General features: G+C 73.7%; 46 protein-coding genes. 18 read left to right on the forward strand and 28 right to left on the reverse strand.

Annotated features, from left to right (window positions below):
• The 6 genes from A6V29_RS00135 to A6V29_RS00160 all read right to left on the reverse strand — a co-directional run.
• On the reverse strand, positions 1 to 984 hold a 984-nt coding region (locus A6V29_RS00135), incomplete at its 3' end, for an AAA family ATPase (RefSeq protein WP_137158391.1).
• Positions 981 to 2,141 carry an exonuclease SbcCD subunit D gene (locus A6V29_RS00140; protein WP_137158392.1) on the reverse strand — a complete coding sequence of 387 codons (1,161 nt, stop codon included), beginning with the start codon at positions 2,139 to 2,141 and terminating at the stop codon, positions 981 to 983. The genes A6V29_RS00140 and A6V29_RS00135, both read right to left, overlap by 4 nt.
• A gap of 105 nt (positions 2,142 to 2,246) precedes the next feature.
• Positions 2,247 to 4,340, reverse strand: a complete 2,094-nt coding sequence (locus A6V29_RS00145) for a LasA N-terminal domain-containing protein (RefSeq protein WP_137158393.1) — start codon at positions 4,338 to 4,340, stop codon at positions 2,247 to 2,249.
• Positions 4,337 to 4,837: a hypothetical protein gene (locus A6V29_RS00150; protein ID WP_137158394.1), complete on the reverse strand. Its 501-nt coding sequence runs from the start codon at positions 4,835 to 4,837 to the stop codon at positions 4,337 to 4,339. The genes A6V29_RS00145 and A6V29_RS00150 overlap by 4 nt, the downstream gene beginning before the upstream one ends.
• Positions 4,838 to 5,127: 290 nt before the next feature.
• Positions 5,128 to 5,715 (reverse strand): PH domain-containing protein, encoded by a 588-nt coding sequence (locus tag A6V29_RS00155; protein ID WP_137158395.1) that lies wholly within the window; start codon positions 5,713 to 5,715, stop codon positions 5,128 to 5,130.
• Positions 5,716 to 5,851: 136 nt separating this feature from the next.
• Positions 5,852 to 6,679 (reverse strand): biotin--[acetyl-CoA-carboxylase] ligase, encoded by an 828-nt coding sequence (locus tag A6V29_RS00160; protein WP_137158396.1) that lies wholly within the window; start codon positions 6,677 to 6,679, stop codon positions 5,852 to 5,854.
• A gap of 98 nt (positions 6,680 to 6,777) precedes the next feature.
• Here A6V29_RS00160 and A6V29_RS00165 point away from each other — a divergent pair, with 98 nt between their 5' ends.
• The 4 genes from A6V29_RS00165 to A6V29_RS00180 are packed head-to-tail and all read left to right on the forward strand — an operon-like array spanning position 6,778 to position 11,042.
• Positions 6,778 to 8,406 (forward strand): acyl-CoA carboxylase subunit beta, encoded by a 1,629-nt coding sequence (locus tag A6V29_RS00165; RefSeq protein WP_137158397.1) that lies wholly within the window; start codon positions 6,778 to 6,780, stop codon positions 8,404 to 8,406.
• A complete protein-coding gene (locus A6V29_RS00170; RefSeq protein WP_137158398.1) occupies positions 8,403 to 8,615 on the forward strand; it encodes an acyl-CoA carboxylase subunit epsilon in 213 nt (70 codons plus the stop codon). Before A6V29_RS00165 ends, A6V29_RS00170 begins: the two co-directional genes overlap by 4 nt.
• The gene (locus A6V29_RS00175) at positions 8,612 to 9,217 is read left to right on the forward strand and encodes a Maf family protein (RefSeq protein ID WP_137158399.1); all 606 of its coding nucleotides are present in this window, start codon (positions 8,612 to 8,614) and stop codon (positions 9,215 to 9,217) included. The genes A6V29_RS00170 and A6V29_RS00175 overlap by 4 nt, the downstream gene beginning before the upstream one ends.
• Before the next feature lie 55 nt (positions 9,218 to 9,272).
• On the forward strand, positions 9,273 to 11,042 hold the full coding sequence (locus A6V29_RS00180) for an acetyl/propionyl/methylcrotonyl-CoA carboxylase subunit alpha (protein ID WP_212718875.1): 1,770 nt from the start codon (positions 9,273 to 9,275) through the stop codon (positions 11,040 to 11,042).
• Between the two features lie 69 nt (positions 11,043 to 11,111).
• Here the strand turns inward: A6V29_RS00180 and A6V29_RS00185 are convergent, their stop codons facing one another.
• Together A6V29_RS00185 and A6V29_RS00190 are read right to left on the reverse strand one after the other, a co-directional pair.
• Positions 11,112 to 12,845, reverse strand: a complete 1,734-nt coding sequence (locus A6V29_RS00185) for a reprolysin-like metallopeptidase (protein ID WP_137158401.1) — start codon at positions 12,843 to 12,845, stop codon at positions 11,112 to 11,114.
• Between the two features lie 153 nt (positions 12,846 to 12,998).
• The gene (locus A6V29_RS00190) at positions 12,999 to 13,628 is read right to left on the reverse strand and encodes a sugar 3,4-ketoisomerase (RefSeq protein WP_137158402.1); all 630 of its coding nucleotides are present in this window, start codon (positions 13,626 to 13,628) and stop codon (positions 12,999 to 13,001) included.
• A 497-nt stretch (positions 13,629 to 14,125) separates the two neighbouring features.
• On the opposite strand from A6V29_RS00190, the gene A6V29_RS00195 reads away from it, so the two are divergent.
• The 3 genes from A6V29_RS00195 to A6V29_RS00205 are packed head-to-tail and all read left to right on the forward strand — an operon-like array spanning position 14,126 to position 16,642.
• On the forward strand, positions 14,126 to 15,229 hold the full coding sequence (locus tag A6V29_RS00195; RefSeq protein ID WP_137158403.1) for a DegT/DnrJ/EryC1/StrS family aminotransferase: 1,104 nt from the start codon (positions 14,126 to 14,128) through the stop codon (positions 15,227 to 15,229).
• Positions 15,210 to 16,262 carry a glycosyltransferase family 2 protein gene (locus A6V29_RS00200; protein WP_137158404.1) on the forward strand — a complete coding sequence of 351 codons (1,053 nt, stop codon included), beginning with the start codon at positions 15,210 to 15,212 and terminating at the stop codon, positions 16,260 to 16,262. Before A6V29_RS00195 ends, A6V29_RS00200 begins: the two co-directional genes overlap by 20 nt.
• Complete coding sequence (locus A6V29_RS00205; RefSeq protein WP_170977623.1) at positions 16,259 to 16,642, forward strand: GtrA family protein; 384 nt, start codon at positions 16,259 to 16,261, stop codon at positions 16,640 to 16,642. Before A6V29_RS00200 ends, A6V29_RS00205 begins: the two co-directional genes overlap by 4 nt.
• A gap of 43 nt (positions 16,643 to 16,685) precedes the next feature.
• Here the strand turns inward: A6V29_RS00205 and A6V29_RS00210 are convergent, their stop codons facing one another.
• The 9 genes from A6V29_RS00210 to A6V29_RS00250 form a co-directional block, all read right to left on the reverse strand.
• Positions 16,686 to 18,089 carry an NAD(P)H-quinone dehydrogenase gene (locus A6V29_RS00210; RefSeq protein WP_137158406.1) on the reverse strand — a complete coding sequence of 468 codons (1,404 nt, stop codon included), beginning with the start codon at positions 18,087 to 18,089 and terminating at the stop codon, positions 16,686 to 16,688.
• A 64-nt stretch (positions 18,090 to 18,153) separates the two neighbouring features.
• Complete coding sequence (locus A6V29_RS00215; protein ID WP_137158407.1) at positions 18,154 to 18,924, reverse strand: polyprenol monophosphomannose synthase; 771 nt, start codon at positions 18,922 to 18,924, stop codon at positions 18,154 to 18,156.
• A 25-nt stretch (positions 18,925 to 18,949) separates the two neighbouring features.
• Complete coding sequence (gene mptB, locus A6V29_RS00220) at positions 18,950 to 20,500, reverse strand: polyprenol phosphomannose-dependent alpha 1,6 mannosyltransferase MptB (protein WP_137158408.1); 1,551 nt, start codon at positions 20,498 to 20,500, stop codon at positions 18,950 to 18,952.
• Positions 20,501 to 20,574: 74 nt separating this feature from the next.
• The gene (locus A6V29_RS00225; RefSeq protein WP_137158409.1) at positions 20,575 to 22,917 is read right to left on the reverse strand and encodes a hypothetical protein; all 2,343 of its coding nucleotides are present in this window, start codon (positions 22,915 to 22,917) and stop codon (positions 20,575 to 20,577) included.
• 218 nt (positions 22,918 to 23,135) lie between these two features.
• A complete protein-coding gene (gene meaB / locus A6V29_RS00230; protein ID WP_137158410.1) occupies positions 23,136 to 24,140 on the reverse strand; it encodes a methylmalonyl Co-A mutase-associated GTPase MeaB in 1,005 nt (334 codons plus the stop codon).
• 40 nt (positions 24,141 to 24,180) lie between these two features.
• On the reverse strand, positions 24,181 to 26,409 hold the full coding sequence (scpA, locus tag A6V29_RS00235; RefSeq protein WP_137158411.1) for a methylmalonyl-CoA mutase: 2,229 nt from the start codon (positions 26,407 to 26,409) through the stop codon (positions 24,181 to 24,183).
• A complete protein-coding gene (locus tag A6V29_RS00240) occupies positions 26,406 to 28,382 on the reverse strand; it encodes a methylmalonyl-CoA mutase family protein (RefSeq protein WP_137158412.1) in 1,977 nt (658 codons plus the stop codon). Before A6V29_RS00240 ends, scpA begins: the two co-directional genes overlap by 4 nt.
• Positions 28,383 to 28,399: 17 nt before the next feature.
• Positions 28,400 to 29,668, reverse strand: a complete 1,269-nt coding sequence (locus A6V29_RS00245; RefSeq protein WP_137158413.1) for an amidohydrolase — start codon at positions 29,666 to 29,668, stop codon at positions 28,400 to 28,402.
• Entirely contained in the window at positions 29,665 to 30,870 is a 1,206-nt protein-coding gene (locus tag A6V29_RS00250) for a glutamate--cysteine ligase (RefSeq protein WP_137158414.1), read from the reverse strand. The genes A6V29_RS00245 and A6V29_RS00250 overlap by 4 nt, the downstream gene beginning before the upstream one ends.
• A 93-nt stretch (positions 30,871 to 30,963) precedes the next feature.
• Between A6V29_RS00250 and A6V29_RS00255 the strand changes: the two genes are divergently transcribed.
• The 7 genes from A6V29_RS00255 (at position 30,964) to A6V29_RS00285 (ending at position 38,742) form a co-directional block, all read left to right on the forward strand.
• Positions 30,964 to 31,776: a purine-nucleoside phosphorylase gene (locus A6V29_RS00255; protein WP_137158415.1), complete on the forward strand. Its 813-nt coding sequence runs from the start codon at positions 30,964 to 30,966 to the stop codon at positions 31,774 to 31,776.
• Positions 31,773 to 32,612 (forward strand): NAD-dependent epimerase/dehydratase family protein, encoded by an 840-nt coding sequence (locus A6V29_RS00260; protein ID WP_137158416.1) that lies wholly within the window; start codon positions 31,773 to 31,775, stop codon positions 32,610 to 32,612. Before A6V29_RS00255 ends, A6V29_RS00260 begins: the two co-directional genes overlap by 4 nt.
• The gene (locus A6V29_RS00265; protein WP_137158417.1) at positions 32,609 to 34,228 is read left to right on the forward strand and encodes a phospho-sugar mutase; all 1,620 of its coding nucleotides are present in this window, start codon (positions 32,609 to 32,611) and stop codon (positions 34,226 to 34,228) included. The genes A6V29_RS00260 and A6V29_RS00265 overlap by 4 nt, the downstream gene beginning before the upstream one ends.
• A gap of 101 nt (positions 34,229 to 34,329) precedes the next feature.
• Positions 34,330 to 34,908 carry a DUF6318 family protein gene (locus tag A6V29_RS00270; protein WP_137158418.1) on the forward strand — a complete coding sequence of 193 codons (579 nt, stop codon included), beginning with the start codon at positions 34,330 to 34,332 and terminating at the stop codon, positions 34,906 to 34,908.
• 7 nt (positions 34,909 to 34,915) lie between these two features.
• A complete protein-coding gene (locus tag A6V29_RS00275; protein ID WP_137158419.1) occupies positions 34,916 to 35,812 on the forward strand; it encodes a hypothetical protein in 897 nt (298 codons plus the stop codon).
• 202 nt (positions 35,813 to 36,014) lie between these two features.
• Positions 36,015 to 38,093 (forward strand): acyltransferase family protein, encoded by a 2,079-nt coding sequence (locus A6V29_RS00280; protein ID WP_137158420.1) that lies wholly within the window; start codon positions 36,015 to 36,017, stop codon positions 38,091 to 38,093.
• Positions 38,094 to 38,178: 85 nt separating this feature from the next.
• Positions 38,179 to 38,742 (forward strand): dihydrofolate reductase family protein, encoded by a 564-nt coding sequence (locus tag A6V29_RS00285; RefSeq protein WP_137158421.1) that lies wholly within the window; start codon positions 38,179 to 38,181, stop codon positions 38,740 to 38,742.
• A 10-nt stretch (positions 38,743 to 38,752) separates the two neighbouring features.
• Here A6V29_RS00285 and A6V29_RS00290 read toward each other — a convergent pair whose 3' ends face one another.
• Together A6V29_RS00290 and upp are read right to left on the reverse strand one after the other, a co-directional pair.
• Entirely contained in the window at positions 38,753 to 39,643 is an 891-nt protein-coding gene (locus A6V29_RS00290; protein ID WP_137158422.1) for a Gfo/Idh/MocA family protein, read from the reverse strand.
• Between the two features lie 3 nt (positions 39,644 to 39,646).
• Positions 39,647 to 40,270 (reverse strand): uracil phosphoribosyltransferase, encoded by a 624-nt coding sequence (gene upp / locus A6V29_RS00295; RefSeq protein WP_137158423.1) that lies wholly within the window; start codon positions 40,268 to 40,270, stop codon positions 39,647 to 39,649.
• Positions 40,271 to 40,371: 101 nt separating this feature from the next.
• Here upp and A6V29_RS00300 point away from each other — a divergent pair, with 101 nt between their 5' ends.
• Positions 40,372 to 41,766, forward strand: coding sequence for a SatS C-terminal domain-containing protein (locus tag A6V29_RS00300; RefSeq protein ID WP_137158424.1), 1,395 nt, complete (start codon positions 40,372 to 40,374; stop codon positions 41,764 to 41,766).
• A 111-nt stretch (positions 41,767 to 41,877) separates the two neighbouring features.
• On the opposite strand, the gene A6V29_RS00305 is transcribed toward A6V29_RS00300, so the two are convergent.
• The 4 genes from A6V29_RS00305 to A6V29_RS00320 form a co-directional block, all read right to left on the reverse strand.
• Entirely contained in the window at positions 41,878 to 43,341 is a 1,464-nt protein-coding gene (locus A6V29_RS00305; protein ID WP_137158425.1) for a DEAD/DEAH box helicase, read from the reverse strand.
• Positions 43,342 to 43,600: 259 nt separating this feature from the next.
• Positions 43,601 to 44,413 (reverse strand): ABC transporter permease, encoded by an 813-nt coding sequence (locus tag A6V29_RS00310; RefSeq protein ID WP_137158426.1) that lies wholly within the window; start codon positions 44,411 to 44,413, stop codon positions 43,601 to 43,603.
• A complete protein-coding gene (locus tag A6V29_RS00315; protein WP_137158427.1) occupies positions 44,410 to 45,249 on the reverse strand; it encodes an ABC transporter ATP-binding protein in 840 nt (279 codons plus the stop codon). Before A6V29_RS00315 ends, A6V29_RS00310 begins: the two co-directional genes overlap by 4 nt.
• A 78-nt stretch (positions 45,250 to 45,327) precedes the next feature.
• Positions 45,328 to 45,792, reverse strand: a complete 465-nt coding sequence (locus A6V29_RS00320; RefSeq protein WP_283956329.1) for a cytidine deaminase — start codon at positions 45,790 to 45,792, stop codon at positions 45,328 to 45,330.
• Positions 45,793 to 45,890: 98 nt separating this feature from the next.
• Between A6V29_RS00320 and A6V29_RS00325 the strand changes: the two genes are divergently transcribed.
• Positions 45,891 to 47,126, forward strand: a complete 1,236-nt coding sequence (locus A6V29_RS00325; protein WP_137158428.1) for a D-alanyl-D-alanine carboxypeptidase family protein — start codon at positions 45,891 to 45,893, stop codon at positions 47,124 to 47,126.
• Here the strand turns inward: A6V29_RS00325 and A6V29_RS00330 are convergent.
• Genes A6V29_RS00330 through hisC form a run of 3 tightly spaced genes read right to left on the reverse strand, consistent with a single transcriptional unit; the run spans position 47,086 to position 49,821 of the window.
• Positions 47,086 to 47,655, reverse strand: coding sequence for a 2'-5' RNA ligase family protein (locus tag A6V29_RS00330; RefSeq protein ID WP_137158429.1), 570 nt, complete (start codon positions 47,653 to 47,655; stop codon positions 47,086 to 47,088). The genes A6V29_RS00325 and A6V29_RS00330 overlap by 41 nt on opposite strands.
• Complete coding sequence (gene trpS, locus A6V29_RS00335; RefSeq protein WP_137158430.1) at positions 47,652 to 48,671, reverse strand: tryptophan--tRNA ligase; 1,020 nt, start codon at positions 48,669 to 48,671, stop codon at positions 47,652 to 47,654. Before trpS ends, A6V29_RS00330 begins: the two co-directional genes overlap by 4 nt.
• A 46-nt stretch (positions 48,672 to 48,717) precedes the next feature.
• Positions 48,718 to 49,821 carry a histidinol-phosphate transaminase gene (gene hisC / locus A6V29_RS00340; RefSeq protein WP_249932890.1) on the reverse strand — a complete coding sequence of 368 codons (1,104 nt, stop codon included), beginning with the start codon at positions 49,819 to 49,821 and terminating at the stop codon, positions 48,718 to 48,720.
• A 39-nt stretch (positions 49,822 to 49,860) separates the two neighbouring features.
• Here hisC and galE point away from each other — a divergent pair, with 39 nt between their 5' ends.
• A complete protein-coding gene (gene galE, locus A6V29_RS00345; RefSeq protein ID WP_137158432.1) occupies positions 49,861 to 50,814 on the forward strand; it encodes a UDP-glucose 4-epimerase GalE in 954 nt (317 codons plus the stop codon).
• Here galE and A6V29_RS00350 read toward each other — a convergent pair.
• Positions 50,811 to 52,136 carry a hemolysin family protein gene (locus tag A6V29_RS00350; RefSeq protein ID WP_137158433.1) on the reverse strand — a complete coding sequence of 442 codons (1,326 nt, stop codon included), beginning with the start codon at positions 52,134 to 52,136 and terminating at the stop codon, positions 50,811 to 50,813. The two genes, galE and A6V29_RS00350, sit on opposite strands and share 4 nt — an antisense overlap.
• A gap of 190 nt (positions 52,137 to 52,326) precedes the next feature.
• Here A6V29_RS00350 and A6V29_RS21390 point away from each other — a divergent pair, with 190 nt between their 5' ends.
• Entirely contained in the window at positions 52,327 to 53,229 is a 903-nt protein-coding gene (locus A6V29_RS21390; protein ID WP_249932891.1) for a CAP domain-containing protein, read from the forward strand.
• 70 nt (positions 53,230 to 53,299) lie between these two features.
• Here the strand turns inward: A6V29_RS21390 and A6V29_RS00360 are convergent, their stop codons facing one another.
• Complete coding sequence (locus tag A6V29_RS00360) at positions 53,300 to 54,205, reverse strand: endonuclease domain-containing protein (RefSeq protein WP_137158434.1); 906 nt, start codon at positions 54,203 to 54,205, stop codon at positions 53,300 to 53,302.
• Positions 54,206 to 54,305 lie beyond the last annotated feature (100 nt).

Here is a 54,305-nt window from a genome sequence, read left to right on the forward strand (position 1 = left end):
GAGGACGTCGCGCACCGGCTCGGCCCGGCGAGCCGCGTCGAGCGCCGCCCGTGCCGGCTCCAGCTCCGGCGCGGCCGCCTCGAGACGGCCCAGCTCGGCGCGTGCCCGCTCCAGGCGGACGTGGCACTCCTCCTCCGCGCGACCTGCGGCGAGCGCCGCCTCGGCGGCACGGGCGCGCTCCCCGGCTGCCTCCGCCGCCTCCGTGGCGCGGGCCGCGACCTCCTCGGCCTCGGCACGGACGCGGCGCACCCACGCGCTGACCGGCGACCCCGGTGCGGCGCCCACCAGCTCCAGCGCGAACTCCTCGGGCACCGTCACGTCGGCGACCTGGGCGACCAGCGACACCAGCGTCCCGGCACGCGCACGGACCCGCTCCAGACGGTCCCGCGCCGCGGCGCGCTCGCCCGCCAGCCAGTCCTCCACGCGGGCGAAGCGACCGACGTCGAACAGGGTGCGCAGCAGGCGGGCACGGTCCTCCGGCTCGGCGCGCAGGAACCGCGCGAAGTCGCCCTGCGGGAGCAGGACCACCTGGCAGAACTGCTCGGCGGAGAGCCCCAAGCGGGTGCGCAGGTACTCCGACCCCTCGTCGATGCGGGTGCTGACCGGCTCCCAGGCATCCCCGGCCCACCGCTGGAGGACGAGCCGGGCCTGCTCGGTCGTCCATCCCTCCCCGCGGCGCTTCGGGCGCTGCTGCTCCGGCCGGCGGGTCACCCTCAGCCGCTCGTCGCCCAGGGTCAGCTCGAGCTCGACCTCCGTGCGGACGTCGTCGGCGGCGTGGTCGCTGCGCAGGCGCTTCTCCTCGCCCCGTGCGCCCGGGACGGTGCCGAAGAGGGCGAAGACCACCGCGTCGAGCAGCGTCGTCTTGCCCGCCCCGGTCGGCCCCCACAGCAGGAACAACCCGTCGCGACCGACGTCGTCGAGGTCCACCTCGACGCGGGTGGCGAACGGACCGAACGCCGTCAGCCCCAGCTGGTGGACCCTCACGCGGCGTCCTCGCGCGCCGCCGCGGCCAGCGCACGGGCGAGCAGCTCCCGCTCGGCCTCGCTCGGCGCCGCGCCGCGGACGTGGTCGACGAACTCCTCGGCCACCTGCAGATCGCTGCGCCCGCGCAGCCGGTCCTGGTAGCTGCGGCCGTCGGCCGCGGCGCCGGCGCCCGTCCACTCCAGGTGGACGCAGTGCGGGAAGCGCTCGCGCAACCGGCGCATCGGATCGGCGGGGCGGACGGTGTCGGTGAGCCGGGCGGACACGAAGTGCTCCTCGACGGCCGCGTGCTCGGGAGCGGCGAGCAGCTCGGCCAGCTCGCCGGTGAGCACCGAGAGCCGGCGGGGTGCGGGCAGCGGCACGGCACGGACCTCGCCGAGCCCGTCGGCGCCGAGCTCGACCAGCCACGCCTGCTTCTGCTGCCCGGCCTCGCCGAAGGAGTAGGCCAGCGGCGAGCCGCTGTAGCGCAGCCGGGGGCTGAGCGTCTGGGGTCGGTGCAGGTGCCCGAGCGCCACGTAGTCGACGCCGTCGAACACTCCGGCCGGCACGAGGTCGACGCCGCCCACGCAGATGTCGCGCTCGCTCTCGGTCGGCACGCCCCCGCCCACGAACGCGTGGGCGAGCACCACGGACCGGACGCCGGGCCGCAGGAAGAGGTCGGCACGGATCCGCTCCATCGCGGCGGTGAGCACGCCCTCGTGCCCGCGCACCGCCGCCTCGCCCCGTCCGGCGAGGCCCAGTTCGTGGCGGGCCACCTCCGGCTCGAGGTACGGGATGCCGTAGACGGCGACCTCGCCGTGCTCGTCGGCCAGCAGCACCGGCTCGTCGAGCGCCGGGGTCACGGCGCGGACGTGCAGCCCGGCGGCGGCGAGCAGCCCGGAGAAGGTGCCCAGCCGGCGGGCGGAGTCGTGGTTGCCCGGTGTCAGCACCACCTGTGCGCCGGCAGCGAGCAGCCGTCCGATGACGCGGTCGAGCACCGCCGTCGCATCGGCCGAGGGGACCGCGCGGTCGTAGATGTCGCCGGCGACGACCACCAGGTCCACCGACTCGGCGGTGACCACGGAGGCCAGCTCGCCGAGCACGGCCTCCTGCTCGGCGAGCAGATCGGTGCCGTGCAGCGTCCGGCCGATGTGCCAATCGGAGGTGTGCAGCAGCCGCATGGGCCGGAACCTAAGCGGGGGGTACGACAGAACCCCCCAGGCGCGCCGTGACGGAACCGTCACAGCGCGCCAGGGGGACGTCGACGCCCGGCCCGGACCTGACGGTCAGGACGCGGTGACGGTGTTCGTGGCGCTGTCCCACGTCAGCGTGCCGTGCTGGAACCGCTGGCTGATCCCGCCGGCGACCCAGCGACCGTCCTCCGCCGGGTAGCCGAGGGCGCTGCTCTCCGCACCCGCGGCGGCCCAGGCATCCCGGATGGCCCCGCTGACCGGCTGCGCGCCCGTGGTCGGCGACCAGTAGATGGCCCCGCCCTGGAACAGCTGGTAGGTGCCACCGCCGGCCAGCCCACCGGTCTCGTCGCTGACCGGGTAGCCCAGCGGCCCGTTCTCCAGCCCCAGGGCGTCCCACTTCTCGCTGATGCCACCGAACACCCGGTGCACCGGGGTGCTGGCACTGCTGTACATCCGCGCGCCCTGGAAGACCTGGTAGCAACCGCTGTCGCGCAGCCCGCACACGGTGTCGCTGACCGGGTAGCCGAGGCCGCCGCCGATGCCGCCCCGGGCGTCGAACCCGGCCGTCATCGCGGCCGACATCACCCGCGCCCCGGTCCGGGGACTCCAGTAGATCGAGCCGTTCTGGAAGGTCTGCATGCGACCACCGCCGAGGGCATCCTGCTCGTCACTGGTCGGGTAGCCCAGCGGACCGTTCTCCAGCCCCAGGCTGTCCCACTTCTCGCGAATCCCGCCGAAGACCCACTGCGGCGAGGTGGAGTTGCTGCTGTAGATCGTCCCGCCCTCGAACCACTGGAAGCAGCCGCCGTCGCGCAGCCCGCAGGCGGTGTCCATCAGCGGGTAGCCCAGACCACCGTTCTCCGATCCGCGCGCGTCGTAGCCGGTGCGGATCACCCCCGAGACGACACGGGAACCGGCCACGGGGCTCCAGTAGATCTTGCCGCCCTGGAAGACCTGGTACGAGCCGCCGCGGGTCAGCCCGCCGATCTCGTCGGTGGCCGGGTAGCCCAGCGGCCCGTTCTCGAGGGCGTGGGTGTGCCAGAGCTCGAGGTTCCCACCGCGCACCATCCACGTGCCGGTGCTCGCGTTGCTGTAGAGCCGGCCGTTCTGGAAGAGCTGGTAGCAGCCGTCATCCTTCAGCCCGCAGCTCGGATCGCTGATCGGGTAGCCGAGGCCACCGTTCTCGTTGCCCCGCGCCTCGTAGGAGGCGCGCAACGCCCCGGTGACCGGATGGGCCCCGGTCAGCGGCGTCCAGAGCATCTTCCCCTTCTCGAAGAGCTGGTAGCAGCCCCCTTGGGACAGGCCGCAGAGGAAGGAGGTCGCCGGAGCGCCCACCATGGCCTTGATCGCCGGCTCCTGGGCCTTCGCGTAGAGCGCGGCGCCGCCGAGCGAGTGGGTCGAGCCGAACCAGTCGGTGAAGTAGTTCCAGAAGTTCCGGTTGCCGTAGGAGGAGCACGAGTCCCCGAGCCCGTAGCCGGCGTTGAGCGCCGCCTGGTTGGGCCGGTAGGGCGTGTAGTTGTACAGCCCGGCGGTGGCCTGGTTGGCGATGTAGACGGTCGAAGAGCCGCAGGCGGCGTTGGGGTGCCAGCCGATGGTGTTGTTCCGGCCGGCCACGTAGCCGTACCGGGTGGGGTTCACCTGGTAGCGGCGGTACTGGGCCGCGGCGCTGTAGACCTGGTTGGCGAACCCGTAGTACTGGGTGTCGCAGGCGGCGGTGTCCGGGCAGCCCATGCCCATGGCGATCTGGTACTGCCGGGTGGTCGGCCGGGTCGCCGTGACCAGGCCCTGCTCCTTCTGCAGGATCACCAGCAGGACGCGCGGGCTGATCCCGCAGGCGACGGAGACCTTCGCGATGATCGTCGCGGCGCTCTCCCACCCGGCGCCATGGTAGGTGTCGCAGAGGTTGGTCGCGGCGCGGGTCGACGTCGCCTGCGCGTAGCGCTTGAGGCACGGCATCGCGCCGTCGACGCAGCTGGCCCCGCGGTAGTCGAGGAAGTGCTGGATGGCGCCCGCGTCCATCGCCAGCGCGTCGTAGAAGACGGCGTCGGAGACGATGTGGCCGGGGTCGAAGAAGCGCAGGTCGGCAGCGTCCGCGGAGTTCGTCGGCGCGGACCCCGCGGCGGGGGCGACCAGGACCGCGGCGACGAGCCCTACGAGCGTGAGCAGACGCACGAGCGCTCGGCTCACGGGATCTGCACCTCGACCGGCTCGGAGGACGCCGACGTGCGGGCCGACTCGTAGTCGATGACGGCGGTCCAGGTGCCCGGGGAGAGGCCCTCGCCCGGTACGACGAGCCCGCCGCAGTTGGTGGAGCGGGCATCGGGCAGGCCCTCGATGGTCGCGGTCGCCGACGCCCCGCCCATCGACAGCGTGAGGGTGCAGACGCCGCCGGCCTCCACGATGTCGGGCACGATCCCGCCCGCCTCGACCGCCCGCGCCTGCGGGTTCCAGTCGGCGTAGGTGATCCGGACCGACCCCTCGCCGACCGCCGGCGACGTCGGAGCCGGGTCGGTGGCGACGTCGGTCGGGTCGGCGGCCTCCGGAGCTGCCGGCGACCCGTAGGTCCCCGGCGCGCTCTGGGCCGCGGTGTCGGCCTCGGTCGCGTCGTCCCCGCTGGAGCAGCCGGCCAAGACCGCCGTCGCCAGCGCGACGGTCAGCGCGGCGCTCCTGCTCGTGTTGCGCACGTCGTGTCCCTCTGTCGGTCGTCGGGCCGCTGACAGCGGCCCGTCCTGCTCACACCTGCACCCGGGGCGTGCTCACGCTCCAGATACGGCCGAGCACGGAATGTACCGACGCGGAACGGCAAGTGAGTGCATTCCGAGCCTTAGCGGATCCGCGTGTCCGTGCCGGCGCTCCGGGTCCGCGGCGCGCGAACCGTGACCCGGGCGTGACCGCACCCGTCACATCCGCCTCGCCCGGCTCGCATCGCCGACGACGTGCGAGGTCAGCGGCCCATCGGCCGGACGGGAGTCGCTCAGAACACCCGCGTCCCGGTGTTCGGGTACGGGTCACCCGGCCCCTCCTCCGCGGGCCACGAGCCGCGGAGGTGAGCGGCGTTCTCCTGCGCTCGCCGGTCGGCGTCCTCCTCGACCATCACGTTGATCAGCCGCTGGACGGACTCGCTGTCGGGGATGCGCCGCAGGACCGTCGCGCCGCCGTCCCCGGCCGTCTCGATCGTCAGCGTTCCCGACCTGACGAGCCGCTCCCACAAGCTCTGCGCGTACGAGACGTCGGTGATCCTGGCCAGGCCGAGGTCGCGGCCGCGGCGGGCCAGGATCCCCTCGCGGAAGAGCAGCCGGTGGGTGGTGATCACGTAGTGCGTGCTGCGCCAGCGCAGCAGCGGCACGACGACGGTCACCAGCAGCAGGACGAGGGCCACGCCCACCAGCGCCATGCGGTAGACACCCTGCTGCCGGCCGTCCGGGATCAGCGCGGCCGCGAAGGACGTGCCGCCGACGATCAGCAGGAACCGCACCACCGGCCAGAAGACGGTCAGCCAGTGAGGGTGCAGGTGCCGGACGACCTCTTCGTCCTCGGCGAGCAGCTTGTCCGGGTAGGCCACCCCGCCAGGATGACGGAGGGAGCAGGACGGGCGGCGGACCCGCGCCGCCCTGTCGCGCCGAGTGGGCCCGGACGCGACTGTGCGCTGGCGCACCTCACCCCAGGGGAATGGCGTTCACCAGCGCACGATTGCCAGGTCATCCAGGCCTGACGTGGCGGACGTCCCCGCTGGCCAGATCGACCGTGCCCGCCTCGGTCCGCACGACCAGCCGGCCGTCCCAGTCGACCGCCTCGGCCACGCCGTGCAGCAGCGACCCGTCGGGGAGGTGCACCTCCACCGTCGACCCGACCGTCGAGGACCAGCGCAGGTAGTCGGCCGCCAGGCCGGAGCCGATCGGGTCGCCGAGGTGCTCGACCCAGCGCAGGTACCGGCGCTCGAGCGCGCGCAGGAAGGCCAGCAGCACGGGAGCCCGGTCGACGGTCCCGCCGGTGACCTCGGCGAGCGACGTCCCGGTCTCGGGCAGCTCGGCCGCCGTGGTGGAGACGTTCAGCCCGGTGCCGACGACGACGGCCGCGCCGGAGCTCTCGGCGAGGATGCCGGCCAGCTTGCGGCCGTCGCGGGCCAGCAGGTCGTTGGGCCACTTCACCGAGGCGAGGACGCCGGTGGACTCCCCCACGGCCTCGGCCAGCGCGACCCCGGTGAGCAGCGGCAGCCAGCCCTTGCGCGCGGCCGGGACGTCGGGGCGCAGCAGCACCGAGACCGTCAGGCCCGCACGTGGCGGTGAGGTCCAGACCCGGTCCAGCCGCCCGCGGCCCGCCACCTGGTGCTCGGCCACGAGCACCGTGCCCTCCGGCGCGTCCTGCCCGGCCGCGGCGATCAGATCGGCGTTCGTCGACCCCGCCTCGGGCACCACGTCGACGGTCCGCCAGAGGCTGCTGTCGCGGGTGAGTGCGGCGGCCAGGGCGGCTGCGTCGAGCGGCGGCCGCTGCAGATCCGACCATCGAGGTGAGGACGCGTCGGGCACTCCCCTACGCTACGTAACCCGTGGCCGGGCGTGCTCGGTCGGGCACGACCACAGCGGCGCCGCATCCACCGCGGCCCACGTGCGTCAGAGGAGGAAACGTGAGCGCGGCCGATCTCGAGAGCGCCGGGGAACAGGTTCCCGCGGACATCGACATCCACACGACGGCGGGGAAGCTGGCAGACTTCGAGCGACGCGTGGAGGAGGCCCAGCACGCGGGCTCCGAGCGCGCCGTCGAGAAGCAGCACGCGGCGGGCAAGATGACCGCCCGCGAGCGGATCGAGGCGCTGCTGGACCCCGGCTCGTTCACCGAGTTCGACGAGTTCGCCCGCCACCGGTCCACGAACTTCGGCATGGACGCCAAGCGTCCCTTCGGCGACGGCGTCGTCACCGGCTACGGCACCGTCGACGGCCGCCCGGTGGCGATCTTCTCCCAGGACGTGACCGTCTTCGGCGGCGCGCTCGGCGAGGTCTACGGCGAGAAGATCGTCAAGGTGCAGGACTTCGCGATCAAGAACGGCTGCCCGGTCATCGGCATCAACGAGGGCGGCGGCGCGCGGATCCAGGAGGGCGTGGTCTCCCTCGGCCTCTACGGCGAGATCTTCCAGCGCAACGTGCACGCCTCGGGTGTCATCCCGCAGATCTCGCTGATCATGGGCCCGGCCGCGGGCGGTCACGTCTACTCCCCCGCGCTCACCGACTTCATCGTGATGGTCGACAAGACCAGCCAGATGTTCATCACCGGCCCCGACGTCGTGAAGACCGTGACCGGCGAGGACGTCACGCTCGAGGAGCTCGGCGGCGCCCGGACGCACAACACCAAGTCCGGCGTCGCCCACTACCTGGCCGAGGACGAGGCCGACGCGCTCGACTACGTCAAGGCGCTGCTGTCCTACCTCCCGAGCAACAACCTCGACCCGCTGCCCACGGTGGAGGTCGGACAGGTCGAGACCGTGCTGCCCGACGCCCTCACCGACTCCGACCTCGAACTCGACACGTTCATCCCCGACTCGGCGAACACCCCGTACGACATGCACACGGTCATCGAGCACGTGCTCGACGACGGCGAGTTCCTCGAGGTGCAGCCGCTGTTCGCGCCGAACCTGCTCATCGGCTTCGGCCGGGTCGAGGGCCGGCCGGTCGGCGTCGTCGCCAACCAGCCGACGCAGTTCGCCGGCACGCTGGACATCGACGCCAGCGAGAAGGCGGCCCGCTTCGTGCGCACCTGCGACGCCTTCAACATCCCGGTGCTCACCTTCGTCGACGTCCCCGGGTTCCTGCCGGGCACCTCGCAGGAGTGGGAGGGGATCATCCGCCGCGGCGCGAAGCTGATCTACGCCTACGCCGAGGCCACGGTCCCCAAGGTCACCGTCATCACCCGCAAGGCCTACGGCGGCGCGTACGACGTCATGGGGTCCAAGCACCTCGGCGCCGACGTCAACCTGGCCTGGCCGACGGCGCAGATCGCGGTCGTCGGCGCGCAGGGCGCGGTCGGCATCCTCTACCGCAAGGAGCTCGCCGCGGCCGAGGACCCCGACACCCGCCGTGCCGAGCTGATCGCGGAGTACGAGGACACCCTCGCGAACCCGTACATCGCCGCCGACCGCGGGTACGTGGACGCCGTGATCCCGCCCTCGCACACCCGCGTCCAGGTGACCAAGGCGCTGCGCGTGCTGGCCAACAAGCGCCAGACCCTCCCGCCGAAGAAGCACGGGAACATCCCGCTGTGAAGGAGGAAGCGCCGCTGCTCCGTGTGGTCAAGGGTGAGCCGACCGCGGAGGAGCTCGCCGCGCTGACCGTCGTCGTCGCGGTGCTGTCGCAGCGCCGCGAGCGGCGCCGGCCGACCCCGATCGGCGGCTGGGCGGCCTACGGGCGCGCGCACCGCCGTCCGGCGCAGGTGGGTCCCGGCGGCTGGCGGGCGGCGGGCAGCCCGGCATGAGCGACCGCAAGCTGGTCCTCGCGTCGGCCTCCCCCGCTCGGCTCTCCCTCCTCCGGCAGGCCGGCCTCGCCCCCGAGGTCGTGGTCAGCGACGTCGACGAGTCGGCGTTCCCCGCACCGAGAGTGGCCGAGCAGGTCGCGCTGCTGGCGGCGGCGAAGGCCGCCGCCGTCGCCAAGCGGGAGGACGACGCGCTGGTGATCGGCGCGGACTCGCTGCTGGAGTTCGCCGGCAAGCCGCTGGGCAAGCCGGTGGACGCCGCCGACGCCCGTGACCGCTGGCGGCGGATGTCCGGGCGCTCGGGCGTCCTGCACACGGGGCAGGCGCTGTTCGACGTCCGCGGCGGGGCCGTGGTCAGCCGCGACATCTCCGTCGCCTCCACCGTCGTCTACTTCGCCGAGCCCACGCAGCCGGAGATCGAGGCCTACCTGGCCACCGGTGAGCCGCTGGCCGTCGCCGGCGCGTTCACCCTCGACGGCCTCGGCGCGCCGTTCGTCCGCCGCGTCGAGGGCGACCCCGCCGCCGTCGTCGGGCTCTCGCTCACGTTGCTGCGCACCCAGCTGGCCAAGCGCGGCCTGGCCATCACCGACCTGTGGCGGCGCTGAACCCCGTCCCACCCCTCACTACAGTTCGACCGGTCCACGGATGAAGGAGAGCCCGGTGCAGAAGGTCCTGATCGCCAACCGCGGTGAGATCGCGGTGCGCGTGGCTCGTGCATGCAAGGACGCCGGGCTGACCAGCGTGGCCGTCTACGCCGAGCCCGACCGCGACGCGTTGCACGTCCGCGTCGCCGACGAGGCGTTCGCGCTGGGCGGCACGACCCCCGGCGACTCCTACCTGGTCATCGAGAAGATCCTCGACGCCGCCAAGCAGTCCGGCGCCGACGCGATCCATCCCGGCTACGGCTTCCTCTCGGAGAACGCCGACTTCGCCCAGGCGGTCATCGACGCCGGCCTGACCTGGATCGGCCCCTCCCCCGAGGCGATCGTCGCGCTGGGCGACAAGGTGCAGGCCCGGCACATCGCCACCAAGGCCGGCGCCCCGCTGGTCCCCGGCACCAAGGACCCGGTGAAGGACGCCGACGAGGTCGTCGCCTTCGCCGAGGAGCACGGCCTGCCGGTCGCCATCAAGGCCGCGTTCGGCGGCGGTGGCCGCGGGCTGAAGGTGGTCCGCGAGAAGGGCGAGATCCGCGAGCTGTTCGACTCCGCGGTGCGCGAGGCGGTCTCCGCCTTCGGCCGCGGCGAGTGCTTCGTGGAGAAGTTCCTCGACAAGCCCCGGCACGTCGAGGCACAGGTGCTCGCCGACCAGCACGGCAACGTCGTCGTCGTCGGCACCCGCGACTGCTCGCTGCAGCGGCGCAACCAGAAGCTGGTCGAGGAGGCGCCGGCGCCGTTCCTCACCGACGAGCAGCGCGCCCGGATCCACGAGTCCGCCAAGGCCATCTGCGCCGAGGCCGGCTACTACGGCGCGGGCACGGTCGAGTACCTCGTCGGCGCCGACGGCTCCATCTCGTTCCTCGAGGTGAACACCCGCCTCCAGGTGGAGCACCCGGTCTCCGAGGAGACCAGCGGCATCGACCTGGTCCGCCAGCAGTTCCGCATCGCCGAGGGCCTGCCGCTGGAGATCACCGAGGACCCCGAGCCGCGCGGCCACAGCATCGAGTTCCGGATCAACGCCGAGGACGCCGGCCGCAACTTCATGCCCGCGCCCGGCCCGGTGGAGCGGCTGGAGATCCCGCAGGGCCCCGGCGTGCGCTGGGACTCCGGCGTGGAGACCGGCGGCGAGGTCGCCGGGGCCTTCGACTCCATGCTGGCCAAGCTGATCGTCACCGGCGCCACCCGCGAGGAGGCCCTGCAGCGGGCCCGCCGCGCGCTGGACGAGCTCGTGGTCGAGGGCATGCCCACGGTCATCCCGTTCCACCGCGCCGTCGTCCGCGACGAGGCGTTCACCACCGAGCCGTTCACCGTGCACACGCGGTGGATCGAGACCGAGTGGGACAACCAGGTGCCGCCGTACGACGCCGCCCCGGCCGACGCCGAGGAGGCCGCGCCGCGGCAGACCGTCGTCGTCGAGGTCGGCGGCCGCCGGCTCGAGGTGTCCCTGCCCGCGGGCCTCGCCGCCGGTGGCGGCGGGGCCGCCCCCGGCGCCGCTGCCAAGCCGCGCAAGCGCGGTGGTGGCGGCGGCGGATCGGGCGCCTCCGGCGACTCCCTCACCTCGCCGATGCAGGGCACCATCGTGAAGGTCGCCGTCGAGGACGGCGCGACCGTCGAGGCCGGCGACCTGGTCGTCGTCCTCGAGGCGATGAAGATGGAGCAGCCGATCACCGCGCACAAGAGCGGGACGATCTCCGGCCTGTCCGCCGAGGTCGGCGCCGCCGTCACCAGCGGGGCGGTCATCTGCACGATCGCCGACGCCGACGCCGCCGAGTAGCTCGAGCACCACGCAGGAGGCCGGATCCGCTCGTCGGGTCCGGCCTCCTGGCGTCCGGGGCGCGCCCCGTCAGCGGACGCGGAGCCTCGCCCGGCGGACGAGGAGCAGCGTCGTCCCGGCCAGCGCGGCACCGGCCACGGCCACCGTCATCGCGGTGACCAGGCCGCCGGACGACGTCGACCTACCCAGCGGCTCCAGCATCGGGCTGTCGACGACGGCCGCCTCGGAGGTCGTGAACCACGGCACCGTCCGGGGGTCCACAGCGGCGGGTGCGGTCGCCGCGCCGTCGGCCGGCGACACCGGCCCCGGACCGGGGCGGCCGGTCGATGCCTGGAGGCGACCGGCGCCGTTGTCGCGTGGCGCGGCAGACCCGGCCGCAGCGGGCGCGCCCTCCGCCGTCGTCGATGTCCGGGGCACCACCTCGAGCACGGCGCCGTCGGCCTGCGCGCTCACCGTCACCGTGAAGTCCCCGCCAGCGAGCGGGATCGGCACGCCGACGGGGAGCGCGGCCTGGAAGTCGGTCTCCCAACCGGCCGCGGCTCCCGGCGTGCCGTCGAGCAGCACGGAGGAGTCCGGGAAGGACGCCGAGCGCCGCAGCAGGACGCCGCTGTCGAGCCGGTAGCGGTTGGCCGCGCCTCCGAGCCAGGCGTCCTGCCCGGTGGCCGTCCGGTACTCCAGCCAGTAGTCGGTGCCGTCCGCAGCGGTGAGCCGGGCCGCGCGCACGCCCGTGGGGGCCGACACCGACGCCAGGGCGACGCTCGTGGCCGCCCCGCCCACACCGAGGTGCACGGTGCGGTCCGCCGGCAGCACGCCGAGCCGGGCCGCCTGCGGCGCGTTCAGCGACCCCAGCTCCCGCCAGGAGGCGCCCATGACGTCGTAGAGGTCCCGGTAGGCGGCGGTGCGGCACGAGCCCGTCTCGACGGCGCCGTCGCACTGCACGGCGGAGGAGTGGTTCAGCCCGAAGTTGTGGCCCAGCTCGTGCGCGATCACCGAGGCCAGCTGCTCGCGGACGTAGAGCCGCCCGCCCGATCCGGGACCCGTGCCGACCTCGGCGAGGGCGTAGGAGCAGCCGGCCTGCGCGGCGGTCTGGCTGCTGAGCCGCAGCAGGAGGTGCTTGCCGGGGCCGGGCCGGAACCCGACGGCCGCCGCGGCCTCGTCCCACAGTCCCCGCGGGTCGGCGCAGCCCGCGGCGGTGGCGATCCAGTCGTGCGCGGAGCCGACCCCCACCCGGACGGCGCCGTCGGTCTGGGTCGACCAGAACTCCGCCACGGGGACGCGCACGAGCTCGGCGATCTGGTCGGGGGTGACGCCTGCATCGGGGGCGGTGCCGGCCGGTGCGACCAGGACCACCGTCACCTCGTTGGTGACCGGGCCCGGCAGGACGGCGGCCGGCGTCGGCGGGACGACCTCCTCGGTGTCCAGCACGGGCAGGGGTTCCCCGCCGTCGGTGCCGGTCGCGTCCCCGTCGGCCCCGTCCCCGTCGGCCCCATCCACGTCGCCGTCGACGTTCAGCGTGACCGTGGAGCCGGACGGCACGCCCGCCACGTCGTCACTGGCCACCGGTACCGCGCCGGCGGCGGTCTCCACCCAGGTGAGCGACTCGGTGTGCGCGGTGTGCGCGTCGTCGTGGTGCTCGGACTCGGCGACCGCCTGCACGAGGCGGCCGACGACGGTCGTGCCGGCCGGCTCCTCGGCGGAGGCGACGGCCATGGCCGGCCCCACCGCGACCGCCGCGACGGTGCCGCTGACGACGAGGCCCTGCAGCAGTCGGGCGGGGAGACGGGCACCGCGGAGAGGAGACATCCCCTCCTGAATCGGCGGGCTCCGCGCGCGTCGGCACCGGATCGGCGGAATCCAGTCGAAACCGTCGGCACTCGAGTCCCAGCGTGCTCACCGACAGCGAGGGGCACGGCAGGAACACCAACCCCTCGCGCCCGCGAGCGTGCGGGCGCCGAGTCAGCCGCCGAGGGTCTCCCGCTGCGCGACCTCGACCAGGAAGGTGTCGTAGTCGCGGATGTAGTCATCGGCGTCGTACGGGTCCGACGCCAGCACCATCAGCACGGCGTCGGGCGAGTAGCGGTACTGGGTGCCCCACACCATCGGCTGCATGTGCAGGCCGACGTCGGACCTGTCGAGCACGAACTCCTGGCGCTCGCGGCCGTCGTCCACCACGGCGGTGAGGCTGCCCTGCACGCAGACCAGCAGCTGGTGGCAGCGACGGTGCGCGTGGATCCCGCGGACGTCGTCGGAGGGCACGCCGAAGACGGTGAAGAAGCGCCGCGGAACGAACGGCAGGTCGGTCTCGAAGTTCGCCGCCACCAGGCTGCCGCGGGGGTCGTCCACCCGGGTCATGCGGACGATCTCCGCACCGACCACCCGGCTCTCCGGCAGCGCGCCGGGGCGCGCCTCGGCCGACCGCGGGACGGGCGGGCGGGCGTCGTCGAGGCCCACGACGTGGACGGGCGCGACCTCGGCGACCGGCGCGCCGAGTCGGCTGCCGGACCGCGCGCCGGCCAGGGGGCGGATGTCGGCGGCCTCCCGCATCGGGTCGGTCTCCAGGCTCCTCGCGTGGACGGCGGCGCTCATGGTCGTTCCTCCTGGTCCTCGTCGGGGTGGCCGTGCAGTCGGTTCGATGTCCGTGCTCCTGTCCCGGGGGCGCGCCTGACGGCCGGCGGGGCCGGCGCGACGGGCGAGCGGACCGGACAGTTCCACCTCGCGGCCGACCCTAAGGCGCACCGGACGCCCAGCCGGGGCGAAACGAGGGAGGCGCGCACCCTCGCCCCCGTGGGTCACATCCGCACCAGCAGTTCGGCCGGGGACCCCGGTCCGCGGACCACGTCTCGACCGGCGCTCGACCCGGCACTCGACCGGCACTCGACCGGCTCCGTGGGGAGCCGCGGGAGGAGTGGGACGGGTGGGACGACGCGCCCGTCCGTCATGGCACAGTGACCAGCAGCGACCACCGATCGCTCCGTATCGTCACTGCGACGGATCGGTTCGTCCCTCCCGGGATGCGCGCCGACGACCCAGCGGGGCCGCCACCGGCGGGCGCTCCGTGAGCACCGAGAGGTTCCCCCAGCTCCATGGCAGACGTCCCGCTCAACGACCTGAGCCGCCAGTCCCAGTCGCTCGAGGGCGAGCTCCGCGCCGCCCTCGGCAGCGTGTTGACGAGCGGCTGGTACGTCCTCGGCCCCCAGCACGACGCCTTCGAGCAGGAGTTCGCCGCGGCCACGGGCGCCGCCCACTGCATCGGGGTCGGGAACGGCACCGACGCGCTCGAGCTCGCCCTGCTCAGCGTCGGCTGCCGACCCGGCGACGAGGTCGTCACCGCCGCCAACGCGAGCATGTACACCGCGACGGCCGCCCTCAAGGCCGGGCTCACCCCGCGGTTCGCGGACGTCGACCCCGCCACCCTGCTGCTGACCGCGGCCACGGTGGAGCCGGTGCTCACCCCGCGCACCCGCGCCGTGGTGGTCACCCACCTCTACGGCCGGCTCGCCGACGTGGGCCCGCTGCGGGACCTCTGCCGGGCCGCTGGGGTGGCCCTCGTCGAGGACTGCGCCCAGGCCGCGGGGGCCAGGGACGGCGACCGGCCGGCCGGATCGCTCGCCGACGTGGCCGCCTTCAGCTTCTTCCCGACCAAGAACCTCGGCGCCCTGGGCGACGGTGGCGCCGTCGTCACCGACGACCCCGATCGCGCGCAGCTGGTGCGCAGCCTCCGCCAGTACGGCTGGTCGTCGAAGTACACGGTGTCGCTGCCGAACGGCCGCAACAGCCGGCTCGACGAGATCCAGGCGGCCGCCCTGCGGATCAAGCTGCCCCACCTCGACGCCTGGAACGCCCGGCGGCGCGAGATCGTGGGCAGGTATGCCGAGGCGCTCGGCGACGGCGTCCGGCGCATGGTGCACGGCGCCGACGTCGACTCGACCGCCTACGTCGGCCACCTGGCCGTGATGGTCACGGAGACGCGGGAGGCCGACCGCGCCGCGCTCACCGAGGCGGGGATCCGCACCGATGTGCACTACCCGGTGCCCGACCACCGCCAGCCGGTGCTCGCCGCAGCCAACGCGGCGGTCAGCCTCCCCGTCACCGAGCGCGCGGCCGAGCAGGTGCTGACGCTCCCGTGCTTCGCCGAGATGACCGACGACGAGATCGGGCGGGTGTGCGATGTCCTCCGCAAGCTCTGAGCCCACCGACGCGCTGCCCGCGCCCGGAACCGAGTCCGTCCGCTACAGCGTCGTCGTGCCGGTGTACGGCAACGAGGCCACCATCCCGATGCTGCTCGACCGGCTCGTCACCCTCGCCGGCGACCTCGACGGCCCGATGGAGGCCGTCCTGGTCGTGGACGGCTCCCCCGACGGCTCCCTGGCGCTGCTCCGCCAACTCCTGCCGACCTCCGGGCTGCGGGCGCAGCTGCTCTCCCTGTCGCGGAACTACGGCGCACTCTCCGCCACCCAGGCGGGACTGCGGGCAGCCAGAGGCGAGTACATCGCCACGATGGCGGCCGACCTGCAGGAGCCGGTCTCGCTGGTCGAGGAGCTCTTCGCCCGGCTGACCACCGGGGACCACGACGTGGCGGTGGGGGTGCGCAGCGGCCGGAAGGACCCGGCCATGTCCTCGCTGCTGGCCAAGACCTACTGGGCGTTCTACGGCCGCTTCGTCCAGAAGGAGCTGCCGCCCGGCGGGGTGGACATGTTCGGCTGCACCCGTCAGGTGGTCACCGAGCTCGTCCGGCTCGACGAGTCGCACACCAGCCTGGTCGGCCTGCTGTACTGGCTGGGCTTCCGGCGCGTCGAGGTGCCGTACGTCCGCAACGAGCGCGAGCACGGCAAGAGCGGCTGGTCCTTCCGGCGCAAGCTCCGCTACATGAGCGACAGCGTCTTCTCGTTCACCGATCTGCCGATCACCCTGCTGATCACCGGCGGTGTCCTGGGCGTCCTGGGCTCCTCGATCGCCGGCGTCGCGGTGTTCACCGCCTGGGCCATGGGCGACGTCCAGGTGGAGGGCTACACCCCGCTCATGCTCATGCTGCTGCTGGTCTGCTCGGCGATCCTGCTGGCCCTGGGCATCGTCGGCTCCTACGTCTGGCGCACGTACGAGAACAGCAAGCACCGCCCCGGAGCCGTCACGCTGCACCACGAGCACTTCCACGGTGGCGGGTCCACCACCTCCGAGCCGCGGCACGACGCGGTGCACGAGCCGGTGCAGGCGGGCAGGTGAAGCAGTTGTGGCGCTTCCTCCTGGTCGGGGGGAGCAACACGGCGGTCACCCTGCTGCTGTTCATCGTCCTGCAGCAGTGGTTGCCCGCCACGCTGGCCTACACGGTGGTCTTCGCGGCCGGGCTGGTCTACACCACGGTCCTCACGTCCACGGTGGTGTTCGGCGCCCGGCTGCAGTGGCGGACCGGCGCGCTCTACGTCGGCTGGTACCTGCTGGTGTACCTGGTCGGGCTGTCGGTGATCCAGGTGCTGCAGGCGGTCACCGACCCGTCCGCCGTCCTGACGTCGTTCGTCGTCCTCGCGGTCACCGCGCCGCTGAACTTCCTCGGTGGCCGGGTGGTCTTCAGGCCCGCCCCGTCCTCGGTCCCCGCGTCCTCCTGAGCGGCGCTCCGACGCTGCGCCGTTCAGGCCGGCTCAGGCCGGTTCAGGCCAGGTGGTCGGCGCCCATGAGCCGGCGTCCGGCCTCGGTGATCGACCCCGACAGCGACGGGTAGATCGCGAAGGTCTGGGTCAGGTCGGCGACGGTCAGCCCCTTCGTCACCGCCAGCGCGATCGGCAGGATCAGCTCCGAGGCGCCCGGCGCCACCACGACGCCCCCGGTGATGACGCCGGTCGAGCGGCGGGCGAACAGCTTGACGAAGCCGTCCCGCAGGTCGCTCATCTTGGCGCGGGCGTTGGTCGCCAGCGGCAGCCGCACCACCTCGATGTCGTCCCCGGCGGCGACCTGCGCCTCCTGGACGCCCACGGTCGCGATCTCCGGGTGGGTGAAGACGTTGGCGGCCACCGTCTTGAGCTTGATCGGCGCGACCGCCTCGCCGAGCGCGTGCCACATCGCGATCCGGCCCTGCATCGCCGCGACCGAGGCGAGCTGGAAGACGCCGGTGACGTCGCCGGCGGCGTAGATGCCGGGCACGGAGGTGCGCGAGACCCGGTCGACGACGACGTGCCCGCTCTCGGTCAGCTGGACGCCGGCCTGCTCGAGGTTGAGCCCCCCGGTGTTCGGCACGGTGCCCACGGTCATCAGCGCGTGGGACCCCTCGACGGTCTGCCCGTCGGTGAGCTCGACCACCACGCCCTTCTCGCTGCGCCGGACGCCCGCCGCCCGGCCGCGCTGCAGCCGCCCGCCGCGGGACTGGAAGACCTCCTCCAGCACCTCGGCGGCGTCGGAGTCCTCGCCCGGCAGCACGCGGTCGCGGGAGGAGACCAGCGTCACCGGCACGCCGGCCTCGAGGTAGCCGGAGGCGAACTCGGCGCCGGTCACGCCCGAGCCGACGACGACGAGGTGCTCGGGGAGCTCCGCCAGGTCGTACACGTCGCGCCAGTCGAGGATCCGCTCGTGATCCGGCTCGGCGCCGGGCAGCACCCGGGGGTCGGCGCCCGTGGCGATGAGGACGACGTCGCACTCCAGCTCCTCGGCGACCTCGCCGGAGCGGTCGACCACCTGGACGCGGTGCGCGGCCAGGCCCCGCATCTCGTCGGAGAGCCGGCCCTGGCCGGCGACGATGCGCACGCCCTCGGCGGCCAGCCGGGAGTGGATGTCGGCGGACTGGGCGACAGCCAGGCCCTTGACCCGCTGGTTGACGGCGGGCAGGTCCAGGCCGACGGACGCGAGCTCCGCGCCCTGCACCCCGAGGACGGCCGAGTCGCGGACCGAGGTCATCGCTCCGGCCGAAGCGATCAGCGCCTTGGACGGCACGCAGTCGGTCAGGACGCTGGCGCCGCCGATCCCGTCGCGCTCGATGACGGTGACCTGCGCACCGAGCTGGGCGGCCACCAGGGCGGCCTCGTAGCCGGCCGGGCCGCCGCCGATGATCACGATGCGGGTCATGGGTCTTCTCCGATGCAGTGCGGGGGTTGCCGGCCCATCATCCCGCGTCGGTGCGGCGACGGCCTCAGGGCCGGGGCTGCGTGGCGTCGTCGGGCCCCGACCGGGCCCGCCCGCGCGGGACCGCGGACGCGGCGGGCCGGAGCCGGATCCGCCAGACGGCGGAGACCGCCTCCAGGGCGATGCCGGTGCTCATCTTCGACTCCCCCACCTCGCGGTCGCGGAAGACGATCGGCACCTCGACCACCCGCGCACCGGCCTGGAGCGCGCGGTAGGTGGTCTCGATCTGGTAGCCGTAGCCGTTCGCGCCGAAGGAGTCGACGTCCAGCCGGGTCAGCAGGTCGGTCCGCCACGCCTTGAACCCGCCGGTGAGGTCACGGATCCGGTTCCGCAGCACCGTCCGGGCGTAGAGGTTGCCCACCCACGACACGGTGCGCCGGCTCCAGGGCCAGTCCGCCACCTGCCCCCCGGGGACGTAGCGGGAGCCGATCACCAGGTCGGCGTCGTCGATGCGGGCCAGCAGGTCGTCGATGGCCTCGGGGTCGTGCGAGCCGTCGACGTCCATCTGCACGACGACGTCCCACCGCTGCTCGGCCAGCGCCCACCGGAAGCCGGCGACGTACGCGGTGCCCAGACCGAGCTTCCCCGACCGCTCGAGCAGCTCGACGCGCCCCGGGTGCTCGGCCGCGAGCGCCCTGACCTCGGCAGCGGTGCCGTCCGGGGACCCGTCGTCGACGATGAGGACGTCGGGCCGCGACGGGCGGGCGAGGACCGCCTCGACGTGCCGGCGCACGTTCTCCACCTCGTTGTAGGTCGGCGTGACGACGAGGACGCGCACGGTGCCTCTTCTCGGGTCGGGCAGGTCAGGACACGTCGGCAGGTGCGGGTTCCGCCTCCTGCCGGCGCCACGGTCGGTTCCTCATCGCCCAGGCGAGGCCGCCGATGACGAGGACGACGTAGGTCCACAGCATGACGTGGTCCACCTCGGGGCGGGACAGCAGGCCGAGGACGGACTGGCCGCCCGGTTGCGTGGCGAACAGCAGGAGCACCGACCACACCGCGACCATCACCCGTTCCGACCGGGTGCCGGCGGCCGCGAAGATCATCGTGGGCACCAGCAGGTACCAGGGCCAGACGACCGAGCCGGTCGCGATCACGACGACGAACACCCACCCGGTCGAGCGGAGCAGTCCCCACCGCTTCGCGAGCCCGCTGTAGACCAGGACGAGGACGACGCCGGCGATCAGGAAGCCCTGCCGGACACCGTCGATCGGTGGGTCGCGCCAGTCGAGCGCCATGGCCAGGGCCGTCGCCGGCGCCAGCGGCTCGGACGCCTTTCCCGGGGTGTCGAGGTTGTCCAGCCAGCCCCAGCCGAAGCCCGACAACTGCACCGTGAGCGCGAACGCACCCGCGCCGAGGCCGCCCGTGACGGCGAGCGCGCGCAGCCGGCCCGGCCAGGTGGTCTGCTTCAGGGCGTGGTCGACACCGATCACGAAGACGGCCACCAGGGCGATCACCTTGATCCCCGCCGCGGCCACGCAGAACAGCACACCCAGCAGCGGGCGTCCGCGCAGCGCCAGCAGCAGCCCGGGCAGGAGCAGCGCCACCATCAGCGCGTCGTTGTGCGCCGCCGAGACGACGTGCAGCAGCACGAGGGGGTTCAGGACGCCCAGCCACACCGCGCGGTTCGCCGCGAACCCGAGGTCGCGGGCGATCTGGACCAGGACGTAGGCGGAGACCAGCAGGGCGAGGACGGACAGGACGCGCAGGGTCACGAACGAGGAGATGAGATCCGCGTGGAAGACGCGGGCCAGCCCTCTGAGCAGGAAGACGAACGGGGGGCTGTACGGGGTCGGCTCGTCCCGCCAGAACTCCTCCGCGCCGCGCACCGCCCACTCGTCGCCCAGGACTCCGGGCCCGTTCTCGTACGGGTCGACGCCGAGGTGCACCGCCGCACCGATGGCGGTGTAGAAGTACGCGTCCCCGCTGAACAGCGGCGGACCGACCGCGAGCGGCACGGACCAGGCGCCGCCGACGAGCAGCAGCCAGCCCGCCGCCACCCCGCGGCGCACCGCGACGAGCAGGAGCAGCCAGGCCACGGCCCAGACCCCCAGCGCGACGGCGTTCCACGTACTGGCGGCCGTCTCGCCGATCGTCCGGGGGGCGAGCGCCTCGCTGTTCTCGAAGAACCACAGCTCGGGCACGAACAGGTGCGAACCGAGCGTGGTACCGGCGATGACCAGGTAGGTGGCCGCCGTGACCCCGAGCAGGCCGGCGAGGACGAGGACGGCGACCGTGCCGCCGGTCGTGCCTCGGGCGCGCTGGTCCGCCGAAGGATCCGCGAGCCGGTCCGCGCTCCCGGCGACTCGTGCGCTGACGGTCCTCTCCTGACCTCTGCCGGTGGTCTCGTGCACGTCCTGGGCCGGCCTGCCCTCGGCGGGCCGCAGGTCCAGCGAGGACCGGGAAAACCCTAGCAACGCCGGCCCGCTCAGCCCTGCGCGCGCAGGTCGATCACGGCGACGGACTCCGGGTCCTGGTCCGGCGTCCCCTCGCACACGGGGCCGGACGTGCGCACGACCAGCCGAGCGGCACGGGTCGGGTCGTCCAGGGCGAGGTCGAAGGCCTTCACCTCACCGGCGTCGAGCTCGACGGTCGTCGACACCTCCGCGCCGTCCGCGACCAGCGCGAGCTCGACGCGGTGGTCGCCGCACTCGCCGCTGCGCAGCTCACCGGTGAGCGACCTGAACTCCGCTCCGCCGTCCAGCGACTCGACCAGGAACTCGGCCCGCTGCTCGGTGAGCGAGTAGGTGCTGTGGAAGACGTCGACCTTGGGCCACGTCGGTGCGCCCTCGCCGGCGGTGATGGTCGGCGGGGAGTAGAACGTGCCGATCGAACCGGGTGCGTCGACGAGCTCCTCGGCGTCGAGCACGCCCTCGCCGTGCCCGGGCAGCTCGTAGGCGAGCCACTGACCGTCGGCGCCGGTGGCCACCGGCGCGCCGAGCAGGCGGTCCAGCTCGTAGGTCAGCGCCTCGCCGTCGTCGCCGGTGTAGCCCGCCAGGTCGACGTGGACCGCGCAGAACCCACCCGCCACGAGGGGTCCGACGTCGGCGGCGTCGATGTCGTCGCCCACGGCCGCCGTCCAGGCGCTCGCCGCGGTGTTCTTCATCGCGCCGAAGGACCAGGACTTGTCCGGGTTGGTGATGGCCGGCCAGAGCAGGTCGTAGTTCCCGAGCCCCTGCTTCGGGGGCACCTCGGGGAACTCGACGTAGGGCAGTTGCAGGACGCCGCACTCCCCGGGCACCGCCTCGTTCAGGGCGGCGGCGTAGGTGTACCCGGTGCCGCTCAGTGGCGCGCCCGCGGCTGCCGCCTCGCCGAAGAAGCTGCGCGCGGGCAGCACCGAGTCGAAGACGACCACGACCATCGCCAGCGCGAGCAGCCCCGCGGCCAGGCGCGGCCGGAGGGTCGGCGCGAGCCGCCGGAGGACCAGTCCGGCCGCCACGAGCAGCAGCACGAAGAGCACCGGGATCAGCCGGTTCCAGGCCCGGACGTCCGGGGAGACGGCGTAGGCGAAGAGGAAGTTCGGCCCCCACGGGACGAAGAACAGCACGGCGACGGCGAGCAGGAACAGGACCAGACCGAGCTCGCCCCGTCCGCTCGGCGCGGTGCGTCGTCCCTCCGCGCCGGCACGGGCGGCGCGCCGGGCGAGCACGAGCCCCCCGATGGCGCAGACGAGCAACGCGACCACGGTGGCCAGGGACCCGAAGTTGGAGGCGCCGTGCATCTCGTTGAACTCGAACCCGTCGGCGCCGAGGGACTCGTGGGTGCCGTTGACCCAGTCGTTCACGACACCCATGCCCGGCAGCCGGGAGAAGGGGGCGGGGAGCATGGCGAAGACCAGGGCACCCGAGTAGACGGTGGTGTCGATCAGGCTGCGCTCCGCCACCGGCTGCAGCGGCGGCTGGCCGGCGCTGTACAGCACCGAGGGCAGCAGCACGACGGCCAGGACCACGGTGACGAGCACGGGGGGAACCGCGGCCACCAGGAGGTCCCGCCAGCCGACGCCGCGCGTCAGCCGCCAGACGCCGGCCGCCGCGCACAGCAGGACGGTGAACGCCGCGTAGTAGACGCCGCTGCCCCCGATCACCACGGCCAGCGCGACGAGGAGCAGCACGAACCGCCACCGGCCGGGCGACCGGAGCCGGCGCTCGACGGTCCCGTTGCCGACGAGCAGCGCGAGTCCCACGCCGAGGACGGCGGAGTACATCGTGGCCAGGAAGAGGTGCTCGAGGCGGTACCAGTGGTAGGGCAGGAAGGTGAGCGCCAGCGAGCCGACGACAGTCCACGGGCCGCGCAGCCCGGCGACCCGGAACACCCAGAGCGCCGCCAGGGCGGTGGCCGGGAACGACAGGGCGTAGACCGTGTGGATCCCGAAGAACGGGTTGCCCGTCACCCACGTGACCAGGCCGGCGACCAGGTTCGGCAGCACGTCGGCGGTCGGGTAGTAGCGCAGTTCCAAGCCGAACGGCCAGCCGAGCGCCGTGCTGCCGAAGGGCCGACCCTCGGCCCACATCTGCGCGGTGGCGTACGCGGGCAGGAGGTCCCCTCCGCCGAGCGGCACCTTCATCCGCTGGGGACCACCACCGAAGCCCAGGACGAACAGCACGGAGGCGAGCCCGGCGACGCCGGCGGGCACGACCCACGGGCGGCGGAGAGCGCCGGCCCATCGCCCGGAGCGGTCGCCTGTCGATGTCTCCCGGCGAGAGGCGGCGGCACCGTGCGGCGCGTTCCCCGCCTCCGTCTCGACCGTGGCCGACGCCAGGGCCTTCGTCATGCTGTCTCCCGTGTTCGCGCCACCGAGGCAGGCATTACGTCGCGTAACGCTGCGAGCACCTCCGGTGGCAGCAGGTCACGCTACCGGCGACTCCAGCCGAACCGGCGGATCGAATCCGAACAGGAACGGTGGTGGCTCGCCGGCCCCTGCAGTCACAGTTGGCAAGGTTTCCGCCTTGTCCCGCCCGCCCCTCGGCACAGCAGGGGCGGACCGGTTCGTCACTGTTCGGTGTTGACGGCCGCCGAGAGGAAGGCGTCGAGGAGCTGCCGGGCGGCCAGGGCCGGGGTGAGCTCGCCGGCGAGCACCGCCTTCTCCAGGTCGGGCGCCAGCGCCCGGACGCCGGGGTGGGTGCGCAGGGCGTGCTCCAGCCCGTCGCGGACCAGCTGCCAGGTCCAGCGCACCTGCTGGCCGCGCCGTCGCTCGTCGAGCTCGCCGGAGGCGCGCATCCGGTCCTGGTGCTCGACGAGCTTGGCCCAGACCTGGTCCAGCCCCTCACCGGTGAGCCCGGCGCAGGTGAGGACCGGCACCTCCCAGCTCTCCCCGTGACCGCGGAGCATCCGGATGGCCTGGGAGAGCTCGCGGGCCGCCGTACGCGCGCCGGGCGCGCCGTCGCCGTCGGCCTTGTTGACGGCGATGACGTCGGCGATCTCCAGGATCCCGCGCTTGATCCCCTGCAGCTGGTCGCCGGTGCGGGCGAGGGTCAGGAACAGGAACGAGTCGACCATCTCCGCGACGGTGATCTCCGACTGCCCGACGCCCACCGTCTCGACGAGGACGACGTCGTAGCCGGCGGCCTCGACGACGACCATCGACTCCCGGGTCGCCTGGGCGACGCCGCCGAGGGTGCCCGACGTCGGCGACGGTCGGATGAAGGCGTTCGAGTCGACGGCGAGCCGGGACATCCGGGTCTTGTCGCCCAGGATCGACCCGCCCGACCGCGCCGACGAGGGGTCGACGGCGAGGACGGCGACCTTGGCCCCCTCGGCCGTGAGCATGACGCCGAGCTGGTCGATGAACGTCGACTTGCCCACGCCGGGCACGCCGCTGATGCCGACCCGGCGCGCTCCCCCGGCATGCGGCAGCAGCTCGACCAGCAGTTCCTGGGCCCGCTCGCGGTGGTCGGCCCGCCGCGACTCGACCAGCGTGATCGCGCGCGCGACCGCACGCCGGTCACCGGCGAGCACCCCCTCGACCAGCGCCGGGACGTCGTCCGGGCGGCTCACGCCGCCACCTTCAGGGCCAAAAGCACGCTTTTGGCCCTTCTCACGAGTGGCCGAGGCGCTGCGACAGGGTCCGGAGCAGCTCCTGGGCGGCCTCGGCGATGACGGTCCCCGGCGGGAACACCGCGGCGGCGCCCATCTCGCGGAGCGTCGGGACGTCGTCCGGCGGGATGACGCCGCCGACGACGATCAGCACGTCGTCGGCACCGAGGTCGGCCAGCGCCTGCTTCAGCGCCGGCACGAGCGTGAGGTGGCCGGCGGCGAGCGAGGAGACGCCGACGACGTGCACGTCGGCCTCGACCGCCTGCCGGGCGACCTCGTCCGGCGTCTGGAACAGCGGGCCGACGTCGACGTCGAAGCCGAGGTCGGCGAAGGCCGTCGCGATCACCTTCTGGCCGCGGTCGTGGCCGTCCTGGCCCATCTTGGCGACCAGGATGCGGGGCCGCCGGCCCTCGGCCTCCTCGAACTCCTCCGCCAGGCGGCGGGTCTGCTCCATGGGGCTGTCCTCTCCCGACGTGCGCCCGGCCATCGCCTCGTCCCGGTACACCCCCGAGATGGTGCGGACCTGACCGGCGTGCCGTCCGTAGACCTCCTCGAGCGCGTCGGAGATCTCACCGACGGTCGCCTTGGCGCGGGCCGCGTCGACGGCCAGCTTGAGCAGGTTCGAGTCCAGTCCGCCGTCGCGGCGGCCTTCGGCGGCGGCGCGGGCGGCGTCGGTGAGCCGGCGCAGCGTCTCGGTCACCGCCCCGCCGTCGCGCTCGGCGCGCAGCTGGTCGAGCTTGGTCTTCTGCTGGGCCAGCACGTCGGCGTTGTCGACCTTGAGCACCTCGATCGCCTCGTCGGCGTCGACGCGGTACTTGTTCACGCCGATGACCGGCTGCCGGCCGGAGTCGATGCGGGCCTGGGTGCGGGCAGCGGCCTCCTCGATGCGCAGCTTCGGGATGCCGTCGTCGATGGCCTGCGCCATGCCGCCGGCCTCGGTGACCTCCTGGATGTGCGCCCACGCCCGGCGGGCCAGGTCGTAGGTGAGCTTCTCGACGTACGCCGACCCGCCCCACGGGTCGATGACCCGGGTCGTGCCCGACTCCTGCTGCAGCAGCAGCTGGGTGTTGCGGGCGATGCGAGCGGAGAAGTCGGTGGGCAGGGCCAGCGCCTCGTCCAGCGCGTTGGTGTGCAGGGACTGGGTGTGCCCCTGGGTGGCGGCCATCGCCTCGAGGCACGTGCGGACGACGTTGTTGTAGACGTCCTGCGCAGTCAGCGACCAGCCCGACGTCTGCGAGTGGGTGCGCAGCGACAGCGACTTGGGGTTGGTCGCCCCGGCCTCGCGGACGAGCTTCGCCCACAGCAGCCGCCCGGCGCGCAGCTTCGCGACCTCCATGAAGAAGTTCATGCCGATGGCCCAGAAGAAACTCAGCCGCGGGGCGAACGCGTCGACGTCCATCCCGGCGTCCTTGCCGGCCTTCAGGTACTCGACGCCGTCGGCCAGCGTGTAGGCCAGCTCCAGGTCGGCCGTCGCTCCGGCCTCCTGGATGTGGTAGCCGGAGATCGAGATCGAGTTGAAGCGCGGCATCTGCTGCGAGGTGTACGCGAAGATGTCGCTGATCAGCTGCATCGAGGGCTTGGGCGGATAGATGTAGGTGTTCCGCACCATGAACTCTTTGAGGATGTCGTTCTGGATCGTGCCGGTGAGCTGCTCGGGCGCGACGCCCTGCTCCTCGGCCGCGACGATGTAGAGCGCGAGCACCGGGAGCACCGCGCCGTTCATCGTCATCGAGACGCTCATCTTGTCCAGCGGGATCCCGTCGAATAGCTGCCGCATGTCCAGGATCGAGTCGATCGCCACGCCGGCCATGCCGACGTCGCCGACCACCCGCGGGTGGTCCGAGTCGTACCCGCGGTGGGTGGGCAGGTCGAACGCGACCGACAGGCCCTTCTGACCCGCGGCCAGGTTGCGGCGGTAGAAGGCGTTGGACTCCGCGGCGGTGGAGAAGCCGGCGTACTGCCGGACGGTCCACGGCTGGGTCGTGTACATCGTCGGGTAGGGCCCGCGCAGGAACGGCGGGAGCCCGGGCAGGGTCTCGAGGAAGTCCAGCCCCTCGAGGTGGTCGGGGGTGAACAGCGGCGGGACGGCGATGCCTTCGGGGGTCTCCCAGGCCGCCTCCTCGACGCCGCGGCCAGTCGTCTCCTCGAACGCCTTGGCCCAGTCGTCCGCCGATGCGGTGGCGGCCGGGCGGCCCAGCTCGACGTCGCCGAAGTCGGGGATGGCGGTCATGCCTGCACTCCTTCCGCGGAAGGGGCAGAAATGGCCATTTCTGCCCCTAGGCCCAGCTGCGCGTGGACGGTGCGGAGCACGTCCAGGGCGTCGCATCCGGCGTACACGTAGCCGTCGACCCCGTCGACGGCGAGGTCGGGCTTGCCGGCCAGCCACACCTGCGTGGCACCGGCTGCCCGCAGCTCCGCGGCCAGGCCGGCCGCGTTCTCCGCGTAGTCCTTGTCCGTGCCGCAGATGCAGGCCACCGTCGTCCCGGACTCCGACAGACCCGAGGCGCCGTCGCCCGAGGGCGTGGCGACGCCGCCCGCCTGGAACAGGTTGCCCGCGAAGCTCGCGCGGGCCGTGTGCCGCGCGATCGGGCCGATCGTGGCGAGGTAGACCTGCGGCCGCTCGGCCGCGGCGTCCGCGGCGTCCCGCAGCGCCTCGTACTCCTGGGCGGCGCGGACGCGGGGCAGTCCGCCGCCGCGGTGCAGCTCCGCCGCCGGCTGCCGCTCCGGCAGCAACTCATGCAGGTTGGGGAACTCGCTGACCCCGGTGATCGCGTCGGCGCGGGTGGCCAGCCGCTTCGCGCGGGCGTCCCAGGCGGCGGCGATCCGGTCGCGGACCAGGCCGGAGTCCAGGGCGGCGGCCAGGCCGCCGGCCCGCTCGATCTCGGTGAACCAGTCCCACGCGGCGCGGGCCAGCTCGTCGGTGAGCGACTCGACGTACCAGGAGCCACCGGCCGGGTCGAGGACGCGACCGAGGTGTCCCTCCTCCACCAGCAGGCTCTGCGTGTTGCGGGCGATGCGGCGGGAGAACGAGTCGGGCAGGCCGAGCGCGGCGTCGAACGGCTGCACCGTGACGACGTCGGCCCCGCCGACGCCGGCGGCGAAGCAGGCGACGGTCGTGCGCAGCATGTTCACCCACGGGTCGCGCTTCGTCGTCATCACCGACGACGTGACCGCGTGCTGGCGCTGCGCGCGCGCCTCGGCCGAGGCACCGCTGACCTCGCCGACCCGGTCCCAGAGCCGCCGGGCGGCGCGCAGCGCGGCGATGGTCGTGAACTGGTCGGCGCTCGCCGCGTAGCGGAACTCCAGCTGGCCGAACGCCTCGTCCACGCCCAGCCCGGCCTCGGTGAGGGCGCGCAGGTAGGCGACCCCGGCAGCCAGCGAGCAGCCGAGCTCCTCGACGGCCGACGCGCCGGCGTCGTGGAAGACGGTGCCGTCGACGACGACGGCGCGCAGCCCGGCATGCGTGGCCGCACGACGGGCGAGGCCGGCGAGCCCGCCCAGGTCCTGGGGCTGCCCGGTGGCGGCGTGCTCGCCCAGCGGGTCCAGGCCGAGCGAGCCGCCGGGAGCCAGGTCGTCGCGGCCCTCGACGAGGGCGAGGAACGCCTCGGCCGCCGCGACTCCCCCGCCCGCCCCGACACCGGTGAGGCTGACGGGCGCGAGGTCGAGGTAGACGTCGAAGAGCACGTCGCCGAGCCGGTCGGCCGGGATCGCCTCCTCGCCGACGACCAGCCACAGCGAGGTGACGCCGTTCTCCAGGTCGGCGGCGATCGCCTCCTTGGTGACGGCGACGTCGGGATGGGCGTGCCGCTGCCGGACGTCCCAGCCACCGGGCGCCCCACCCTCGGCACCTCCGGAGGCGGACACCTCGGCCGAGCCGGCCGGACCGCCACCGGCGCGCGCGCCCCGGACGAACGGCGGCAGCCCGGGCACGCCGACGGCGCGCGGCAGGTCGCCGACGTCGGCGGCGGTGTAGAGCGGCGCCACGGTGACGCCCGGGGCGACCGGGCGGCGGAGCGCGTCCTCGACGTGCTCGGGCAGGTCCTCGCGGCCGGCCTTCCGCAGCACACCGGCGACCAGGTCGCGCCACTGGTCGAGCGTGACCGCGTCGAACTCGGCGGCCAGGGCGAGGTCGTCGGGGACCTCGTGCTCGCTGGGCACCTCGGCGTCGGCCGGCGCGGTGCTCTGCTGGTCGGTGGAACTCATCCTCGGGGGGCTCCTCGTCAGCTCGTCTGCCTGAAGTGTCTCCCGGAGGCCGCCTGGCCAGCACGGCCGGGTGGCACGGGGCCGGCAGTGGGCGGCTCGGCGTCGGCCTCGAGCGCGTGCAGCGCGGTGCGTGCCAGCAGGCGGACGCCGACGGCGATGGCCCGCTCGTCGACGTCGAAGGTGCCGCGGTGCAGGTCCAGCGGCTCACCTCCACCGTGGGTGCCCAGCCGGGCCAGGGCGATGGGCAGGACGTCGGCGAACCAGCCGAAGTCCTCCCCGCCCATGCTCTGCGGGGACTGCACGACCGCATCGCTGCCGACGGTCTCCAGGGCGGCCGCGCGGAGCAGCGCGACCGACCGCGGCTCGTTCACCACGGGCGGTACGCCGCGGACGTAGTCGACCTCCACGTCCGCACCGGTGGCGGCGACGACCCGGGTGACCAGCGAGCGCAGCAGCGCCTCGGCCCCCTGCCACGCGTCGCGGTCCAGCACCCGGACCGTCCCGCGCAGCGTGCCACGCTGCGGGATGGCGTTGGCCGCCGCACCGGCGTCCACGGAGCCCCAGACCAGCGACATGCCCGAGCGCGGGTCCACCTGCCGGGACAGCAGCCCGGGCAGGTCGGTGATGAGCCGGCCGAGGGCGTCGACGAGGTCGACGGTGAGGTGCGGCCGGGCGGTATGCCCGCCCGGTCCGGTGAGCGTGACGTCGATGCGGTCGCAGGCGGCGGTGATGGCGCCCGTGCGCAGGCCGATCCGGCCCACCGGCACCGAGGGGTCGCAGTGCAGGGCGAACGCTCGGGAGGCACCGTCCAGCACGCCGGCAGCGACCACCTCGACCGCGCCGCCGGGCACCGTCTCCTCCGCCGGCTGGAAGACGCAGCGCACCCGGCCGGAGAGTCCGTCGAGCTCCGCCAGTGCCAGGGCCGCGCCCAGGACCACCGTGGTGTGCACGTCGTGGCCGCAGGCGTGGCACATCCCCTCGCGGGTGGAGGCGTAGGGCACGTCCTTGAGGTCGACCAGCGGAAGGGCGTCGATGTCGCCGCGCAGCACGACAGTCGGGCCGGGGCCGTCCCCCACGTCGACGACCAGCCCGGTGCCGATGGGCAGGCGACGCGGCGCGAGCCCCGCCTCGCGCAGCCGCTGCTCGAGGAAGGACGTCGTCTCCACCTCGGCGTAGGCCACCTCGGGATGGGCGTGCAGGTGCCGCCGCACCGCGATCAGCCGCGGGGTGTGCTCCTGGACCCAGTCGTCGACAGCGGTGCTGAGCTTCTCGACCACCGGTGTCACGCCGCGTGCCCCCCGGCGCACTCCCCCGGTCCGGGCGTCGGCTGGGGAGGCCGCCCGGCGGGTCCGGTGGCGGGCAGGCCGTCCCGGAGCTCGGCCAGCAGGCTGTCCACGACCGGCCGCAGGTCGCCGTCGTGCTCGGCGGCGACCGCTCGCTGCCGCTGGTAGGAGGCGCCGACGGCCAGCACCCGGAGCACGTCCTCGAGCTCGGCCTCGCAGCCCAGCCGTTTCGCCGTCGGCCGCAGCTCCTCGACCAGCTCGACGATCGCCTGCCGCACCGGCTGCACGGTGCCCTTCTCGTCGACGACGATGTCGGCGTCCAGGCCGTAGCGGGCCGCCCGCCACTTGTTCTCGCGCAGCACCCAGGAGGCCGGGGTGGGCAGCGTGTAGCCGCGGTCGAGCTGGTGGTCGAACTGCTCGACCAGGCACTGCGCCAGCGCGGCCACCGCGCCGATCTCGTCGAGAGTGGGCAGGCCGTCGCAGATGCGCAGCTCGACGGTGCCGAAGTCGGGGTGCGGCCGCACGTCCCACCACACCTCGCGGACGCTCTCGATCGCCTTGGTCGAGATCAGCGTCTCCATGTACTCCTCGAACTCGTCCCACCCCGCCAGCTGGTAGGGCAGCCCGGCCGTCGGCATGCCCTCGAAGATCTTGGTACGGGAGGACGCGAGGCCGGTGTCGCAGCCGACCCAGTACGGGGAGGACGCCGACAGCGCGAGGAAGTGCGGGATGTACTGGCACAGCGCGTTCACGATGGGGATCGCCTTCTCCGGCGCGCGGATGCCCACGTGCACGTGCACGCCGAAGATCTGCATGCGGCGGGCCATCCACTGCATCCGCTCGACGAGCTCGAGGTATCGCTCCTTCGGCGAGATCGCCTGGGTCTGCCAGTCGCTGAACGGATGGGTGCCCGCGCACAGCAGCCCCAGCCCGCGCTGCTCGGCCGCCGCGGCCACCTCGGCGAGCGTGCCGGCGAGGTCGTCCTTGGCCTCGGCCACGGTGGTGCAGATGCCGGTGATGATCTCGACCGTCGACTGCAGCAGCTCGTGCTTGGCCTTCGGGTGCTCGTCGGCGCCGTCCGGCCGCAGCTCCTCGAGGATCTCGATGGCGCCCGCGGAGAGCTCGCCCGTGGTCAGGTCGACGAGCTGCAGCTCCCACTCCACGCCCAGACTGGCGCGCTCGGACGACCGGAAGGGGATCTCCACCTACGGAAGTCTAGGGAGGTGGGCGCCCGGCCACGCGGCGGACGGCGACGATCACCCGAGCGGTGGATCGGGCCCCCGCGTTAGCGTCCTGCCGTGGAACAGCAGCCGGCCGGCGATCCCCGGTCCCTCGCCGCGCTCGCGGCCGACGACCTCACCACCGCGCTCGGCGGACCGCACGACGTCGCCGTCGTCATGGGGTCGGGCTGGGCGCCCGCGGCCGACGCGTTCGGCCCGGCCGACTACGCCGTCGCCATCGGCGAGCTGCCCGGGTTCGAGGCGCCGACGGCGGTGGGTCAGGGCGGCGAGGTGCGCTCGGTGCGGGTCGGCGAGCGCCGCGTGCTGCTCTTCCTGGGACGGACCCATCTCTACGAGGGCCGCGGCGTGGAGCCGGTGGTGCACGGGGTGCGGACCGCGGCGGCGGCCGGCGTGCGCACCGTCGTGCTCACCAACGCCGCCGGGGGGCTGTCCCCGGAGCACCGGGTGGGCCGGCCCGTCGTCATCTCCGACCACCTCAACCTGACCGCGCGGTCTCCGCTGGTCGGGGCGGAGTTCGTCGACCTCACCGACCTCTACTCCTCGCGCCTGCGCGCGCTCGCGCGCGAGATCGACCCGACGCTGACCGAGGGCGTCTACGCCGCGCTCCCCGGTCCGCACTACGAGACGCCGGCGGAGATCCGGATGCTGCGGACGATGGGCGCCGACCTCGTGGGGATGTCGACGGCGCTGGAGGCGATCGCCGCCCGGGCGGCCGGACTGGAGGTGTTCGGGATGTCACTGGTCAGCAATGCGGCCGCCGGCGTCACCGGAGAGGCGCTCGACGCGGACGAGGTCGTGGCGGCCGGTGCGGCCGCCGCCGGTCCGCTGGGGCGGTTCCTGGTCGAGTTCGTCGGTCGGCTGCCCCGGTGACCGCGGACGCGCCCAAGGGCCTCGTCCTCGTGACCGGCGCCGCGGGGCTGCTCGGGACCGTGCTCCGGCACGGGCTCCCGCAGCGCGACTGGGCGGTGCGCAACCTCGACGTCGTCCCGGTGGACTCACCGGAGCCGGGCGAGGAGCACCTCGTGGCCGACGCGACCGACCTCGCGGCCATGGTCGACGCGGCCCGCGGCGTCACCGCCGTCGTGCACCTGGCGGGCATCGCGACCGAGTCGACTTGGCCGGCGATCTCGCACACCAACATCGACAGCACCTACTGCGCGCTGGAGGCCGCGCGGCGGGCCGGGGTCGGCCGGGTGGTCCTGGCCAGCAGCAACCACGCCACCGGGTACACGCCGCGGCCCGACGGCGGACTGCTGCGGGAGGTGGACGCGCCTCCGCGGCCGGACACGTACTACGGCGTCTCCAAGGTGGCCATGGAGGCCCTCGGCTCGCTGTACGCCGACAGGTACGGCCTCGACGTGGTGTGCCTGCGGATCGGGAGCGCATTTCCCGAGCCGACCTCGACCCGGCACCTGTCCACCTGGCTCTCCCCCGGCGACACCCTGCGCCTGATCGACGCGACGCTGACCGCCCCCTCCCCCGGGTTCCGGATCGTGTGGGGGGTCTCGGCCAACACCCGCAACTGGTGGGACCTCACCGCCGCGCGGGAGCTGGGGTACGAGCCGGCCGACGACGCGGAGGGCTACGCGGAGGCGCTCGTCGCGGCGCACGGCGAGCCCGACCTCGCCGACCCGGTGCACGGGCGGGTGGGCGGCGAGTACGCGACCGAGATCTTCGACGCCGAGGTCCCCGAGGAGCGGGGGTGACGCTGCTCGACGAGGCCCGGGCCTGGGCGGCGGCCGATCCGCATCCGGGCGATCGGGCCGAGCTCGAGGCGCTCGTCGCGGCGGAGGACACCGCCGAGCTGGCCCGCCGGTTCGCCGCGCCGCTCGCCTTCGGCACGGCTGGGTTGCGCGGACCGCTGCGCGCCGGACCGGCGGGGATGAACGCCGCCGTGGTCACCCGCGCGGCGGCCGGGCTGGGCTCCTGGCTGACCGCCGCAGGTCACGGCGGGGGCGGTGTCGTGATCGGCTTCGACGCCCGCCGGCGCTCCGACGAGTTCGCCCGGATCTCGGCGGGAGTGCTGGCCGCCGCGGGATTCGCCGTCCGGGTGCTGCCGCGGCCGCTGCCCACGCCGGTGCTGGCCTTCGCCGTCCGGCACCTGGAGTGCGTGGCCGGCGTGATGGTGACCGCCAGCCACAACCCGCCCGACGACAACGGCTACAAGGTCTACCTGGCCGACGGCGCGCAGCTGGTGCCCCCGGCCGACCGGGAGATCGAGGCGGCGATCGCGGCAGCCGGACCGGCGCGAGAGGTTCAGCTCGCCGACGGGTGGTCGACGCTCGGCGACGACGTCGAGGCGGACTACGTGGCCGCGGTGGTGGCGGCGCTGGAGCCGGCGCGGGTGCCCTCGCGCGGGTCGCTGACGGTCGCCTACACCGCTCTGCACGGCGTGGGTGCCGCGACGACGAGGGCGGTGTTCGCCGCCGCCGGGCTGGCCGCTCCGGTGAGCGTGACTGAGCAGGGCACCCCGGACCCGGCGTTCCCCACCGTCCCCTTCCCGAACCCGGAGGAGCCGGGCGCGACCGACCTCCTGACGGCGCTCGCCGAGCGGATCGGCGCGGACGTCGCGATCGCCCAGGACCCGGACGCCGACCGATGCGCCGTCGTCTGCGGCGGGCGGCAGCTGACCGGGGACGAGGTCGGGGCGCTGCTGGCCGACTGGCTGCTGCGCCGGGGTGTGCAGGGCACGTACGCGTCGTCCCTGGTGAGCGGATCGCTGATGCACGTGGTCGCGGAGGCCGCCGGCCAGCCGACCGCGGAGACCCCGACCGGCTTCAAGTGGATCGTGCGAGCGGGCTCGCCGGCCGCGCCGCTGGTGTACGGGTACGAGGAAGCGCTGGGCTACGCGGTGGCGCCATCGGTCGTGCGGGACAAGGACGGCGTCTCGGCGGCGCTGGCGGTGGCGCTGCTGACCGCCGAGCTCGGCGCGTCGGGACGGACGCTGCTGGACCGGCTCGACGAGCTGGCGCGGGAGCACGCGCTGTTCGTGACGGGGCAGCTGTCGGTGCGGGTGCCGGATCCGGCGGTGATCGCAGCTGCGATGGCGCGGGTGCGCTCGGCACCGCCGGTTATCCTCCTCGGGCGGCCGGTGGTGTTCGCCGACCTCGCCGACGAGACGCCGTCGGTGGACGCGGTGCGGCTGCTCGGCGACGGGGTGCGCGTGATCGTGCGTCCCAGCGGCACCGAGCCGAAGCTCAAGGCGTACCTGGAGACGGTGGTCCCGGTGCACGAGGACGCCGGCCTGATCGCCGCGCGCGGGCGCGGCGAGGACGAACTGGACCAACTGCGTGCGGAGATGTCGGCCGCACTGGGCCTCTGAGCCCGTGGAGCGATCGGGTGGTTGTCCACAGCTGACGTGCCGCCGGATTCCGGTTCTGCGTAGTCTCCCCGCGACCGGTGATCAACTCGGGGAGTGACGACGTGGCGCGACGCTGGACCATGCGGTTGTCCGTCGCCGTCGTAGCGGCGGTCCTGCTGAGTGGCTGCTCCGAGGAGCAAGAAGCGAGCGAAAGCCTGCCGCCGGCGAGCAGCGCCGCGCCCGGCGAGGACCTACCGTCGCTGGGACCCGACTCGTTCCCGGTGCCTCCGGATGCACGCGAGAAGACCCCGGAGGGTGCCCTCGCGTTCGCCGAGTACTACCTCCAACTTGGGATCGAAATTGGTTCCGGCAACGCGCCACCAGAGGCGCTCGGACAGCTAAGCGCTAGTTGCGACTTGTGTCAGCAAGTCATCAGCTCGCTGAAGCAAGATGTCGCAGCGGGGTATCGCCACGTGGGTGGCTCGATGACATTCGCGGAGTACGCGCTTCCGCGGCTGGATGGCGATGCGGCGGAGGTGGGATTCGTCTACTCCCAGAGCGCCTATAAGGTGGTGGACGCAGATGGACAGGAGGTTCCGTCGCGTTCTGCACCAGCCACTGGAGAGCTCCAATCCGGCATGTTCTTAGAGTGGCGGGACGATCTACGTTCGTGGACCGTCGATAGCCTGACCATCGGTTAGCCGGACCATGAAGCGCCTGTTCGCCAGTGCGGTCGCCGTCTCCTGTCTTCTGCTGACGCCATCTACTGCAGACGCCGCCTGCAACTTGTGGGCCTGTGACGAGCCGCAGGTGGGAGTTGGCAACGGAGCGCTCACGGCCACCTATGTCGATTCCTCGGGCAGCAGTTGGGCGGCCAGCAACGCGGCTCCGCCGGAGCATCCCTACACCTACCGGCTCCGGAACCCCTGCGCCGTCAGCGACGAAGACATCGGCGCCTGTCGACCGACGGACTTCCAGGTCTGCGACGCCGCGCCCGGACGGGTTGTCAACTACTACGTCGTCGAACGCAGGCGGCTCGTCCTCGGTGACGGCACCACCGCAGACGGGTTCATCCCACCGCCGGGAAGCAGTCCGGGTCAGCAGGTCGGCGGCTGGCAGGAGACGGCCAGGCGGTGCGTCGACGTCACGGCGCTGAACCCGCCGCCATCACCCGACGAGGTGTTCCGCTACTTCCGCACGCTGCCGCTCCCTCAGCTCCCGACCCGCCAGCAACCACCCGGCGACGGACTGGTCGGCCTGCCGGTCATCTTCTTCACCGACGGCCCCACAACCCAGACCTTCACCCTCGACATCCGCGGCTTCACCGTCGAGATCGCCGCCCGCGCTACCGGCTTCACCTGGCACACCGGCGACGGCACCGCGCTCACCACCACCGGTCCCGGCGCCCCCTACCCCGACCACACGATCAGCCACGACTACGCCAGCGGCACGTACACCGCGTCGCTCACCACCACGTGGACGGCCACCTTCCGCATCGACGGCGGCACCACCGTCCCTGTCCCGGGCAGTACCACCACCGACGGCGAACCAGTCACCTTCGACGTCCTCCAGGCCCGCCCGGTCCTCACCAATCCGTTCGACTGACTCTCCCGGCCGCATCCTCGCGCGCGGCGGACCCGTCCGTCACACGCCGGTCTGCACATCGCAGCCCGGCGCCGCTCGCCCACGTAGCGTGGACGCCGCCCGCCACCGTGCGCTCGCCTCGGCGCCGCTGGGCACCGACAGGCCGCCTCCGGAATGCCCAGCGGCACCAGGACACGTCCACGCCGGGATCTGACACGCACCGATGCACGCACCTGCCCTCGCCGACACCGCCGGCCACCGCTCCGACCTCGGTGCGACGCGACGGCACCGCGCCGAGATCGACGGTCTCCGTGCGCTCGCGGTCTCGCTGGTCGTCGCCTATCACGTGTTCAGCGGTCGCGTCTCCGGCGGTGTGGACGTCTTCCTCGCGCTGAGCGGCTTCTTCCTCGTCTTCGGCATCTCCGGGCAGCTGCGGCGCACGGGCGAACTGGCTCCCCTGCAGTCGGTCAGCCGCACGCTCAGCCGCCTCGTCCCCACCGCCGCCGTCGTCCTCGCCGGGACCACGAGCGCCGGACTGTGGGTGATGCCCGAGAACCGCTGGCGCGAGCTCGCGAGCCACCTGGTCGCGTCCATGACCTTCACCGAGAACCACCTCCTCGTCCGCGAGGCGGTCGACTACTCGGCGAGCAACGCTCTGGCCAGCCCGATGCAGCAGTTCTGGTCGCTGTCGATCCAGGTGCAGGTGCTGGTCGCCGCCCCGGTGCTGGCCTGGCTCGGGGTCCTCCTGGTCCGGCGGAGCCCGTGGGCCCGGCACGGCCACCGGATCGCCACCGCCGCCGTCGCGCTCGTCACGGGCGCGTCCCTGCTCTGGTCGATCCACACCACGCAGGCCGACCAGCAGGTCGCCTACTTCTCCATGCTCCCCCGACTGTGGGAGCTCGGGGCCGGCGCACTGGCCGCGCTGCTGCTCACCCGCGTCCGGCCGTCCGCGCCGGTCGCCGCCGTCCTGGGCTGGGGCGGCGTGCTCGCCCTGGTGAGCTGCGGCGCGCTGCTCGACGGTGCGCGGCAGTTCCCCGGCTGGCAGGCCGCCTGGCCGGTGCTGTCAGCGGTCGCCGTCATCGTGGCCGCCCACCACGGCGGGCCCGCGGGTGCCCACCGGTTCCTGTCCCTCCCGGCCATGCGGTGGCTGGGGGCCCGCTCGTACGCCCTGTACCTGTGGCACTGGCCGGTTCTCGTCCTCTACCTCGTCCTCGAGAACCGCGAGACACCGTCGGCCGTCGGGGCGACGGTCATCCTCGGCCTCTCCGTCCTCCTGGCTGCGGTGACCTACCGGCTCGTCGAACGGCCCACCGCCGAGCGCCTGCGCGCACGCCGCCCGCTGCTGGCACTGGCCGCCGTCGCCGCCTGCGCGGCGCCGCTCGCGTCCGGCGGACTGGCGGCGACCACCTGGATCGAGCGGCAGGCCGACCGCATCGCGGCCGTCGCCGCCGACCCGGCGTACCCGGGGGCCGACGCACTCCGGACACGGGAGGTGACCACCGGCGGTGTGCCGGGTGTGGCCCCGCTGCCGCCCCGGATGCTGATCCGCGAGGACTGGCCGTGGCTCCCGCCGGAGGCGACCTGCACCACGGAGGTCCGGAACGGTGATCCCGCACCAGTGGAGATGGAGACCTGCGTCCTCGGCGACGACGACAGGACGCGACGGGTCGCCGTCGTCGGGGACTCGCACGCCGCGCAGTGGCTGCCTCCGGTCGCGGCGATCGCGGAGGAGGAGGACTGGCAGGTCGTGTCCATCATCCGCGGCGGCTGCACCCTGTCGGCCGGATCGGAGTTCCTCTCCGAGGACGACCCGGGGTACGACGAATGCGTCGCCTGGCAGGAGCGGCTGGTCGAGCGGATCGTCGCCCTGCAGCCCGATCTCGTGCTGTCGACGGGCACCCGCACCGCTCCCGGGGAGGACAGCGAGTGGCTGCCCGACGGCTACCTCCAGGCATGGCGGACCCTCTCGGACGCCGGCCTGCGGATCATCGGACTGCGGGGCAGCCCGCGGCACGTGGAGGACGTGCCCGACTGCATGGCCCGGTGGGGTGAGGACTCGGAGCAGTGCGCAGTCCCGCGCGCCTCCGTCTACGACGACGACCTGCTCGAGTCGGTCGCCGATCGGCTACCGGCGGGAGTCGCCCTGCTGGACACCAGCCGCTACTTCTGCCTCGACGAGGTGTGTCCCGCGCTCGTGGGCAACATCCGCGTCTACATGGACAGCACCCATGTCACCGGCACGTACATGCGCACGGTCACCGCACAGTTCCGGGAAGACCTGCTGTCGGTCATCGACTGGTGATCGCCACCCCGATGCACCGATGAGTCGGGCGCCCGCGGCCGGTCTCACCCGTCGAGGGCCGACCGGCCCACCGGGAGGTCACGGCATGCACAGGATCATCTTCCACCTCGGGGTGTCGCTCGACGGCTTCTTCGAGGGGCCGGACGCCGACATCAGCTGGCACCGCGTCGACGAGGAGCTGCACACCTTCTTCAACCGGGAGCTCGCGACCAGCAGCGCCTTCCTCGAGGGCCGGGTCACCTACGAGCTCATGGAGGCCTACTGGCCGACCGCGGACGAGAACCCCGAGGCCTCACCGGCCGAGGTCGAGTTCGCGCGGATCTGGCGGGACATGCCGAAGGTCGTCTACTCGCGCACCCTCGACACGGTCGGGCCCAACGCCACCGTGGTCCGCGACGTGGTCCCCGAGGAGGTCCGAGCGCTCCAGGCCCAGGCCGGTGGTGACATGGTGGTCGGCGGTCCCGACCTGGCCGCGGCGTTCCGGGCGCACGACCTCATCGACGAGTACCGGGTGTTCGTGAACCCGGTGCTGCTCGGCCAGGGACGCCGGATGTTCGGGCCCAGCGAGACGCCCACCGACCTGCGGCTCGTCGAGAGCCGGGCCTTCGGCAACGGCGTCGTCATGCTCCGCTACGAACGGGTCCGCTGACCGGGCCCCGTCACCGGCCGACGGACTCCCGGCACCCGGACCCCAGCGCACGCGCGGCGGTCTCCAGCACCGCGACGACGTCCCGGCCGAAGACGACGTCGCACGGGTGCGACCCGCCGGTCAGCGCCGCCGCCAGCAGGTCGTCGACGGCGAGACCGAACGCCGGCACCGCAGAACCGCCCTCCGGCAGCAGCACCAGCCGGCCGGCGTCGCCGTGCACGAAGAACTCCACGCCCGTGGACATCGGCGCCACCGTGAGCGACAGCGTGACCGTCGAGACGGCTCCCGACTCGTGGGTCAGCACCAGGTGCACCGTGTCCCCGCGTCCCGTACCACCTTGGACGGCGACGACCGCCCCCAACGCAGGGACGAGCACCGAGAGCGCGTGCGGCCCGAGGTCCCACAGCGCTCCCCGTTCCTGACGCCAGGCCGAGGTGGCGTAGGGGGTCCCGGCCACCGAGGCCAGCCACGAGCCGGCTCCCCCGGCGAGCTGCGTCCGGCCGGCCTGCGCCAGCCAGGACGCCGTCGCCGCCTGGAACCGGAGCGTGAAGAAGACGATCGTGGCGACGCCGGCCGAGCGCGCCGCGGCCACCACCCGGTCGGCGGCCGCGGTCGACAGGGCGACCGGCTTGTCCAGCAGGAGGTGCTTGCCGGCCGCGGCCGCGCGCTCGGCCAGCGGGGCCTGCACGTCCGGCGGCAGGGCGATCGCCACGGCGTCGACCGCGCCGAGCAGCTCGTCGAGGTCGCCGAACCCGGGGACGTCGAACTCCGCACCCAGCGCCTTCGCACGGCCCAGGTCCCGGCCCCAGACGCCGACCAGGTCCGCGGCGGGATGGTCGGCGAGCGCGGGGGCGTGCACGGTCCGGGCCCAGTGGCCCGTGCCGAGCAGGCCGAAGCGCATCGGTCAGACCGCGCCGAATTGGCGGTCGCCCGCGTCGCCGAGCCCCGGCACGATGTACGCCTTGTCGTTCAGCCCCTCGTCGACGCTGGCGGTGAACACCCGCAGCGGCAGGCCGCTGGCCTCCAGGCGCGCGATGCCCTCGGGTGCGGCCAGCGCGCAGAGCACCGTGATCTCGGTGGCCCCGCGCTCGGTGAGCAGGCTGCAGCAGTGCACGAGCGAGCCCCCCGTCGCCAGCATCGGGTCGAGCACGAACACGTGCCGGTCGACCAGCGACTCGGGCAGGGAGGCCATGTACGCCTCGGGCTGCAGGGTCTCCTCGTTGCGCGCCAGCCCGACGAAGCCCATCTGCGCCTCGGGCAGCATCCCGTGCGCGGTGTCGGCCATCCCCAGCCCGGCCCGCAGCACCGGCACGATCAGCGGGGGCGCGGCCAGCCGGTAGCCCGTCGTCGCCACCACCGGAGTCCGGATCGGCTCCTCGGCGAGCGCGAGCTCGCGGGTGGCCTCGTACACCAGCATCTGGGTCAGCTCGCGCAGCGCGGCGCGGAACGCGGCGTTGTCGGTGCGCTCGTCGCGCATGCGGGCCAGCCGGGCGCGGGCCAGCGGATGGTCGACGACGGTGAGCTGCACGCTCGACACGCTATCGGCCGGGTCGGGAGTGGCCCACGTCTCCCACCGGCTGCCCCGTCACTGGGGCGGAGACGGCGCCCCACATCTGGCAGGGTGTCCCCGTGGCCAGGCCCAGCATCGTCCCCATCGCACTCACCCTCGACGACCGGACGGGCTACACGCTGTGGGCCCCGCCGTGGGAGGAGGACGGCGAGGAGTGGCAGGCCTTCCTCGGCACCACGGTCGACGTCCCCGCGGACATCAACGACGACGATCCGGAGAACCCGGTCCCCACCGCCGTCGTCCACCTGTTCCCCACCCCGGCCGCGCTGGCCGCCTTCTGCCGGACCAGCACCGACCACGACCTCGCCGACCACCCCGTGTGGCCGGTGGTGGTCGGGCTGGGTGCGGCGGACCTGACCCCGGACGACGACCACCGCTACGACCTCGACGGCGTCTACGACGTCGCCGCGGAGGATCCCGACCGCTGGGCCGTCGAGGAACTGGCCGCGACGATCGACATCGTCAGCCGGCTGGCCGAGTGCCTCGACGCGAGCGACGAGGACGACGACGACCTCAGCGACGACGAGACCCAGTTCGAGGCGGTCGCCGAGCTGATGGCCAAGCCAGAGATCGGCTCGCTAGGGCTGGGCCCCGACGCGTTCATCGGCCGGTCCGGGGAGGACGCCTGGCTCGGGGTGGGCGGCGCGCTGGACGACCTGTGGGAGGACGTGATCGAGGAGCTCGGCGAGCACCTCGACTGGACCGGCGCCGGCACCGTCGAGGTCGCCGACTACCCGCCGGCCTCCGAGGCGGCCGAGGTGCCGCTCGCCGACGACGAGGACGACACGGACGACGACCTGGACGACATCGAGCCGGTCGACGTGCGCCCCACGGCGTCGGGCGTGCGCACGATCGCCCGCGGCGGCGGTGGGCTCACCCACGACCCCGCCGCCGTCGCGAAGGCGGCCGAGTTCTGGGAGGGCGTCGGCATCCTGCCGGTCGAGGTCGTCGTGCCCGACGGCACCGGGCTGACCCTGCGCTGCTACGTCGACGACGTCGCCCGCTTCCTGGGCCGCGACGGCGAGGTCTTCCTGTTCGACACCCCGGCCGACCTGGCCCGCTTCTGCGCCGGTCCCGAGAACCACGACCTCACCGAGATCGCCTCCTGGCCCGAGGTCGCCGCCACCGACACCCCGCCGCTGCCGGCGGAGCAGGACCGCTACGACCTCACCGAGCTGAGCGAGGTGCTCGCCGAGGTCTCCGACGGCGCCACCGGACTGGTCACCCACCAGGCGTTCGCGCAGCCGGTGGAGGGCGTGCGGGACCTGGCGGAGTACACGGGGCTCGGCAGGGTCGAGGAGCTCCTGTCCCCCACCACCCCGCTGGGCCGGGCCGTGGCCCGGGGCGAGCGCGAACCCGACGCGACCCTCCGGCAGGAAGATGCGGCGGCCGTCCGTCCCGCCTGGGACGAGATCGTCACGCTGATCAGCGGGAAGCTCGTCTTCCGCGGCTGACCGGAAGCGGACACCACGCGTCCCCCCTCACGGAACTGGGTCCCGCCTCGCCGTCGACGGAGAGGTGGGACCCAGTTCGACCAGGAGACCTGATCACCACGGAGCAGGCGGTCAGCTGCCCTGGCGCGGGGGACGCGCGGCGCGCTCGCCGCCGAAGCGCCGGTCACCGCCGGAGCGCGGGCCGCGGTCGCCGTACGAGCGACGCGGGCCACCTCGGTGACCGCCGGGGCGGTCGCCGTCGCGGCGCGGGCGCCCACCGGGACCGCCGCCGCCGCGACGCATGTCGCGCTGGGTGCGCTCCTTGGGCTCCACGGCCACACCCGAGGCGATGAGCTCGAGGATCGGCCGGTCGCCCGGACGCGTCCGGTCCAGCGGCGGGTCGACCTTGGCGGTGCGGAACCGGCGCTTGGCCTGACCGACCTGGTCGGGCAGCAGCAGCGAGACGACGACGCCGCCGGCACCGGCGCGGGCCGTGCGGCCCGAGCGGTGCAGGTAGGTCTTCGCGTCGGCCGGCGGGTCGTAGTGCAGCACCAGCGAGACGTCGTCGACGTGGATGCCGCGCGCGGCGACGTCGGTGGCGACGAGCACCGGCGACCGGGCGTCGGTGAACTCCTCCAGCGCGCGCCGGCGGGCCGACTGCGGCAGCCCGCCGTGGATCGCCTCGGCCTTGATCCCGGCGGCCTTGAGGTTCTCGGCCAGCCGGTCCACGCCCAGCTGCGTGCGGGCGAAGATGATCGTGCGGCCCGGGCGGGAGGCCAGCTCGGTGGCCACCTGCAGCTTGTCGCGGAAGGCCAGCGTGAACGCCAGGTGCTCGGCCGGCGGGGCGTCGTCGCCCTGGCGCTTGACCTCGTGCCGCGCCGGGTCCTTGAGGTAGCGGCGGACCAGGGAGTCGACCTCGCCGTCCAGCGTCGCCGAGAACAGCAGGCGCTGGGCGTCGCGGGCGGTCTGGTCGAGCAGCTCCTTGACCACCGGGAGGAAGCCGAGGTCGGCCATGAAGTCGGCCTCGTCCAGGACGGTGACGGCGACCTCGGCGAGGGTCGCCTCGCCCTGGTTGATCAGGTCCTGCAGCCGGCCGGGGGTGGCGATGACGACGTCGACACCGCGACGAAGCTGCTGGATCTGGCGGTACATGGGCGCGCCGCCGTAGACGGTGGCGAGCTGGACGCCGGTGGCCTGGCCGAGGGGGGCCAGGTTGTCGTGCACCTGCTGGGCGAGCTCGCGGGTCGGCACGAGCACCAGCCCGCGCGGAGCGCGCCGACCGTTCTTGACGTCGCGGCCGATGCGGGCCAGCAGCGGCAGGCCGAAGGCCAGGGTCTTGCCCGAGCCGGTGGCCGCCTTGCCCAGCACGTCGCGCCCGGCGAGGGCGTCCGGCAGGGCCGAGGTCTGGATGGCGAAGGGGCGGTGGATGCCGCGGCGCTCGAGCGCGGTGACCAGCTGCTGGGGCAGGCCCAGCTGGCCGAAGGTCGGGCCTTCGGGCTCCGCGGGCGTGGCCTCCGCGGGGGTGTTCTCGACGTTCTGGTTCAGGGTGTTGTCGGCGTCGTTCGACTCGAACGACACAGGGTGGACCACAGTCATGCGGGGTGGGGCTCCGATACAGCTCGGAGCGCGTCCCGTGGAAGTGAGGAGGGGCGGCGAGAGCCGGCGTCCTCGCAGGCGATCGCCCACGCCCGGGAGGACGCGCGATCTGCACGGATGCGCTCGTGCCCAGACGTTCCGTCCGGGAGGATGACCGGCCGAATGCCGGTACCCCCAGGCTAGCAGCGGAGATGGCCCCGCGATTCCCCGGAACGGGGTGGGGACCGTCACGCTCCGTCAGCGCGGCGGTGTCAGCCGGTCAGCGGTCGTGCCAGCGGAACGTGCGCACGCACAGGATCAGGCCCAGCACGCACCAGATGCCCAGCACCAGGGCGACCCGGCCCAGCTCCCAGGACCCGGCGGGCTCGTCGGCGGCCAGCGCGTCGGGCAGGAACACCGAGCGGAACCCCTGCGCCATCCACTTCAGCGGGAAGAGCGAGGCGAAGGTCTGCATCCAGGTCGGGATCTCGCTGAACTGGAAGAAGACTCCGGAGATGAACTGCAGCAGCAGCGCGAACGGGGTCACGGTGGCCGACGCCGAGCGGCCGTTCTTCGCCAGGCTGGAGATCGCGATGCCCAGCAGCGTGCACGCGGCGGCGCCGAGCGTCGCGACCCAGGCGAAGGTCAGCCAGTCGGTGCCGGACGGCAGGTCGATGTCGTAGAAGACGACGCCGATCAGCAGCAGGACGACGATGCTGGCCAGCGAGACCGCCAGGACCTGGACGACCTTGCCCACGAAGTACGCGCTGGGCGGCATCGGGGTGCCGGCCAGGTGCTTGAGGGTGCCGTCGGACCGCTCGGTGGCGATGCTGATCGCCATGTTCTGCAGGCTGGCGCCGAGGATGCCGGCGGCGATGATCCCGGCCATGAAGTACTGGGTGAAGGTGACCCCGGAGCCGAGGTCGTAGTCCAGCACGGCGCCGAAGACCACCAGCAGCAGCACCGGCAGCAGCAGCGTGAAGACGACGGACTCGCGCTGGCGGAAGAACTCCTTGAGCTCCACGGCGCTGCGCGAGCGGTAGACCGACGGCAGCGCCGGGAGCGCGGTGCGGTCGGGCGTGGTCGTCGTCATCGGGTCTCGCCGATCATCTGCAGGTACACGTCCTCGAGGGTGGGTCGTGCGACGGCGAGGTCGGGCACCTCGCCCGGGAAGCGCGCCGCGAGCTCGGCGACGAAGGCCGTCGGTGTCGCCGTGGCCTCCGTGCGCCGCGTGCCGTCCTCGGACCAGCTGACGGTCGCGGGCGCCGACTCGCGTCCGCCCAGGGCGCTGGGGACGGCGACCTCGACCAGGCGACCGCGGGCGATGACGCCGGCGCGGTCGGCCAGCGCCTCGGCCTCGTCCAGGTAGTGGGTGGTGAGCAGCATCGTGGTGCCGAGGTCGTCGCGCAGCGAGCGGATCAGCGACCAGAACTGGCGTCGCGCCTCGGGGTCGAACCCGGTCGTGGGCTCGTCGAGGAAGAGCAGCTCGGGCCGGCCGACGATGCCCAGTGCGACGTCGAGCCGGCGCCGCTGCCCACCGGAGAGGGTGCGCCCGCGGGCGCCGGCCTTCTCGGTGAGACCGACCAGGTCGAGCACCTCGTCGACGTCCCGGGGGTCGGCGAAGTAGGAGGCCTGGGCCGCGACGAGCTCGCGCACGCTCAGCTGGCTGTCACCGGACCCGCTCTGCAGCACGATGCCCAGCCGGGCCTTCCACTGCCGGGTGGGCTCGGCCGGGTCGTGCCCGAGCACCCGGACCTCGCCGCCGTCGCGGGACCGGTAGCCCTCGCAGATCTCCACCGTCGTGGTCTTGCCGGCGCCGTTCGGGCCCAGCAGCGCGAAGATCTCGCCGCGGCGGATGTCGAGGTCCAGGCCGTCCACCGCGGTGGCGTCCCCGTAACGCTTGACCAGGCCGCGGATCGAGATCGCCATGTCCGTCGCAGGCTCTCCCCCAGGTCCCGTCGCGTCGCCGCGAGCGGTGGGGAAGAGGGAGTCCTTCTGCACGAGGACTCAGTGTCCTCCATCGACCTGGGGCCGCTCCTCCGGCCCCGGGCGGTGCTGCTCGCGGGCGGTCAGGTGGTCCGGGCCGAACGCGTCCGGCAGGAGCGCGCGCATCGGCAGGGCGCCGCGGGGCCCGGCGTCCACGAGCAGGTCCGGTCCGCCGAACTCCCACAGCAGCTGCCGGCACCGACCGCAGGGCATCAGCGCTCGGCCGTCCCCGTCCACGCAGGCCATCGCGAGCAGCCGCCCGCCGCCGGTGCGCACGAGGTCGCCGATCAGCCCGCACTCGGCACAGAGGGTCAGCCCGTAGGACGCGTTCTCGACGTTGCAGCCGCTGACCACCCTGCCGTCGTCGGCCAGACCGGCGGCGCCGACCGGGAAGCCGGAGTAGGGCGCGTAGGCCCGCGCCATCGCCCCGCGGGCCGCCGTCCGCAGGGCGTCCCAGTCGACCTGCCCGATCGCGTCCTCCGCCACGACCCGCTCCCTCCGCCCACCCGACCGCTCCGGGTGACCAGGGCATTGTCCCGACGCCGGCTCTCCGACGAACGCCGACGACCCCCTACGGTCAGACCATGGGACGACGGGGCGGCCGGCGGGCGCTGCTGGGCGTGGTCCTCGTCACCGGCGTCGTGCTCGTGTCCGCCGGTCCGGCCTGGGCGGAGGCGCCGAGGCCGACGGCCGATCCTGCGGCGCCCGCGCCGAGCGCTCCCCGCACCGAGCGTCCACCGCAGGGGAGCGCCCCGGACGGGAGCACCGTGGGCGGCGAGCGACTGGACACCCGCGGCGTCGTCGTCACCAAGGGAGCGCCGCCCCTGCCCGAGATCGCCGCCTCCGGATGGCTGGTGGCCGACGCCGGCCGCGGCGCGGTGCTCGCCGCGCGCGACCCGCACGGCCGCTACTACCCGGCGAGCACGCTCAAGGCGCTCACCCTGCTGACCCTGGCTCCGCTCCTCGACCCCATGCAGGTCGTCGTCGGAACGCCCGAGGACGAGAACACCGAGGGCAGCCGGGTCGGGTTGATCGCCGGCGGCCAGTACCCCGTCGGGTTCCTGTACCTGGGCCTGATGCTGCAGTCGGGCAACGACGCGGCCAACGCCCTGGCCCGGGCCGCCGGCGGCACCGAGGCGCTCCTCGCGGCCATGACGGAGACCGCGGAGTCGATCGGCGCCTACGACACGGTTCCCGGCTCGCCGTCGGGTCTCGACGTCGCCGGGCAGTCCTCCTCGCCCTACGACCTGGCGCTGATCTTCCGGGAGCTGGTCGAGAACCCGTACACCGCCGCGGTGCTCACCACGCCTGTCGCCCAGGTGCCCGAGGTCCCGGGCCGCGCGCCGGGCTTCCAGATCCAGAACGAGAACCCGCTGGCCGACTACCCCGGGATGCTCGGCGGCAAGACCGGCTTCACCGACGCCGCGCGGCACACCTTCGTGACCGCGGCCGAGCGCGACGGCCGCCGGCTGGTGGTGAGCGTCCTGGACACCGAGCCGCTGCCGCTGCGCGCCGCCGACCAGGCCGCCCTGCTGCTCGACTGGGGCTTCGCCCTGCCTCCTGGGTCCGACGGCGTGGGACGGCTCGTGCGGCCCGCCGACCTGGCGGCCGATCCCCCGCGCACCTCGCCGCCGGCTCGCGCCGTGACGCAGAGCGGGCCCGTGACCGCCGCCCCGGAGGACGGTGGTGTACCGGCCTGGCCGGCCGGCATCGGCCTCGCGGGGGTCGCGGCGGTCGTCGTCGGTCTCGCCGTGACCGGGCGGCGGCGGAACGCGGCGCTCAGCCGGGGCCCGTCCCCTTCGGACAGGCCGGACCGGTGAGCGGGTACTCGCGGGCGACGGTCCACGCGCCGCCGGGCGTCTGCTCGAACTCGGTGAAGTGCGTGACGTCGAACTCCGCCGAGAGGTCCGACAGGCCGGTGTAGGCCAGCTCGAGCATGTCGGCGGGGACGTCGTGGGCGACGGTGACGTGCGGGTGGTACGGGTAGGACAGTCCGCGCTGCAGCGGGCCCTGGCGGACGTCGGCGGCGATCAGCTCGCAGTTTCCGATCCCGCGGGCCACGGCGACGAACACGACGTCGGACACGGGGTGGAACGTGCCGGTGCCCGACAGGTGCATGCGGAACGGTGGATGGCTCCCGGCGACGCCCTCGAGGTGCTCGGCGACGGCCTGGCGATCGGCCGCTGCCACCTCGGTCGGCGGCAGGAGCGTCACGTGCGGAGGGACGAGCGTCGCCTGGGGGTCGCCCACCTTCGAGCGCCAGTCGACGAACAGCTGCGCCCACGGCTCGGGGATCGGCACCAGGACGCCGATCACCGCGGTCGCACCGGCCGCCTCGCCGTCGGTCATGCCCGCGGCCCCGGGGCGAGGAAGCCCACCCGCTCGTAGACGTCGGCGACGGTCCGTGCCGCGATCTCGCGCGCGTGCTCGGCGCCGCTCGCCAGGATCCGCTCGAGCTCGGCGCGGTCGTCGAGCAGTTCGTGGGTGCGCTGCCGGACCGGCGTCACGAGATCGGTGACGAGCTCGGCCAGCTCCTTCTTCAGGTCGCCGTAGCCGCGCCCGGCGAAGTGCTCCTCGAGCTCGGGGACCGACCGGCCGGACAGCGCGCTGTGGATGGTGAGCAGGTTGGTCACCCCGGGCTTGTTCACCGCGTCGGCGACGATCTCCCGGCCCGTGTCGGTCACCGCGGAGCGGATCTTCTTCGCCGTGACCTTCGGCTCGTCCAGCAGGTTGATGCACCCGGCCGGCGGCAGGCTCTTGCTCATCTTCTTCTCCGGCGACTGCAGGTCCATCACCCGTGCGCCACCGGCCGGGATGAAGCCCTCGGGCACCGGGAACGTCTCGCCGAAGCGGCCGTTGAAGCGCGCGGCGAGGTCACGGGTCAGCTCGAGGTGCTGGCGCTGGTCGTCGCCCACCGGCACCTGGTCGGCGCGGTAGATCAGGATGTCGGCGGCCATGAGCACCGGGTAGGTGAACAGGCCGACGCTGGTGGCCGAGGTGCCCTCGCGCTGGCTCTTGTCCTTGAACTGCGTCATCCGGCCGGCCTCGCCGAAGCCGGTGATGCACTCCAGCACCCACGACAGCTGCAGGTGCTCGGGCACGTGGCTCTGCACGAAGACGGTGCTGCGGGCCGGGTCGACGCCCAGCGCGATCATCTGCGCGGCGGAGGTCAGGGTGTTGCGGCGCAGCTCCTCGGGGTCCTGCGCGACCGTGATCGCGTGCAGGTCGACGACGCAGTAGAAGGCCTCGGTCGTGTCCTGCAGAGCCACCCACTGGCGCAGCGCGCCCAGGTAGTTGCCGAGGTGGAAGGAGCCCGCCGACGGCTGGATGCCGGAGAGGACACGGGGAAGAGACACGCCCGCCATCAAACCAGCCGGGCGGTCACCCCGTTCGGGTCTCCCCCGTACCCGGTCAGCCGCCGTCGGCACGGACGGCGTCCAGCGCGGCCAGGAACGCGTCGTTCTCCTCCGGAGCCCCGACGGTGACCCGCACGCCCACGCCCGCGAACGGGCGGGTGATGACCGCGCGGGCCTCCAGCGCGGCGGCCAGCGGCGCGGCCTGCTCCCCCACGGGCAGCCACACGAAGTTGGCCTGGCTGTCGGAGACGTCGAAGCCACGGGCGCGCAACGCCGCGACGAGCCGCTTCCGCTCGGCGACGACGGAGGCGCAGCGCGCGCGCACCTCGTCCTCGCTGGCCAGCGCGGCGACGGCGGCCGCCTGGGCGAGCATCGAGACGCTGAACGGCACGTGGGTCTTGCGCACCGCCTCGGCGACGGCCGGGTCCTCGGCGAGCAGGTAGCCCACCCGCAGCCCGGCCAGCCCCCACGCCTTCGAGAAGGTGCGCAGGACGGCGACGTTCGGCCGGCCGCGCATGAGCTCGGTGCCGTCGGGGACGTCGGGGTCGCTGACGAACTCGCGGTAGGCCTCGTCCAGGACGACGAGCGTCGTCACCGGGACGGCGTCGAGGAACTTCTCCAGGCCGGCGCGCCGGACCGCCGTCCCGGTGGGGTTGTTCGGGTTGCAGACGAACACCAGCCGGGTGTCGTCGTCGATGGCGGCGAGCAGCCCGTCGAGGTCGTGGGTGTCGGCCGGTCCGCCCTCGCGACCGGGGACGAGCGGCACCTGGATCGACCGGGCGCCGGCCACCTGGGCCAGCAGCGGGTACATCTCGAAGGAGCGCCAGGCGAAGGCGATGCTCGCGCCGGGCTCGGTGTAGGCCTGCGCGAGCTGCTGGCAGAGCATCACCGCACCGCAGCCGGTCGCCACCTGCGCGGGGTCGACGCCGTACCGCTCAGCCAGCGCGTCGGTGAGCACCACGGCGCCGTTGTCCGGATACCTGTTGGTCTCGCCGGCCGCCGCGGCGATCGCGTCGACCACTGCCGGGAGCGGCGGGAACGCCACCTCGTTGCTGGCCAGCTTGATCGCCCTGTCGACGCCGATCTCGCGCGCGAGATCGGCCGGGTTGCGACCGGGCCGGTACGCCGGCAGTGCCTGGACGGCGGGGCGTGGGCTCACCACGAGCTTCGACCTCCTCGACCGCCCTAGGCTGGCGGCATGCGCGTCCTGGTCGCCGGTGGAGCCGGCTACATCGGCAGCGTAGTGACCGCTGCCCTCCTCGCCGACGGCCACGAGGTCACGGTGCTCGACGACCTCTCCACCGGGCACGCCGACGCCGTCCCCCCAGGTGCCACGCTGGCGCAGGTCTCGCTGCACGACTCGGCGCCGGTGCTCGCCGAGGTCCGTCCCGACGCGGTGCTGCACTTCGCCGCGCGGTCGCTGGTGGCCGTCTCGCAGCAGCAGCCCGAGGACTACTGGTCGACCAACGTCGGCGGATCGCTGGCGCTGCTGGAGGCGATGCGGGCGGCCGGCTGCCACCGGATCGTCTTCTCCTCGACCGCGGCCACCTACGGCGAGCCCGACCGGGTACCGATCCGCGAGGACGCGCCGACCCGGCCCACCAACACCTACGGCGCCTCGAAGCTCGCCGTCGACCACATGCTCACCTCGTACGCGGTGGCGCATGGCTTCGCCGCGGTGAGCCTGCGCTACTTCAACGTGGCCGGGGCCGCGTTCGGGCTGGGCGAGCGGCACACCACCGAGACCCACCTCGTCCCGCTCGCGCTGCAGGTCGCCGCCGGCCAGCGTGAGTCGCTGACTGTGTACGGCCGCGACTACCCGACCCCCGACGGCACCTGCATCCGCGACTACGTGCACGTCGGCGACCTCTCCGACGCCCACCTGCTCGCGCTGCCCGCGCCGTCCCCCGGGGAGCACCGCATCTACAACCTCGGCAACGGCACCGGGTTCTCCGTGCAGGAGGTGGTCGACGCCGCGCGCGAGGTGACCGGCCACGACATCCCGACGGTGGACGGCCCCCGCCGCCCGGGCGACCCCGCGCAGCTGGTGGCCTCGAGCGAGCTCATCCGCGCCGAGCTGGGCTGGGCGCCCCGGCACACCGACCTCGTCGGCATCGTCCGCGACGCCTGGCTGGTGGCGCGGCCTCGCTAGTCCGTCGAGGGCTCGGCCTCGTCGTCCTCGTCCGGCGTGGGCGGGGGCGGATCCACGCGCAGCCGCGCGATCCGGCGCCCGTCCAGTTCGACGACGGCGATCGCCCGGCCGTCCACCTCCACCGTGTCGCCCAGCTCCGGCAGCCGGCCGAGCTCGGCGAGGACGTACCCGGCCGCGGTCTCGTACGGTCCGTCGGGCAGCTCCAGGCCGGTGGCCTCGGCGAAGTCGTCCAGGTTGAGCAGGCCGTCGACCTCCCGGGGCGCGTCGGGTTCCTGCCCGGACTCCGGCTCGACCTCGGCGTCGTACTCGTCGTAGATCTCCCCGATGACCTCCTCGATGAGGTCCTCGAGGGTGACGATCCCGTCGGTGCCGCCGTACTCGTCGACGACGATCGCCAGGTGGTGGTTCTCCCGCCGCATCTCGCTGAGCGCGGTGAGCACCCCCGCCGTCCCGGGCAGCCGCTTCACCTCGCGCGCCAGGTCGCCGACGGTGGCGGCCCGCCCCGCCGGGTGGTTGGGGAGGAACAGGTCGCGGACGTGCACGAAGCCCACGACGTCGTCCTGGTCGCGGCCGGCGACCGGGAACCGCGACCAGTTCGACTCCCCCACCTGCTTGGCCGCGCGGCTGGCGGTCATCGAGGCATCCAGGAAGCCGACCTCGGTGCGCGGGGTCATCACCTCGCGGACCTCGCGCTCGCCGGCGCGGAAGACCTCGTCGATGAGCCGCCGCTCGTCGCTGCTGAGCGACTCGTGCGCGGCCACGAGGTCGCGCAGCTCCTCCTGGCTGATCGCCTCACCGCTGGCCTTCGGGTCGCCGCCGAGCAGCCGGACCAGGCCGTTGGTCGACTTCGACAGCAGCCAGATGACCGGCCGCGAGAGCTTGGCGATGGCGTTCAGGGGCGCGGCGACGAGCAGGGCGAACCCCTCCGCGCGCTGCAGGGCGAGCCGCTTGGGCGTGAGCTCGCCGACGACCAGCGACAGGTAGCTGATCGCGATCGTGACCAGCACGAGGGCCAGGGTGGAGGCCAGCCCCTGGCGGATCCCCAGATCGGCGAGCCAGTCGGCGAAGGGCTCCGAGAGCGTGCTGGCACCGAACGCGGCGGAGAAGAACCCGGCGAAGGTGACCCCCACCTGGACGGAGGCGAGGAACCTGTTGGGGTCGCTGAGCAGCCGCTGCACGGCCTTGCCGCGGCGGCCGGACTCGGCCATCGCGCGCACCTGCGACTCGCGCAGGGAGACCAGCGCGATCTCCGCGCCCGCGAAGACACCGCCGATCAGCACGAACACGACGACCATGACGATGTTGAGCCAGACGTCGCTCACCGGCGGCGTACTCCTCGGGACGGGTCGGGGGTGGAGCGCGGTCGCACCATGGTGCCTGCTCGCTGTCGCGGGAGGCGCACCGTGGGCCCACCGAGGAATGACGTGATCAGGGTCTCGTGAACTGTCGGTGCTCTTGCACTTACCGTTAGTCTCGGCTTGATAACGAATCGTGATCATTCCGGGGAGTCCCGTGCACCACCGTCCCATCGGCCCGCCGCTGTCCACCCGACTCTCGGGCGGGGCCACCCGCACCCGCCTCCGCGCGGCGGCCGCGCTGCACCGTCGTCGCGGTCGCCTGGCGCTCGGCGCGGGGCTGGCCGCCGTCATGACCGGCTTCGTGCTCGCCACCCCCGTCGTCTCCGGCCTGGGAGCGCCGTCGAGCATCGCCGTGGAGTCGTCGGCCGCGCGCAGCGACTCCCCCGTGGTGATGGGCATCGACGGCCCCGTGACCTCCTCGGCCTTCGCCAGCGCTTCGGCTCGGCTCACCGTCGGACCCGACGGCGTGCGGGTCGAGTCCTCCGGCCGTCCCTCGGCGCCGACGTTCGGCGCTCCTGCCGCGCCGAGCACCACCCCGGCCGAGCCGCCTGCGGCCCCGCCGCCTCCGCCGCCTGCCCCGGAGCCGCCGGTCGTCGAGGAAGCCCCGGCTCCTCCCCCGGCCCCGGCGCCCGCCCCGCAGCCGTCGGCCGCCGCACCCGCTCCTCCGCCGGCCGCGGCACCCACCGGGAACCCCCGTGCCGACCAGGTGCTCGCCCTGGTGAACCAGGCCCGCGCGTCCGCCGGATGCGGTCCGGTCAGCGCCGACGCCGGGCTGGCCTCGGTCGCGGCGGCCCACAGCGCGGACATGCGCGACCGCGGCTTCTTCGACCACGTCAACCTCGCCGGCCAGGATCCGTTCGACCGGGCGCGCGCCGCCGGCGTGGTGGCCCGGGCGGAGAACATCGCGCGCGGCCAGGCCGACGCCGCGGCGGTCATGGACTCCTGGATGAACAGCCCGGGGCACCGGGCGAACATCCTCGACTGCGGCCTCACCCGGCTCGGCGTCGGCATCGCCGACGGTGGCGGCGGCCCCTGGTGGACCCAGCTCTTCGGCTGACCCGCCTCGCTGGACCTCAGCGGGCGTCGGTCGCACGCTGAGGGCCCTCTCGTCCAGGCTGAGAGGGCCCTCAGCGTGCATCCTTGGTCGCCGAGCGCTCCGCCCGGAGCGTCCGCACGCGTGCGGCGAGCTGCTCGGGATGACGGAGGTCGTCCGCCGTCACGTGCAGCACGACCCAGCCGGCGGCGACCAGCCGATTCAGCCGCCGCCGGTCGCTGAGGAAGGCCTGCCGTTCGGCGTGCCACAGGCCGTCGTACTCGATCGCGATCTTGAGCTCTGGGTAGGCCAGGTCGGTTCGTGCCACGAAACCTTCGTCGTCGTAGATCCGGAACTGCGCGACCGGGGGAGGCAGGCCGTTCCGGAGGAGCAGCAGTCGGAGCCGCGTCTCCTGGGGCGACTCGGCGAGTCCGTCAGCCAGGTCAGTCGCTCGACGCGCCCGCGCACTCCCCCAGCACGGGCCCAGCGTCCCCACAGCGGCACGCACGTCCTCGAGCCGCACCATGCCCTCGTGGCAGAGGCGGTCGAGAAGGACGACGGCCTCCTCGACCGTGCCGGCCCACCTGACAAGATCCACGGCAGTGTCGACCCGGCTCGCGCAGAGCCACCGCCCTCGGCGAACCAGCTGACGACCGCGCGGCATCGACCGCACGCGCACGCCGGGTCCCGGATTCCACCGCGTGCCGGCCGGGAGGATCACGTCGATCGGGTCGTCCGGTGTCGCGATGTCTGGCACGCCCCATAAGGTCGCTGCGCTGCGCCCGGTGAAGCCGGCTCCGACCGGCAGGGTCAGGCCCACCGCGCTGATCAGGAGCCGGTGCGTGACCGGCAGAGCGGCGTCTACGTACACGTCCTGGCGGAGCCGGCGCCATGCGGCGCTTCGGAGCTGCTTCTTGGTGAGCAGGCCCTGTCTCACCGCCATCGATCCGCGGAAGACCCGTCCCGTGAGCTCGGTCGGGCGAGCGGGGGTGATCGGCACCAGTGGACTCTGCCGCACGGACGGCGTCGGGCAGGCCGCTGTCCACAGCGCGAACGCACGTGAGGGGCCCTCTCGATCGGATCGAGAGGGCCCCTCACGT

This window comes from Blastococcus sp. CCUG 61487 (assembly GCF_005222955.1).
Classification (GTDB): domain Bacteria; phylum Actinomycetota; class Actinomycetes; order Mycobacteriales; family Geodermatophilaceae; genus Blastococcus.

Coding starts and splice junctions, on each gene's coding strand:
- A6V29_RS00200 (WP_137158404.1), top strand. CDS start 15,210: ATGTCCTCCGCAAGCTCTGAGCCCACCGACGCGCTGCCCGCGCCCGGA.
- A6V29_RS00290 (WP_137158422.1), bottom strand. CDS start 39,643: ATGCGCTTCGGCCTGCTCGGCACGGGCCACTGGGCCCGGACCGTGCAC.
- A6V29_RS00280 (WP_137158420.1), top strand. CDS start 36,015: ATGCACGCACCTGCCCTCGCCGACACCGCCGGCCACCGCTCCGACCTC.
- A6V29_RS00310 (WP_137158426.1), bottom strand. CDS start 44,413: ATGACGACGACCACGCCCGACCGCACCGCGCTCCCGGCGCTGCCGTCG.
- scpA (WP_137158411.1), bottom strand. CDS start 26,409: ATGACCGCCATCCCCGACTTCGGCGACGTCGAGCTGGGCCGCCCGGCC.
- A6V29_RS00325 (WP_137158428.1), top strand. CDS start 45,891: ATGGGACGACGGGGCGGCCGGCGGGCGCTGCTGGGCGTGGTCCTCGTC.
- A6V29_RS00285 (WP_137158421.1), top strand. CDS start 38,179: ATGCACAGGATCATCTTCCACCTCGGGGTGTCGCTCGACGGCTTCTTC.
- A6V29_RS00330 (WP_137158429.1), bottom strand. CDS start 47,655: ATGACCGACGGCGAGGCGGCCGGTGCGACCGCGGTGATCGGCGTCCTG.
- A6V29_RS00305 (WP_137158425.1), bottom strand. CDS start 43,341: ATGACTGTGGTCCACCCTGTGTCGTTCGAGTCGAACGACGCCGACAAC.
- A6V29_RS00315 (WP_137158427.1), bottom strand. CDS start 45,249: ATGGCGATCTCGATCCGCGGCCTGGTCAAGCGTTACGGGGACGCCACC.
- A6V29_RS00210 (WP_137158406.1), bottom strand. CDS start 18,089: ATGACCCGCATCGTGATCATCGGCGGCGGCCCGGCCGGCTACGAGGCC.
- A6V29_RS00190 (WP_137158402.1), bottom strand. CDS start 13,628: ATGAGCGCCGCCGTCCACGCGAGGAGCCTGGAGACCGACCCGATGCGG.
- A6V29_RS00195 (WP_137158403.1), top strand. CDS start 14,126: ATGGCAGACGTCCCGCTCAACGACCTGAGCCGCCAGTCCCAGTCGCTC.
- trpS (WP_137158430.1), bottom strand. CDS start 48,671: ATGGCGGGCGTGTCTCTTCCCCGTGTCCTCTCCGGCATCCAGCCGTCG.
- galE (WP_137158432.1), top strand. CDS start 49,861: ATGCGCGTCCTGGTCGCCGGTGGAGCCGGCTACATCGGCAGCGTAGTG.
- A6V29_RS00240 (WP_137158412.1), bottom strand. CDS start 28,382: ATGAGTTCCACCGACCAGCAGAGCACCGCGCCGGCCGACGCCGAGGTG.
- A6V29_RS00185 (WP_137158401.1), bottom strand. CDS start 12,845: ATGTCTCCTCTCCGCGGTGCCCGTCTCCCCGCCCGACTGCTGCAGGGC.
- A6V29_RS00140 (WP_137158392.1), bottom strand. CDS start 2,141: ATGCGGCTGCTGCACACCTCCGATTGGCACATCGGCCGGACGCTGCAC.
- A6V29_RS00275 (WP_137158419.1), top strand. CDS start 34,916: ATGAAGCGCCTGTTCGCCAGTGCGGTCGCCGTCTCCTGTCTTCTGCTG.
- A6V29_RS00225 (WP_137158409.1), bottom strand. CDS start 22,917: ATGACGAAGGCCCTGGCGTCGGCCACGGTCGAGACGGAGGCGGGGAAC.
- A6V29_RS00175 (WP_137158399.1), top strand. CDS start 8,612: ATGAGCGACCGCAAGCTGGTCCTCGCGTCGGCCTCCCCCGCTCGGCTC.